At 66.0% G+C, this 57,671-nt stretch carries 46 protein-coding genes, 1 pseudogene and 2 riboswitches (1 of these 49 running past the window's edge); of the genes and pseudogenes, 39 read left to right on the forward strand and 8 right to left on the reverse strand.

Features of this window, described 5'->3' with window-relative positions:
- The 10 genes and pseudogenes from EV147_RS26365 to EV147_RS23615 all read left to right on the forward strand — a co-directional run.
- Positions 1-135 (forward strand): annotated as a pseudogene (locus tag EV147_RS26365) (ABC transporter ATP-binding protein); the annotation flags it as partial.
- 103 nt (positions 136-238) lie between these two features.
- Positions 239-1,447: an ABC transporter substrate-binding protein gene (locus EV147_RS23575; protein ID WP_130393653.1), complete on the forward strand. Its 1,209-nt coding sequence runs from the start codon at positions 239-241 to the stop codon at positions 1,445-1,447.
- 173 nt (positions 1,448-1,620) lie between these two features.
- Complete coding sequence (locus tag EV147_RS23580) at positions 1,621-2,505, forward strand: branched-chain amino acid ABC transporter permease (protein ID WP_130393654.1); 885 nt, start codon at positions 1,621-1,623, stop codon at positions 2,503-2,505.
- Positions 2,505-3,539, forward strand: a complete 1,035-nt coding sequence (locus tag EV147_RS23585) for a branched-chain amino acid ABC transporter permease (protein ID WP_130393655.1) — start codon at positions 2,505-2,507, stop codon at positions 3,537-3,539. The genes EV147_RS23580 and EV147_RS23585 overlap by 1 nt, the downstream gene beginning before the upstream one ends.
- A gap of 343 nt (positions 3,540-3,882) precedes the next feature.
- Positions 3,883-4,374 (forward strand): hypothetical protein, encoded by a 492-nt coding sequence (locus tag EV147_RS23590; protein ID WP_130393656.1) that lies wholly within the window; start codon positions 3,883-3,885, stop codon positions 4,372-4,374.
- 71 nt (positions 4,375-4,445) lie between these two features.
- Positions 4,446-5,204 (forward strand): sulfite exporter TauE/SafE family protein, encoded by a 759-nt coding sequence (locus EV147_RS23595; protein WP_130393657.1) that lies wholly within the window; start codon positions 4,446-4,448, stop codon positions 5,202-5,204.
- Between the two features lie 312 nt (positions 5,205-5,516).
- Positions 5,517-6,665 (forward strand): ABC transporter substrate-binding protein, encoded by a 1,149-nt coding sequence (locus EV147_RS23600; RefSeq protein ID WP_130393658.1) that lies wholly within the window; start codon positions 5,517-5,519, stop codon positions 6,663-6,665.
- Positions 6,666-6,848: 183 nt separating this feature from the next.
- Entirely contained in the window at positions 6,849-7,901 is a 1,053-nt protein-coding gene (locus EV147_RS23605) for a branched-chain amino acid ABC transporter permease (protein WP_130393659.1), read from the forward strand.
- 3 nt (positions 7,902-7,904) lie between these two features.
- Entirely contained in the window at positions 7,905-9,764 is a 1,860-nt protein-coding gene (locus EV147_RS23610) for a branched-chain amino acid ABC transporter ATP-binding protein/permease (protein WP_407923284.1), read from the forward strand.
- A 9-nt stretch (positions 9,765-9,773) separates the two neighbouring features.
- Positions 9,774-10,517 (forward strand): ABC transporter ATP-binding protein, encoded by a 744-nt coding sequence (locus EV147_RS23615; protein WP_130393660.1) that lies wholly within the window; start codon positions 9,774-9,776, stop codon positions 10,515-10,517.
- A 100-nt stretch (positions 10,518-10,617) separates the two neighbouring features.
- Here the strand turns inward: EV147_RS23615 and EV147_RS23620 are convergent, their stop codons facing one another.
- Positions 10,618-11,541, reverse strand: coding sequence for a LysR substrate-binding domain-containing protein (locus tag EV147_RS23620; protein WP_130393661.1), 924 nt, complete (start codon positions 11,539-11,541; stop codon positions 10,618-10,620).
- A gap of 126 nt (positions 11,542-11,667) precedes the next feature.
- Here EV147_RS23620 and EV147_RS23625 point away from each other — a divergent pair, with 126 nt between their 5' ends.
- The 25 genes from EV147_RS23625 to EV147_RS23745 all read left to right on the forward strand — a co-directional run bounded on the left by EV147_RS23625 (position 11,668) and on the right by EV147_RS23745 (position 43,077).
- A complete protein-coding gene (locus tag EV147_RS23625; protein WP_130393662.1) occupies positions 11,668-12,675 on the forward strand; it encodes a tripartite tricarboxylate transporter substrate binding protein BugE in 1,008 nt (335 codons plus the stop codon).
- Between the two features lie 3 nt (positions 12,676-12,678).
- Positions 12,679-13,560 carry an N-formylglutamate amidohydrolase gene (locus EV147_RS23630; protein WP_130393663.1) on the forward strand — a complete coding sequence of 294 codons (882 nt, stop codon included), beginning with the start codon at positions 12,679-12,681 and terminating at the stop codon, positions 13,558-13,560.
- A 211-nt stretch (positions 13,561-13,771) separates the two neighbouring features.
- Positions 13,772-15,715 carry a tRNA uridine-5-carboxymethylaminomethyl(34) synthesis enzyme MnmG gene (mnmG, locus tag EV147_RS23635; protein WP_130393664.1) on the forward strand — a complete coding sequence of 648 codons (1,944 nt, stop codon included), beginning with the start codon at positions 13,772-13,774 and terminating at the stop codon, positions 15,713-15,715.
- Positions 15,716-16,423, forward strand: coding sequence for a 16S rRNA (guanine(527)-N(7))-methyltransferase RsmG (gene rsmG / locus EV147_RS23640; RefSeq protein WP_130393665.1), 708 nt, complete (start codon positions 15,716-15,718; stop codon positions 16,421-16,423).
- Positions 16,424-16,498: 75 nt separating this feature from the next.
- A complete protein-coding gene (locus tag EV147_RS23645) occupies positions 16,499-17,272 on the forward strand; it encodes a ParA family protein (protein WP_130393666.1) in 774 nt (257 codons plus the stop codon).
- Positions 17,273-17,307: 35 nt separating this feature from the next.
- The gene (locus EV147_RS23650) at positions 17,308-18,201 is read left to right on the forward strand and encodes a ParB/RepB/Spo0J family partition protein (protein WP_130393667.1); all 894 of its coding nucleotides are present in this window, start codon (positions 17,308-17,310) and stop codon (positions 18,199-18,201) included.
- A gap of 425 nt (positions 18,202-18,626) precedes the next feature.
- Positions 18,627-19,109 (forward strand): ATP synthase subunit I, encoded by a 483-nt coding sequence (locus EV147_RS23655; protein ID WP_130393668.1) that lies wholly within the window; start codon positions 18,627-18,629, stop codon positions 19,107-19,109.
- Positions 19,110-19,390: 281 nt separating this feature from the next.
- Complete coding sequence (gene atpB / locus EV147_RS23660; protein WP_130393669.1) at positions 19,391-20,254, forward strand: F0F1 ATP synthase subunit A; 864 nt, start codon at positions 19,391-19,393, stop codon at positions 20,252-20,254.
- A 61-nt stretch (positions 20,255-20,315) separates the two neighbouring features.
- On the forward strand, positions 20,316-20,582 hold the full coding sequence (gene atpE, locus EV147_RS23665; protein ID WP_092138471.1) for a F0F1 ATP synthase subunit C: 267 nt from the start codon (positions 20,316-20,318) through the stop codon (positions 20,580-20,582).
- Positions 20,583-20,687: 105 nt separating this feature from the next.
- Positions 20,688-21,158, forward strand: a complete 471-nt coding sequence (locus tag EV147_RS23670; protein WP_124682906.1) for a F0F1 ATP synthase subunit B — start codon at positions 20,688-20,690, stop codon at positions 21,156-21,158.
- 2 nt (positions 21,159-21,160) lie between these two features.
- Positions 21,161-21,703 carry a F0F1 ATP synthase subunit delta gene (locus EV147_RS23675; RefSeq protein WP_130393670.1) on the forward strand — a complete coding sequence of 181 codons (543 nt, stop codon included), beginning with the start codon at positions 21,161-21,163 and terminating at the stop codon, positions 21,701-21,703.
- 39 nt (positions 21,704-21,742) lie between these two features.
- Positions 21,743-23,284, forward strand: coding sequence for a F0F1 ATP synthase subunit alpha (gene atpA / locus EV147_RS23680; protein ID WP_130393671.1), 1,542 nt, complete (start codon positions 21,743-21,745; stop codon positions 23,282-23,284).
- A gap of 67 nt (positions 23,285-23,351) precedes the next feature.
- On the forward strand, positions 23,352-24,227 hold the full coding sequence (gene atpG, locus EV147_RS23685) for a F0F1 ATP synthase subunit gamma (protein ID WP_130393672.1): 876 nt from the start codon (positions 23,352-23,354) through the stop codon (positions 24,225-24,227).
- 33 nt (positions 24,228-24,260) lie between these two features.
- Positions 24,261-25,664, forward strand: a complete 1,404-nt coding sequence (gene atpD, locus EV147_RS23690; protein WP_130393673.1) for a F0F1 ATP synthase subunit beta — start codon at positions 24,261-24,263, stop codon at positions 25,662-25,664.
- 120 nt (positions 25,665-25,784) lie between these two features.
- Positions 25,785-26,201 carry a F0F1 ATP synthase subunit epsilon gene (locus EV147_RS23695; protein ID WP_130393674.1) on the forward strand — a complete coding sequence of 139 codons (417 nt, stop codon included), beginning with the start codon at positions 25,785-25,787 and terminating at the stop codon, positions 26,199-26,201.
- A gap of 808 nt (positions 26,202-27,009) precedes the next feature.
- Positions 27,010-27,966: an alpha/beta hydrolase gene (locus tag EV147_RS23700; protein ID WP_130393675.1), complete on the forward strand. Its 957-nt coding sequence runs from the start codon at positions 27,010-27,012 to the stop codon at positions 27,964-27,966.
- Positions 27,967-28,059: 93 nt separating this feature from the next.
- Positions 28,060-29,145 carry a uroporphyrinogen decarboxylase gene (hemE, locus tag EV147_RS23705; RefSeq protein WP_130393676.1) on the forward strand — a complete coding sequence of 362 codons (1,086 nt, stop codon included), beginning with the start codon at positions 28,060-28,062 and terminating at the stop codon, positions 29,143-29,145.
- 574 nt (positions 29,146-29,719) lie between these two features.
- Positions 29,720-31,975, forward strand: a complete 2,256-nt coding sequence (locus EV147_RS23710; protein ID WP_130393677.1) for a primosomal protein N' — start codon at positions 29,720-29,722, stop codon at positions 31,973-31,975.
- A 199-nt stretch (positions 31,976-32,174) separates the two neighbouring features.
- Positions 32,175-36,137 carry a trifunctional transcriptional regulator/proline dehydrogenase/L-glutamate gamma-semialdehyde dehydrogenase gene (gene putA / locus EV147_RS23715; protein ID WP_130393678.1) on the forward strand — a complete coding sequence of 1,321 codons (3,963 nt, stop codon included), beginning with the start codon at positions 32,175-32,177 and terminating at the stop codon, positions 36,135-36,137.
- A gap of 160 nt (positions 36,138-36,297) precedes the next feature.
- Entirely contained in the window at positions 36,298-37,449 is a 1,152-nt protein-coding gene (locus EV147_RS23720; protein WP_130393679.1) for a branched-chain amino acid ABC transporter substrate-binding protein, read from the forward strand.
- A 341-nt stretch (positions 37,450-37,790) separates the two neighbouring features.
- Positions 37,791-38,132, forward strand: coding sequence for a DUF6402 family protein (locus EV147_RS23725; protein WP_130393680.1), 342 nt, complete (start codon positions 37,791-37,793; stop codon positions 38,130-38,132).
- Between the two features lie 115 nt (positions 38,133-38,247).
- Positions 38,248-38,481 carry a hypothetical protein gene (locus EV147_RS23730; RefSeq protein WP_130393681.1) on the forward strand — a complete coding sequence of 78 codons (234 nt, stop codon included), beginning with the start codon at positions 38,248-38,250 and terminating at the stop codon, positions 38,479-38,481.
- Positions 38,482-38,603: 122 nt separating this feature from the next.
- On the forward strand, positions 38,604-40,571 hold the full coding sequence (locus EV147_RS23735; RefSeq protein WP_198680347.1) for a tetratricopeptide repeat protein: 1,968 nt from the start codon (positions 38,604-38,606) through the stop codon (positions 40,569-40,571).
- A 167-nt stretch (positions 40,572-40,738) separates the two neighbouring features.
- Entirely contained in the window at positions 40,739-41,962 is a 1,224-nt protein-coding gene (locus EV147_RS23740) for a cation:proton antiporter (protein WP_198680348.1), read from the forward strand.
- Entirely contained in the window at positions 41,962-43,077 is a 1,116-nt protein-coding gene (locus EV147_RS23745; protein ID WP_130393683.1) for a YbdK family carboxylate-amine ligase, read from the forward strand. Before EV147_RS23740 ends, EV147_RS23745 begins: the two co-directional genes overlap by 1 nt.
- 28 nt (positions 43,078-43,105) lie before the next feature.
- Here the strand turns inward: EV147_RS23745 and EV147_RS23750 are convergent, their stop codons facing one another.
- From EV147_RS23750 to EV147_RS23775, 6 genes are all read right to left on the reverse strand, one after another.
- A complete protein-coding gene (locus EV147_RS23750; RefSeq protein WP_130393684.1) occupies positions 43,106-43,852 on the reverse strand; it encodes an MBL fold metallo-hydrolase in 747 nt (248 codons plus the stop codon).
- Positions 43,853-43,901: 49 nt separating this feature from the next.
- Positions 43,902-45,278: an L-serine ammonia-lyase gene (locus tag EV147_RS23755; protein WP_130393685.1), complete on the reverse strand. Its 1,377-nt coding sequence runs from the start codon at positions 45,276-45,278 to the stop codon at positions 43,902-43,904.
- A gap of 119 nt (positions 45,279-45,397) precedes the next feature.
- Positions 45,398-48,322 carry an aminomethyl-transferring glycine dehydrogenase gene (gene gcvP, locus EV147_RS23760; protein WP_130393686.1) on the reverse strand — a complete coding sequence of 975 codons (2,925 nt, stop codon included), beginning with the start codon at positions 48,320-48,322 and terminating at the stop codon, positions 45,398-45,400.
- 73 nt (positions 48,323-48,395) lie between these two features.
- On the reverse strand, positions 48,396-48,776 hold the full coding sequence (gcvH, locus tag EV147_RS23765; RefSeq protein WP_130393687.1) for a glycine cleavage system protein GcvH: 381 nt from the start codon (positions 48,774-48,776) through the stop codon (positions 48,396-48,398).
- A gap of 113 nt (positions 48,777-48,889) precedes the next feature.
- The gene (gene gcvT / locus EV147_RS23770; RefSeq protein WP_130393688.1) at positions 48,890-50,017 is read right to left on the reverse strand and encodes a glycine cleavage system aminomethyltransferase GcvT; all 1,128 of its coding nucleotides are present in this window, start codon (positions 50,015-50,017) and stop codon (positions 48,890-48,892) included.
- Positions 50,018-50,103: 86 nt separating this feature from the next.
- A riboswitch (glycine riboswitch) is annotated at positions 50,104-50,224 on the reverse strand.
- A gap of 21 nt (positions 50,225-50,245) precedes the next feature.
- Positions 50,246-50,341, reverse strand: a riboswitch (glycine riboswitch).
- Positions 50,342-50,398: 57 nt separating this feature from the next.
- Positions 50,399-50,623, reverse strand: coding sequence for a glycine zipper 2TM domain-containing protein (locus EV147_RS23775; RefSeq protein WP_130393689.1), 225 nt, complete (start codon positions 50,621-50,623; stop codon positions 50,399-50,401).
- 291 nt (positions 50,624-50,914) lie between these two features.
- Here EV147_RS23775 and EV147_RS23780 point away from each other — a divergent pair, with 291 nt between their 5' ends.
- The 3 genes from EV147_RS23780 (at position 50,915) to EV147_RS23790 (ending at position 55,426) form a co-directional block, all read left to right on the forward strand.
- The gene (locus tag EV147_RS23780) at positions 50,915-53,005 is read left to right on the forward strand and encodes a UvrD-helicase domain-containing protein (RefSeq protein ID WP_130393690.1); all 2,091 of its coding nucleotides are present in this window, start codon (positions 50,915-50,917) and stop codon (positions 53,003-53,005) included.
- Positions 53,006-53,349: 344 nt separating this feature from the next.
- Complete coding sequence (locus tag EV147_RS23785) at positions 53,350-54,081, forward strand: response regulator (protein ID WP_130393691.1); 732 nt, start codon at positions 53,350-53,352, stop codon at positions 54,079-54,081.
- Positions 54,082-54,085: 4 nt separating this feature from the next.
- A complete protein-coding gene (locus EV147_RS23790) occupies positions 54,086-55,426 on the forward strand; it encodes an ATP-binding protein (protein WP_235844973.1) in 1,341 nt (446 codons plus the stop codon).
- Positions 55,427-55,435: 9 nt separating this feature from the next.
- Here the strand turns inward: EV147_RS23790 and EV147_RS23795 are convergent, their stop codons facing one another.
- Positions 55,436-56,611 carry an ABC transporter substrate-binding protein gene (locus EV147_RS23795; protein WP_130393692.1) on the reverse strand — a complete coding sequence of 392 codons (1,176 nt, stop codon included), beginning with the start codon at positions 56,609-56,611 and terminating at the stop codon, positions 55,436-55,438.
- A 227-nt stretch (positions 56,612-56,838) separates the two neighbouring features.
- Between EV147_RS23795 and hemN the strand changes: the two genes are divergently transcribed.
- Positions 56,839-57,671, forward strand: the 5' portion of a protein-coding gene (hemN, locus tag EV147_RS23800) for an oxygen-independent coproporphyrinogen III oxidase (RefSeq protein ID WP_130393693.1). 634 nt of this gene lie beyond the right edge of the window; the window shows 833 of its 1,467 coding nt (coding positions 1-833); its start codon is at positions 56,839-56,841; the stop codon falls past the right edge of the window.

Below are 57,671 nucleotides of genomic sequence, written 5' to 3' on the forward strand. Positions count from 1 at the left end.
GAGCAGAACTTCCGCTTTGCCGCGCCGCTGGCCGACCGCTTCTACGTGATGGAGCACGGCACCATCGTCGAGCGCTTCGCGGCCAGCGAGCTGCAGGCCAAGATGCCGGTGCTCAACGAACTGCTTGGGGTCTGATCGGCGACACCGCCCGGTGAAGCGATCGTACTTTTAGTCGCACTGTCGGCGACTTGCAGCAATGGATGGCGTGAGCGCGCCGCCACAACTCAGGAGACAAAACATGAAGATGACCCGGCTGGCTGTCGCAGTGGCGGCAACTGTCTTTGGTGCGTTTGCAGGGGGCGCCTCGGCGCAGGTGACGAATGACACGGTGAAGATCGGCTACATCACCGACCTGTCGGGCCTGTATGCCGACATCGACGGCCCTGGCGGCCTCGAGGCGGTCAAGATGGCCATCGAGGACCATGGCGGCAAGGTACTGGGCAAGCCGATCGAGCTGGTCTCGGCCGACCACCAGAACAAGGCCGACATCGCCGCCTCGAAGGCGCGCGAGTGGATGGACCAGCAGGGCCTGGACATGCTGCTGGGCGGCACCAACTCGGCCACGGCGCTGGCCATGAACAAGGTGGCGCAGGAGAAGAAGCGCGTCTACATCAACATCGGCGCCGGCACGGCCCGCCTGACCAACGAGGAGTGCTCGCCGTACACGGTGCACTACGCGTACGACACGGTGGCGCTGGCCAAGGGCACCGGCAGCGCGGTGGTCAAGCAGGGCGGCAAGAAGTGGTTCTTCCTGACCGCCGACTACGCCTTCGGCCACTCGCTCGAAAACGACACCGCCGCCGTGGTCAAGGCCAACGGCGGCACGGTGGTGGGCCAGGTGCGCCACCCGCTGTCGGCGTCAGACTTCTCGTCGTTCCTGCTGCAGGCGCAGGCCTCGAAGGCCGATATCCTGGGCCTGGCGAACGCCGGTGGCGACACGATCAACTCGATCAAGGCGGCCAAGGAATTCGGCATCACCAAGACGATGAAGATCGCCGGCCTGCTGATGTTCATCAACGATGTGCACAGCCTGGGCCTGAAGAACACCGAGGGCCTGCTGATGACCGACAGCTGGTACTGGGACATGAACGACGACACGCGCAAGTTTGCCAACCGCTTCTTCGGCAAGATGAAGAAGATGCCGAGCAGCCTGCAGGCCGCCGACTACTCCGCGGTCAGCAACTACCTGAAGGCCGTGGAAGCCGCCAAGACCGACGACGCAGACAAGGTCATGGCCCAGCTCAAGCAGATGAAGCTCAACGACTTCTACAGCAAGGGCCAGATCCGTGGCGATGGCCGCTACGTGCACGACATGTACCTGATGCAGGTCAAGGCACCGGCCGACTCGAAGAAGCCGTGGGACTACCTGAAGGTCGCCGCGACGATCCCGGGCGACCAGGCCTTCACGACGGTCGCCGAGTCGAAGTGCGCGATGCTGAAGAAGTAAGGCAGCAAGCGAACCGCGATGGTTTGCTCCCCTCTCCCGCATGGCGGGAGAGGGGCAGGGGGAGAGGGCGGGTGCGTCAGGATGCGTTGATCGCCATACAAAGCGCCGTGCCCTCTCCCCCAACCCCTCTCCCACTCAGTGGGAGAGGGGAGACCTACAAGGCAACCTGAGTCATGGATATCTTTGGAATCCCACTACCCGCCATGCTGTCCCAGTTGCTGCTGGGGCTGGTCAATGGCGCTTTCTACGCGATGCTGAGCCTGGGGCTGGCCGTGATCTTCGGCCTGCTCAACGTGATCAACTTCGCGCACGGCGCACTGTTCATGCTCGGGGCGCTGCTGGCCTGGGCGGGCATGGAGTACGCCGGGCTCAATTACTGGGTGATGCTGCTGCTCTCGCCGCTGGTTGTCGGCGTGGTGGGCATCGTCATCGAGAAGACGATGCTGCGCTGGATCTACAAGCTCGACCACATCTACGGCCTGCTGCTCACGCTGGGCATCACGCTGGTGATCGAGGGCGTGTTCCGCTCGATCTATGGGGTGTCGGGGCTGCCGTACTCGCCACCCGACGCGCTGCAGGGTGCCACCGACCTGGGCTTCATGATCCTGCCGAACTATCGCGCCTGGGTGGTCGTGGCGTCGATCGTGGTCTGCCTGGCCACCTGGTTCGTGATCGAGAAGACCAAGCTGGGCGCCTACCTGCGCGCCGGCACGGAGAATCCCAAGATGGTAGAGGCCTTCGGCGTCAACGTGCCGCTGATGGTGACGCTGACCTACGGCTTCGGCGTGGCGCTGGCCGCGTTTGCGGGCGTGCTGGCGGCGCCGGTGATCCAGGTCTCGCCGCTGATGGGCCAGAACCTGATCATCGTGGTGTTCGCGGTGGTGGTGATCGGCGGCATGGGCTCGATCATGGGATCGATCGTCACGGGCCTCGGGCTCGGGGTGGTCGAGGGGCTGACCAAGGTGTTTTATCCTGAGGCATCGGCAACCGTGGTGTTCGTCATCATGGTGATCGTGCTGCTGCTGCGCCCGGCCGGGCTGTTCGGGAGGGAAAAGTAATGAGCGGACCGACTGGACAAACTGCGATGGCAGTAGAAGCGAAGGGTTTCAAGGAAGGCACGGGCATGCAGAAGAAGGTGCTGTACGGCCTGCTGCTGCTGGGGCTGATTGTGGCGCCGATGGCGGGCGCCTACCCGGTGTTCGTGCTCAAGGTGCTGTGCTTCGCGCTGTTCGCCTGCGCGTTCAACCTGCTGATCGGCTTCACGGGCCTGCTCTCGTTCGGCCATGCGGCGTTCTTCGGCGGCGCGGGTTATGCGGCCGGCCACGCGATGAAGGTCTGGGGCGTGACACCGGAGCTGGGCCTGCTGTTCGGCACGCTCTCGGGCGCGGCGATCGGCTACGTGGTGGGCTCGCTGGCGATCCGCCGGCAGGGCATCTACTTCTCGATGATCACGCTGGCGCTGGCGCAGATGCTGTTCTTCCTGTGCCTGCAGTCGCCGTTCACGGGCGGCGAGGACGGGCTGCAGGGCATTCCGCGCGGCAAGCTGTTCGGCGTGCTGTCGCTGTCCGACGACACGACGCTCTACTACGTGGCGCTGGTCATCATCGTGGCCGCGTTCGCGCTGATCGTGCGTACCGTGCACTCGCCGTTCGGCCAGATCCTGAAGGCCATCCGCGAGAACGAACCGCGTGCCATCTCGCTGGGGTACGACGTCGACCGCTTCAAGCTGCTGGCCTTCGTGATCTCGGCGGCGCTGTCCGGGCTGGCCGGTTCGATCAAGGCGCTGGTGCTGGGCTTCGGCACGCTGACTGACGTGCACTGGTCGATGTCGGGCTCCGTGATCCTGATGACGCTGGTGGGCGGCCTGGGTACGCTGTCGGGTCCGGTCGTTGGCGCATTCGTGATCGTGGCGCTGGAGAACAAGCTCGGCGACATCGGCAGCTTCCTGGCGAACCTGACCGGCATCGGTTGGTTCAACGCGCTGGGCGAGTCGGTGACGATGGTGACCGGCATCATCTTCGTGATCTGCGTGCTGACGTTCCGCCGCGGCATCATGGGCGAGCTGATCGCGCTGACCAGCCGCAAGAAGTAGCGCCAGCCCGGTGTGCAGACCGGGCGACATGCCCGATTTTGGGGCTAGGGTTATTGCTGACTTGTTTCATACGCACCGGTTCGTTACATTGCATATACGGTTTTCGCAGGTTACTTGGAGGCGGAAGCGAGGAGACGACAGGCGCGCACCCGGTGTCGGGTAGCAGCAGCCAAATAGATAAAAAGGCGTTGCTGGGTGATCCCCGGCGACGCCTTTTTCATTTCCAGGGTCGGAAATCGGCCATTTTTCGACCCGATCCGACCGTCAGGCGGCGCCCATGCCGCATCGGCATCAATCCCCGCCAGCCCCCATGAGACAATGGCTGCCTGCTTCCAGGCCCGCCATGTCCGATCCCTCCCCAAGCCCTTTTTCTTCCCCGCTGCCCGCGCAGCACTGGGTACGCGTTGGCGTGGGCGCCGATGCCGCCATGCTCGATGCCTGGCTGATGGCGCGGGCGCCGCTGGCGGTGCCCGAGGCCCGCGCGCGGCGGCTTTCGCTCGAGGCGTTGCTGGCGCAGGGTGGGCAGGGGCTATGTCTGGTGGGCGGCACCACGGCGGTGCCTGAGGCCGTCGAGTGCCTGCTGCCCGTCCCACTTATCCACAGCCTTGGCACCGGCGGCCGCCTGGCGCTGGTGTCCGAGTGGTGGGGGCCGCAAGCCCGCCTGGCGCCGTGCCTCGACGAATTGGCCGATTGGTGCCGCGCGCATGGCATCCGGGCGATCGCCGTGGCGCCGGGGCTGGCGGGCGAAGGCGGGGCGCCAGCCCCTGGCTACGAGCGGGACGGCAGCGGTCTCTGGCTGCGCAGCCTCGTTCCCACTGCAAAGCGGCTCGGCTAGCGCAAATGGCGTAAAAGCGGCGCTTACGGCACGTATTTCCTTTCTATCTTTTTTCTTTTCGACGGTTTCCCATGGAGTTTGCTTTTCTCGCCGTGGCCGCCTTTCTGGCTGGCCTGATCGATGCCGTGGCGGGCGGTGGCGGACTGGTGCAGGTGCCCGCGCTGTTTTCCACCTACCCCAACATGTCGCCGGCCACGCTGATCGGTACGACCAAGGTGGCCTCGATGGCCGGCACGTTCAACGCTGCCGCCCGCTACGCCCGCACCGTGAAGATCTACTGGGGCGCCACCGGCCCCGCGCTGGTCGCCGCCTTCGTGTTTGCCATGGCGGGCGCGTGGACGCTCACCATGATCCCGGCCGAGCCGCTGCGCAAGGCGCTGCCGTTCGTGCTGCTGGTGCTGCTGGCCTACACGGTGGCGAAGAAGGATCTCGGCACCGAGCACGCGCCGTCGCTGACCGGCGGCCGCGAGCGTCTGGCGGCGCTGCTGACTGGCGCCTCGATCGGCTTCTATGACGGCGTGTTCGGCCCCGGCACCGGCAGCTTCCTGATGATCGTGTTCGTACGCGTGTTCGGGTACGACTTCCTGCACGCGTCGGCGTCATCGAAGGTGGTGAACCTGGCCACCAACCTGGCGGCGCTGCTGTTGCTGGCGTCGAAGGGCCACGTCTGGTGGCAGCTTGGCCTGGTGATGGCCGTGGCCAACGTGGCGGGCAGCCAGGTGGGCAGCAAGCTGGCGCTGCGCCATGGCAGCCGCTTCGTGCGCAAGGTCTTCATCGTGGTAGTCAGCGCGCTGATCGTGAAGACCGCCTACGACGCGTTCCTGCGGTAAGCGGGGCAGGGCGCAACCCGCACTGTTGCGCCCGTGCCGCTGCGGGTTAATCCCGCTTTTCGACGCAAATCGCTGTGTTAGACTCGATTCGCATTCCCGACCGAGCGGTCGGGGAATGCAACTGCGCAATCCGGGGTTAGCGGGCGCAGGACGGGAAACCAGGGGCGCTCGCGCGCTCCGCATGATCGGATGCCAGCGTTGCGTCCGGCAGAGCCCGCGCCAGACAAGCGGGCCGCGACAAGAACTGAGGGCATCCGCCGGCCGGAAGCCGACGGATGCCTTTTTCCGTTTAGGAACCGAAGGAGACACGCAATGACGTTCAAGCGCGCCAGCTTGCTGGCACTTGCCGCGGCCAGCCTCTGCGCCGGCACGGCCAGCGCCCAGGTGAAGGTCGGGGTCACGGTATCGGCCACGGGTCCGGCCGCCTCGCTCGGCATCCCCGAGAAAAACACGTTCACGCTGCTGCCGAAGGAAATCGCGGGCAAGAAGATCGAGTACATCGTGCTCGACGACGCCACCGACACGACCACCGCGGTCAAGAACACGCGCAAGCTGATCAGCGAGGACAAGGTGGACGTGGTGGTGGGTTCCACCGTCACGCCGAACTCGCTGGCGATGGTGGACGTGGCCGCCGAGAGCGAGACGCCGATGATCTCGATGGCCGCCTCGGCGCGCATCATCGAGCCCATGGACGCCAAGCGCGCCTGGGTCTTCAAGACCCCCCAGAACGATTCGCACATGGCCACGGCCATCGCCGAGCACATGACCAACCACAACGTGAAGACGGTGGCGTTCATCGGCTTCGCGGATGCCTACGGCGAGAGCTGGGCGCAGGAGTTCGCCAAGGTGGCGGAGATGCGCAAGATCAAGGTGGTGGCCAACGAGCGCTTTGCGCGCACCGACAACTCGGTGACCGGCCAGGTGCTCAAGCTGATGGGCGCCAACGCCGACGCGGTGCTGATCGCCGGCTCGGGCACGCCTGCCGCGCTGCCGGCCAAGGCGCTCAAGGAGCGCGGCTACAAGGGCCGCATCTACCAGACCCACGGCGTGGCCAACCCCGACTTCCTGCGCGTCTGCGGCAAGGACTGCGAAGGCACGCTGCTGCCGGCGGGTCCGTTGCTGGTGGCCGACCAGTTGCCCGACAGCAACCCGGTCAAGAAGCCGGCCATGACGTACAAGATGGCCTACGAGAAGGCGTTCGGCGGCCAGGTGTCGACTTTCGGCGGCCACGCCTGGGATGCCGGCCTGCTGCTGCAGAACGCGATTCCCGAGGCGCTCAAGAAGGGCCAGCCGGGCACCAGGGAATTCCGCAAGGCGCTGCGCGACGCGCTGGAGCAGACGAAGAACCTGCCCGTCTCGCACGGCATCATCAACATGAGCCCCACCGACCACCTCGGCATGGACCAGCGCGCGCGCGTGATGGTGCAGATCGTCGACGGCAAGTGGCAGCTGCAGAAGTAAGCCGGCACACCACACGTCTGGCAGGAGCACGCGCGGGGTAAGCGTAGCAACCGGGGGCGCATGGTCATCCATGCGCCCTTTTTTTGTCCGCAATCTCGTAGAAATACGATTCGTTGCAGGGCAGCCCGGCTATGCTGGCGACGCGAACCCTTCGCAGATCAATACCCACGATACGGGGAGACAATGGACCTTTCGATTGCGGCCATTCTGGCGCAGGACGGCATCACCTCCGGCGCGATCTACGCGCTGCTGGCACTGGCGCTGGTGCTGGTGTTCTCGGTGACGCGCGTCATCTTCATTCCCCAGGGCGAGTTCGTCGCCTACGGCGCGCTGACGCTGGCCGCGATGCAGGCCGGCCATGCGCCGCAGACCACATGGCTGCTGCTGGCCATGGGTGTCCTGACCTTCGTCTACGAATGCGTGACGGTGCTGCGCAGCCCCGACCTGCGCGCTACCGCGGCGCGCCGCATGGCGATCCTCGGCGGCAAGTACCTGCTGTTTCCGGCGGCCGTGCACCTGCTGGTGCAGCAGTACGGCGGCCAGCCGCTGCCGATGGCCGCGCAGGTGGCGCTGACGCTGCTGATCGTGATCCCGCTGGGGCCCATGCTGTACCGCCTGGCCTACCAGCCGCTGGCCGAAGCCAGCACGCTGGTGCTGCTGATCGTCTCGGTGGGCGTGCACTTCGCGCTGGTGGGACTCGGGCTGGTGATGTTTGGCGCCGAAGGCTCGCGCACCACGCCGTTCTCCGAGGCGCGCTTCGAGATAGGCACGCTGACGGTCTCGGGTCAGAGCCTCTGGGTGGTGGCGGTATCGGGCGCGCTGATCGCGGCGCTGTATTTCTATTTCGAGCGCACGCTGCAAGGCAAGGCGCTGCGCGCCACGGCCGTCAACCGGCTTGGGGCGCGGCTGGTGGGCATCGGCACCACGCAGGCCGGGCGGCTCTCGTTCACGCTGGCCGCCGCCATGGGCGCGCTGTGCGGCGTGCTGATCGCGCCGCTGACCACCGTGTACTACGAGTCGGGCTTCCTGGTGGGCCTGAAGGGCTTTGTCGGCGCCATCGTCGGCGGGCTGGTCAGCTATCCGGTGGCGGCGCTTGGCGCGCTGCTGGTGGGGCTGCTGGAATCGTATTCGTCGTTCTGGGCGAGTGCGTTCAAGGAGGTCATCGTCTTCACGCTGATCATTCCGGTGCTGCTGTGGCGTTCGCTGACCAGCAAGCACGTCGAGGAAGAGGAGTAAGCGATGACGATGCTCACTGACAAACCGCTGGAGACCGCCATGAAAGACGCGCCGGCTTCGCGCCCCGCCGCGCCTGCGCGTGGGGCGCTGCGCAACCGCCTGCTGGTGGTGGCCTTCGTCATCGTGCTGGCGCTGCTGCCCGTGCTGCCCACGCCCGAATTCTGGATCACGCTCGGCAACTACATCGGGCTCTACAGCATCGTGGCGATCGGGCTGGTGCTGCTGACTGGCGTAGGCGGCATGACGTCGTTCGGGCAGGCCGCGTTCGTGGGCCTGGGCGCCTACAGCACGGCGTACCTGACCACGCAGTTCGGGCTTTCGCCGTGGTTCGGCCTGCTGGTGGGGCTGGTGATCACGGTGGCCTCCGCGTACGTGATAGGGCTGATCACGATGCGCATGTCGGGCCATTACCTGCCGCTGGCCACCATTGCCTGGGGGCTCTCGCTGTTCTTCCTGTTCGGCAACCTGGAGTTCCTGGGCAAGTACGACGGCCTCAACGGCATTCCCGTGCTCTCGTTCCTCGGCATCGACCTGCAGTCCGGGCGGGCGATGTTCTACCTGATCTGGGCGGTGGTGCTGCTGTCGGTGTTTGCGATGCAGAACCTGCTGAACTCGCGGCCGGGCCGCGCCATCCGCGCGCTCAAGGGCGGCGGCACGATGGCCGAGGCCATGGGTGTGAACACGGCATGGATGAAGGTGGTGATCTTTGTCGTGGCGGCGATCCTGGCGTGCGTGTCGGGCTTCCTCTACGCGCACCTGCAGCGCGCCGTGAATCCCACGCCGTTCGGCCTCAACTACGGCATCGAGTACCTGTTCATGGCCGTGGTGGGCGGTGTGGGCCATGTGTGGGGCGCAGTGCTGGGCGCGGGCGTGCTGACCATCCTCAAGGATGTGCTGCAGGGCGTGCTGCCCCGTCTGCTGGGCACCACCGGCAACTTCGAGATCATCGTGTTCGGTGTGCTGCTGGTGCTGCTGCTGCAGTACGCGCGTGACGGCATGTGGCCGTTCCTGCGGCGGCTGGTGCCGTCGGGGCCGCCGGTGGCCGCGCCCGACGCCGCACCGCCGCTGCCGGTGCGCCAGAAACCCGAGGCTGGCGAACTGGTGCTCGATGTGCGCCGGGCCCGCAAGCAGTTTGGCGGGCTGGTTGCCGTGAACGATGTGAGTTTCGAGGTGCGCGCCGGCGAGATCATCGGACTGATCGGACCGAACGGTGCCGGCAAGTCCACCACGTTCAACCTTGTCACGGGCGTGCTGCCGCTCACGGGCGGCGAGGTGCGGTACCGCGGCGAGGTGATCTCGGGCCTGCCGTCGCGCGAGATCGTCAAGCGTGGCGTGGGCCGCACGTTCCAGCACGTGCATCTGTTGCCGACCATGACCGTGCTCGAAAACGTGGCCATCGGCGCGCATCTGCGCGGCGACTTCCGTGCGCAGGGCGGGGTATCGGCGGCCATCCTGCGGATGAACCGCGTCGAGGAGCAGAAGCTGCTGTTCGAAGCACGCCGCCAGCTGGAGCGCGTGGGCCTGGCCGACTGCATGTACATGGAGGCGGGCAGCCTGGCACTGGGCCAGCAGCGCATCCTGGAGATCGCGCGGGCGCTGTGCTGCGACCCTGCGCTGCTGCTGCTCGACGAGCCGGCGGCCGGCCTGCGCTACAAGGAGAAGCAGGCGCTGGCCGACCTGCTGCGCAAGCTCAAGGGCGAAGGCATGAGCGTGCTGCTGGTGGAGCACGACATGGATTTCGTGATGAACCTGACCGATCGCCTGGTAGTGATGGAGTTCGGCACGCGCATCGCCGAGGGCGTGCCGGAAGAGGTGCAGAAGAACCCGGCCGTGCTCGAAGCCTATCTCGGCGGCGTGGACTGAGGAATTGAGATGAGTCTGATTCTGGAAGTGAAGGACCTCCACGTGCGCTACGGCAAGGTGGAGGCGGTGCATGGCGCCAACCTGCAGGTTCAGGCCGGCAAGATCGTCACCGTGATCGGCCCCAACGGCGCCGGCAAGTCGACCATGCTCAACGCGATCATGGGCGCGCTGCCGGCCACGGGATCATCGAGCGGGTCAGTGCGCTATCTGGACCACGACATGGCCGGCATCCCCGTGGAAGGGCGGGTGGCGCGCGGCATGTGCCTGGTGCCCGAGAAGCGCGAGCTGTTCGCCACCATGACCGTCGAGGACAACCTGCAACTGGGCGCCTTCCGGCGCAAGCGGGCCGGGGAGCGCAACTACCTCGACCAGATGGACGTGGTCTATGACCTGTTCCCGCGTCTGCGCGAGCGGGCGAAGCAGGAGGCCGGCACGCTGTCAGGCGGAGAGCGCCAGATGCTGGCAGTGGGGCGGGCGCTGATGGCCAAGCCGCAACTGCTGATGCTCGACGAACCCAGCCTCGGGCTGGCGCCGCTGATCGTGAAGGAGATCTTCCATATCATCAGCAATCTGCGCCAGACCGGCGTGGCAACCTTGCTGATCGAGCAGAACGCCCGCGCCGCGCTGCAGGTGGCCGACTACGGGTACGTGATCGAGACCGGCGACATGGCGATGGAGGGCGAGGCGTCAGCGCTGGCCAGCAACCCGAAGGTGATCGAAACCTATCTGGGACTGGCGAAGAAGGCGGCATAGCGGGTCGACGTATACGTATGGAAGATAATGGCACCTAATCGGTGCCATTTTTTATTCGTCCAGCCGATGTTGTTCACAAAGCTATCCACAGTGTGGATAACTATGTGCGCAGGAGGTCGGCGATATCGTTTTGGGCCAGTTCCAGCAGCCATGCTCGGAAGGTATTCAGGGCGGGATGGTCGCGCTTTTCACGTGGCGCGCAGAGGAAATAGCCCCGGTTCAGGGTCACGGGCAAATCGAATGGCGCGACCACCTGACCGGCCTGCAACGCATCCCTGACAAGGCATCGCTGGAGTACGGCCACGCCCATGTCAGCCTTCACGGCCTCCAGCAGGATCGACACCTGATCGAATCCGCGCGCCAGTGCGGGCGCAGCACTGGGTACGCCAGCCGCCTGCAGCCAGTGCTGCCAGTTCCTGGGGGCAGTTGTGTGGAAAAGTAGCGGTTCGGCCATCAGATCGGCCGGAGTTTTCCACAGATTCGCGGCCAGCCTCGCATGCGCCCGGGCCGGGTGGCAGATCGGCACCATCTCCCGCCCAATCACGTAATCCACCTGCCAGTTTGGCCACTGGCTGGCCTCGCCGGTCAGCAGCGCAGCGTCCGGCTTTGCGCCGGAAAAATCCTCGTCGCGGCGGTACGGCACGAAGTCCAGGCGGATGTCGGGGTGCCTGCGGTGGAAATCCGGCAGGCGCGGCACGAGCCACACACTGGCCAGCGTCGGTACCGCGGAAAGCGTCAGATGGTGGCGCCGATCCTCTTCGAACATTGCTGCGCTGGCGTTCTCCAGGGCGGCCAACGGCGCGGCAATGGCGTCCAGATAGCCGCGCCCAGCCTCGGTCAGCGTCAGTCTGTGGGCATTCCGATGAATCAGCGGCTGTCCGAAATGCGCCTCCAGCCGGGCGATGGCGCGGCTGATCGCACCTTGGGTCACGCACAGCGTTTCAGCGGCCCGGGTAAAGCTGCCGAGCCGTGCCGCCGTGGCAAATGCGTGCAGTTCCGACATTGAAGGCGAGCGTATACGCATGGCCCTCCGAAGATGATCTTTGGTAATGGAAGCGTGCAATATAGTCGTTTGTGCCGGGCCGGTAAACTCGCGGACACTGGCTGCTCGGTATACCCATTCCAGAACGATAAGAGAGGAGTTTCCACGATGAACCGAGCCCACAGAGCCGTCGAAGCGCGTCGTCGCTGGCTGTTGTCCACAGTGTTGTCCACAGCCGTGGCAGGCGCCTTTGCCCTGCCTGCTGCTGCCCAGTCCGGCTATCCCACCAAGCCGATCCGGCTGGTGGTGCCGTTCGCCGCCGGCGGGACGACCGATCTGTCCGCGCGGCTGGTGGCGGAGTTCGCCGGCCGGGAGCTGGGGCAGACCATCGTCGTCGACAACAAGGGCGGGGCAGGGGGCTCGATCGGCATGGAGCAGGTGGCCCGCGCCACGCCCGACGGCTACACGATCGGCATGGCGACGGTCAGCACCCATGGTTCGAATCCGGCGGTCTATCCGAAGCTGGGCTATGACCCGATCAAGGACTTCGCGCCCGTGACCAATGTCGTGGCGATCCCGAGCGTCTTCGCCGTGCATCCGAGCGTGCCGGCCAAGACCATGCAGGAGTTCGTCGCGCTGGCCAAGGCCAACCCCGGCAAGTACACCTTCGCCTCGCCCGGCGCGGGCTCGCTGGGGCACGTCAATATCGAGAACTTCATGACATTGGCGAAGATCGACCTGCTGCACGTGCCGTACAAGGGTGCCGGGCTGGCACTCAATGACGCCGTGGCGGGGCAGGTCAATGCCATCACCGACAACCTCTCGACCACGCTGCCCCACGTGAAAGCCGGCCGGCTACGTGCCCTGGCGGTACTGGGCGCGCAGCGTTCGCCGCAACTGCCCAGCGTGCCGACCTATGCCGAACTGGGCTACAAGGACATGGGCGAGGGCGGGTGGTTTGGCATCGTGGCGCCCGCCGGCACGCCGCAGCCGGTCATCGACAAGCTCAATGCGGCCATCCACAAGGCGATGCAGAACCCCGACTTCAAGCGCAAGGTGGAGGAATCGGGCGGTACCCTGATGCCGACCACGCCCGACCAGTTCAAGGCGCAGATCCAGCAGGCCATGGCCCGCTATGCCCGTGTGGCCAAGGCCGCCAATATCAAGCTGGACTGACCGATGGCGACCTTTGAAGCAATGGTGGGCGATGCACCGGGCGGCCCGTTCACACTGGCGCTGCCCGAGGGCGATGCGCTGCCTCTGGTGTGTGATTCTCCGCACAGCGGGGTCCACTATCCCGACGATTTCGGCGCGGCGGTGCCGCTGCAGCGGCTGCGCGGCGGCGAGGATACCCATATCGACAGGCTATGGTCGGCGGTGCCCAGCGTCGGTGGCACCCTGCTGGCCGCAACCTTCCCCCGGGTCTATATCGACCCAAACCGGACGCTGGACGATCTTGATCCCGATCTGCTCGCCACGCCGTGGCCGACTCCGCTGACGCCGGGCCCCAAGACCCGTCTGGGTTACGGGCTGGTCTGGCGCCGGCTCGATGCCGCCACGGCCATCTACGACCGCCAGCTCTCGGTGGCCGAGGTGCAAGGGCGCATTGCCCGCTACTACCAGCCTTACCACGCTGCGCTGTCCGAGGCGGTGGAGGGCGCCTACCAGCGTTTCGGGGCGCTCTGGCATCTGAACCTTCACTCGATGCCGAACAACGCCTACGAGCGGCTCAAGATCGAAAGTCGGCACCCGCTGGCAGACTTCGTGCTCGGTGACCGGGACGGTACGACCTGCGAGCCGGGCTTTGTCGATCTGGTGGAGCGGGAACTCCGGGAACTGGGCTACACGGTGTCTCGCAACGACCCCTACAAGGGCGTACAGCTGATCGCCCAGATCGGGCAGCCCCTGGCACGGCGCAACAGCCTTCAAATCGAGATTCGACGGCCACTCTACATGGACGAAGCGAACAAGGAACCGAATGCGGGATTCGAGCCACTGCGCCAGGACCTAGGGAAGCTGTGCAATAGAGTGGCCGGGTACATTCGCAGTCAGATTCCCTGAAGTGTTTCACGTGAAACGTCGGAACCCAGCCCCGCCCAGTGCGGGGTTTTCTTTGAGACGTTTCACGTGAAACAACACAATTGCGGCTGACACGTGGCATGGCCCACTGTTTCACGTGAAACATTGGCGCGAGGGCAGGGGCATCCAATCGAATGCCGCTATAATTCGGCATCCCGCATTTTCCCGCCCAGCCTCCCGGAGGAGGTGTCCCATGCTTTACCCGAAAGAATTCGACGTCATTGTCGTCGGCGGTGGTCACGCCGGCACCGAAGCAGCCCTTGCCGCCGCGCGCATGGGCTGCCAGACGCTGCTTCTGACCCACAACATCGAGACCCTTGGTCAGATGAGCTGCAATCCGTCGATCGGCGGCATTGGCAAGGGGCATCTGGTCAAGGAAGTGGACGCCATGGGCGGCGCAATGGCTGCTGCCACCGATGAGGCCGGCATCCAGTTCCGCATCCTCAATTCCAGCAAGGGCCCTGCCGTGCGCGCCACGCGCGCCCAGGCTGATCGGGTGCTGTATCGCAAGGCCATCCGTACCCGACTGGAAAATCAAGCAAACCTGATGCTGTTCCAGCAGGCGGTGGACGACCTGATCGTGGAAGGGGATCGCGTAGTCGGTGCACGCACCCAGGCCGGAATCGATTTCCGGGCCCGTGCCGTGGTGCTGACGGCCGGTACATTCCTCGACGGCAAGATCCACGTTGGTCTCGACAACTACACCGGCGGGCGTGCGGGCGATCCGGCTGCGGTGTCGCTGTCGGCGCGACTCAAGGAACTGAAGCTGCCGCAGGGTCGCCTGAAAACCGGTACGCCGCCGCGCATTGACGGCCGCACGATCGATTTTTCTGTCATGGAAGAGCAGCCCGGCGATCTTGACCCGGTGCCGGTGTTCTCGTTCCTGGGGCGCCCGGAACAGCATCCGCAGCAGCTACCGTGCTGGATTACCCATACCAACAGCCGTACCCACGACATCATTCGTAGCGGTCTGGACCGCTCGCCGATGTACACCGGGGTGATCGAAGGGGTAGGGCCGCGTTACTGCCCGAGTATCGAGGACAAGATCCATCGCTTCGCCAGCAAGGAAAGCCATCAGATTTTCCTTGAGCCGGAAGGGCTGACGACTAACGAGTTCTACCCGAACGGTATCTCCACGAGCCTGCCGTTCGACGTGCAGCTTGACCTCGTGCACTCGATCCCGGGCATGGAGAACGCCCACATCCTGCGACCCGGCTACGCCATCGAGTATGACTATTTCGATCCGCGTGGGCTGAAGGCATCGCTGGAAAGCAAGGCGATCGCGGGTCTGTTCTTCGCGGGGCAGATCAACGGTACGACGGGCTACGAAGAGGCCGCTGCGCAGGGCCTGCTCGCCGGTATCAATGCGGGCTGCTACGTACGTGAGCGGGATGCCTGGACGCCGCGCCGCGACCAAGCCTACCTCGGCGTGCTGGTTGACGACCTGATCACGCGCGGCGTGACCGAACCGTACCGGATGTTCACCAGCCGCGCCGAGTTCCGCTTGAGCCTGCGCGAAGATAACGCGGACATGCGTCTGACCGAAGCAGGGCGCGAGCTTGGCGTGGTGGACGACGCCCGCTGGGATGCCTTCAACCGCAAGCGCGACGCTGTTTCACGTGAAACAGAGCGGCTCAAGGCTACCTGGGTAAATCCGACGCTGCTGCCTGAGGCGGACGCGGTGCCGCTGCTCGGCAAGCCGATCGAGCGCGAGTATTCGCTGGCGGACCTTCTGCGCCGTCCGGAAGTCGGTTATGAGGCATTGGTCGCGCTGCAGGACGGTCGATATGCACCGGACGCGCCGCTGGCCGACGATGCCATGCTGGCAGAGCAGATCCGCGAACAGATCGAGATCGGTATCAAATACCACGGCTATATCGCCCGCCAGGCTGCCGAAGTGGACAAGCTCGAAGCCAACGAGGCAACCCGCCTGCCGCCAGAGTTCGACTACACCGAAGTGCGCGGCCTTGGTTTCGAGGTCAGTCAGAAGCTGAATCAGCACCGTCCGGAGACCCTGGGGCAAGCCTCGCGCATTTCGGGCGTGACCCCAGCCGCGATTTCGCTGCTGCTGGTGCACCTGAAGAAGAAGGGCATGGGACGCAATCCGAAGGCCGCTGGTGGCCAGGAGGCCGCCTGAGTGGCTGGCTACCGTACCCCGGTTGTGGATGACGCCGCGCAGCGCCGGCGCCTGGAAAAGGCGCTTGCCGATATCGGACTGACGCTGGTGGCGCCGCAGATCGAGACGCTGCTGGCCTATTTGACGTTGCTGCGCAAGTGGAACAGCGTCTACAACCTCACGGCCATCCGGCATCCCGATGAGATGCTGACCCATCATCTGTTCGACTCGCTGGCGGCGGTGCCCGCCTTGGCTGAGGCGGCCCGCAGCGCGGCCGTACCTGATGCTGCGCGGGGCAGGGTGCTCGACGTCGGCTCGGGCGGTGGCATGCCGGGAATGCCGCTGGCCATAGCCTGCCCTGACGTATCGGTGCTGATGGTCGACATCGTGCAGAAGAAGACCGCGTTCCTGACCCAGTGTCGCGCCCAGTTGCAGTTGGCCAATGCCGGCGCCCACTGGGGGCCGGTCGAGGGCATCGAGGACGAAAATGGCTTTGCGGTCATCACTTCACGCGCCTTCGCTGAACTAACTGATTTCGTCAGCCTGTCCGGCCAGCTTCTGGCGCCGGGTGGCAAGTTGCTGGCGATGAAAGGCGTCTATCCGCAGGCCGAGCTGGATCGGATGGAAGCTGCGGGCCTGATGGCGGACTGGAAAGTCGATGACGTGCCGCGGCTGCACGTGCCTGAACTCGCTGCCGAGCGGCATTTGGTAGTTCTATCAAGGCGTTGAATTAGCCTAAACTAGATTTTGCACGCTCCATTCGTATTACGAATACCAATGGAGCACTGAGGAGCTTCTGCGCATATGGCCAAGGTATTCGTGATCGCAAACCAAAAGGGCGGCGTGGGCAAGACCACCACGACGGTGAATCTCGCCGCCGGCCTGGTTGCGCAGGATCAACGTGTGCTGCTGGTGGATCTGGACCCGCAGGGCAATGCCTCGATGGGCTCCGGCATCGACAAGCAGGCGCTCGAATCAAGCGTGTACCAGGTGCTGGTGGGCTTGTCCTCGGTGGCCGATGCACGGCAGCGTTCGGAGTCGGGCGGCTATGACGTCCTGCCGGCCAACCGCGAGCTGGCAGGCGCCGAAGTGGAACTGGTGGAACTGGACCAGCGCGAGCGCCGCCTCAAGCAGGCGCTCGCCGAGGTCGACGACCAGTACGACTTCGTGTTGATCGACTGCCCGCCGTCGCTGTCGCTGCTGACGCTGAACGGACTGTGCGCCGCGCATGGCGTGATCGTCCCGATGCAGTGCGAGTATTTCGCGCTGGAAGGGCTGTCGGATCTCGTCAACACGATCAAGCAGGTGCACGCCAACCTGAACCGCGATCTCAAGGTGATTGGCCTGCTGCGCGTGATGTTCGACCCGCGCGTCACGCTGCAGCAGCAGGTCTCGGCCCAGCTCGAGGCGCACTTCGGCGACAAGGTGTTCAAGACCGTGATCCCGCGCAATGTACGGTTGGCCGAGGCGCCGTCTTATGGCATGCCCGGCGTGGCGTTCGACGCGTCATCGAAGGGCGCGAAGGCATATCTCGATTTCGGCGCGGAAATGATCGCGCGCGTGCGTCAGCTCGGCTGAGCCGCAACAGCATCGGACAGGGAAGGGGTGCAAGCATGGTGACCGCGAAGAAGAAGGGCCTCGGCAGGGGGCTGGAAGCATTGCTCGGCGGGCCGGCCGAGATCGTCGAGGCTGCGAAGGAGCAGGGCGCACCGTCCGTGCTGCGCGTGGACCAGTTGCAGCCCGGCAAGTACCAGCCGCGCACCCGCATGGACGAGGGCGCGCTGCAGGAGCTGGCGGCCAGCATCCGCGCCCAGGGCCTGATGCAGCCGATCCTGGTGCGCCGCGTGGCCGAAGCGGACCGCTACGAGATCATCGCCGGCGAGCGCCGCTACCGGGCGTCGAAGCTGGCGGGGCTCGATCGCGTGCCCGTGCTGGTCAAGGACGTTGCCGACGAAGCCGCGGCCGCGATGGCGCTGATCGAGAACATCCAGCGCGAAGACCTCAATCCGCTTGAGGAAGCGCAAGGAATCATGCGGTTGATCCGCGAATTCAGCTTCACGCACGAGCAGGCCGCCGAATCCGTGGGCCGCTCGCGCAGCGCGGTGTCCAACCTGCTGCGCCTGCTTAACCTGGCCGCGCCGGTGCAGACCATGCTGATGGCCGGCGATCTCGACATGGGCCACGCCCGCGCGCTGCTGGCCGTGGACGGTGCCAACCAGATCACACTGGCCAACCAGATCGTCAACAAGCGGCTCTCGGTACGCGAGACCGAAAAGCTTGTCGCTTCGACGCTGAAGCCGTTCGATCTGAAGTCGCTCAAGCAGAAGCAGGGCAGCGGCACGCGCGACGTGGCACGGCTCGAGGAAGAACTGTCCGACATGCTCGGCCTGGCCGTCCAGATCAAGCAGGGCGCCCGGGGCAAGGGCCAGCTGACGATCCATTTCCCGAGCAACGACGCGCTCGACGGCGTGCTTACCCGCCTGCGCGAGCCGGCGGCCAGCGCCTGAGGTGGTTTTTCTCCGGCGCCTACCTTGTTTACGGGTCCATCCGCAACGTTTTACTGGTGAATGAATCGGGCTGTCGGTCCCACGCGACACCCACAACGCGTGCACCATGCCGCAGCAGACAATCTGCGCGATAACCGAACGCGGTGCACGGCCATGTTTCGTGGCGGTGCACGGCCAACGACGGTAAAAGCGGGCGGAAACCCCATCATCGGCGCATGGGCATGCGCAATCCAATTACGTTTCGCATCATTGCCGCGCAATTTCGCACCCGCCATCATGGAAGCGTGATAGCAACCGTTGTGCGAATTTCACTGCAAGCTAACTGAAAGCCGATTGACTCGTATCAGCAGTTACTAATAGAATCGTGCGGTTTGAATTCTGGCCGGGGCGGAAAAGTTCCGGCCTGGACCGCGACTAGGCAGGTGATGGTGCAAGACCGCCGGCAGGACCCAGATTGGCGCGACGATTGGGATGATAACGCCCGCGAGAAAGACGAAGCTGTCGATCCGCTGTCGCGCGCCGATGCCGTGAAGCTGCTGGGCGAGCGCGCGTTGCGCCCGTCGCGCATGACGCCGGGCAAGGTTGTGGTGGCCCAGGTGGTTGTGACGCTGCTGTCGGCCGTTGCCTGGGCGGTGTTCGCGCAGGATCGTGCGGCGGCAGGCTGGTCGGCCTTCTTCGGCGGCATGGCGTGTTTCGTCCCGAGCGGCTTCTTCGCGCTGCGGTTGTACGTGTCGCGCAAGCAGCCGTCGGTAGGCGGCCTGGTGGCCGGCGAGGCGATCAAGATCTTCGGCACCGTGGCACTGCTGGTGCTGGTGATCGTGCTGTACCGTGAGCTGCGATGGGTACCGTTGCTGGTCACGTTCCTGTTGGCACTCAAGACTTATTGGGTGGCGCTCGCGGTCCGCTAAGCGGACAGACGCGAATCCCGTCGCCCTTGGCACTGCCGGAAGCAGGGCCACGGCGTGGGGCTGGCGTCTCAGATGAGGCACCCATCCGGAATATCAAGGTTTCACGCGCTGCGCGTCATGAACATGAAGCGCAGTGTGAGTAAGGTTTTGCCAGAACAAAGCGGCGGCTCTGCCAGGGCGGTGACCGGTCATGTGACCGAAGGCCCGTGCAGGACGCATACCGGCTGGGCGCCACAGCGGCGCCGGCCCTACAGATTTCGCAATATACCGTTCGTTTCCAAATGTCAGCTGAAGCTACCGCCGGGCACACGCTCACACCCTCAGGCTATATCGCCGAACATCTGCAAAACTTGAATTCGATCGGCGGCAAGCAGCACTCCGTCGTGGATTTCAGTGTCATCAACTATGACACGGTGTTCTGGTCCGTGCTGTGCGGCGCCATCGCCGTGCTGTTCCTGTATGCCGCCGCCCGCCGCGTCACCGCAGCGGTGCCGGGCCGCTTCCAGGCATTCGTGGAAATGATCGTCGAGATGGTGGACGACCAGGCCAAGGGCATCATCCACGGCGATCGCTCGTGGATTGCCCCGCTCGCGCTGATGGTGTTCTGCTGGATCACCATGATGAACGCGATCGACCTGATCCCCGTGGACTGGGTCAACGGCCTGAATCACTTGCTGGGCATCTTCCACATTCATATCCCCCACCACCGCGCAGTGGCCACGGCCGACCTGAACGGCACGCTGGGCATGTCGTGCTCGGTGCTGGTGCTGATGATCTACTACAGCTTCAAGATCAAGGGCGTGGGCGGCTTCATGCACGAGCTGTTCTCGGCCCCGTTCGGCGCCAAGTGGTACCTGGCCCCGTTCAACCTGGTCCTGAACATCATCGAATTCCTGGCCAAGGCCGTGTCGCTGGGCATGCGGTTGTTCGGCAACATGTACGCCGGCGAACTCGTGTTCCTGCTGATCGCGCTGCTGGGTTCCATCTGGACGTTCGGTGCGGACCTCTCCGCGCTGGGCTTCGTCGGTCACGTGATCGCTGGCGCCGTCTGGGCCATCTTCCACATCCTGATCGTCCTGCTCCAGGCCTTCATTTTCATGATGCTGACGCTGGTGTACATCGGCCAGGCTCACGATCACCACTGATTTCCGGTTCTTCGTTTTTTGGTTTTTTGGTTCTAAGTCTCTCTCAATTAAAGGAGTCATCATGCAAGCATATCTCGCCAACATCCAGGGTCTGACCGCCATCGGTATCGGCATCATCATCGGTCTGGGCGCCATCGGTGCCTGCCTGGGTATCGCCCTGATGGGTGGCAAGTACATCGAAGCCTGCGCACGTCAGCCCGAACTGATGAACCCGCTGCAAACCAAGATGTTCCTGCTGGCCGGCCTGATCGACGCAGCATTCCTGATCGGCGTGGGTGTTGCCATGCTGTTCGCATTCGCGAACCCGCTGCTGGCTGTCATTCAGTAAGTCTTTTCGGTCTGCATGATGCTGACGGGCGGCGCAGGCCTCAGTCCGATGGCCTGGCCGCCCTTGTGCATTTATCTGTAGTTTGATTACCGAAAGGAACACACCATGAATCTGAACGCAACGTTTCTTGCGCAGATGGTCGTGTTCTTCATCCTGTGGTGGGTTGTTGCCAAATTCATTTGGCCGCCGCTGGTGAAGGCGCTCGACGAACGCGCAAAGAAGATCGCCGATGGCCTCGCCGCTGCCGAAAAGGGCAAGGCGGAGCTTGAACTCGCCAACAAGCGTGTGGACCAGGCCATGGCCGAAGCCCGCACCGAAGGCGCGCAACGCGTGGCCGACGCTGAGAAGCGCGCCCAGGCAGCCGCCGACGAGATCAAGCAGAACGCCCAGGCGGAAGCCGCACGCATCATCGCCCAGGCCAAGGCCGAGGCGGAACAGCAGGTGACCCGCGCACGCGAAACGCTGCGCGACCAGGTTGCCGTGCTGGCCGTGAAGGGTGCCGAGCAGATCCTCAAGCGTGAAGTGAACGCGCAGGTGCACGCAGACCTGCTCAATCAACTCAAGGCTGAGCTCTAATCATGGCTGAAACCGCAACCATTGCCCGTCCCTACGCCGAGGCGCTGTTCCGCGTCGCGAGCGAAGCCGGTGCAGGCAACCTGGGTGCATGGTCCGAACTGGTGTCGGAAATGGGGCAGGTTGCCGCCAATCCCGACATGCAGGCGCTCGCCACCGATCCGAACGTCCCGGGCTCGAAGCTCGAGGAAGTGTTCCTGTCGGTGCTGAAGAGCCCGGTGAACGATGAAGCGCGACGCTTTGTCAGGCTGCTGGTGGAAAACAGCCGCCTGACGGTGTTGCCGGAAATCGCCGAACAGTTCCATGCGCTCAAGAACGCCCGCGAGGGGTCGTCCGATGTCGAGATCACCAGCGCTTTCCCGCTGGACGATTCGCAGAAGAACGAACTGGTCGCCGCACTCGAACGCAAGTTCGGCCGCAAGCTGTACGCGAACGTGGTGGTGGACCCATCGCTGATCGGCGGCGTGAGCGTCAAGGTCGGCGACGAAGTGCTCGACACCTCCGTGCGCACGCGCCTGGCTGCCATGCAAGCCACGCTGACCGCCTGACCGCAACGGCCGACGGATTGAAGAATTAGGAGCATTGTGATGCAACTGAACCCCTCAGAAATCAGCGAGCTGATCAAGTCCCGCATCTCGGGTCTTGGCGCCGACGCTGAAGTGCGCAACACCGGCACGGTGATTTCCGTGACCGATGGTATCTGCCGCGTGCACGGCCTGTCCGGCGTGATGCAGGGCGAGATGCTGGAATTCCCGGGTAACACCTTTGGCCTGGCACTGAACCTCGAGCGTGACTCGGTGGGTGCCGTGGTGCTGGGTGACTACGAACACATTTCGGAAGGCGATACGGTCAAGTGCACCGGCCGCATTCTGGAAGTGCCGGTTGGCAAGGAACTGCTGGGCCGCGTGGTCAACACGCTGGGCCAGCCGATCGACGGCAAGGGTCCGATCAACGCCAAGGAAACGGACGTGATCGAGAAGGTGGCTCCGGGCGTGATCGCACGTCAGTCGGTGAGCCAGCCGGTGCAGACCGGCCTGAAGTCGATCGACGCGATGGTGCCGATCGGCCGTGGCCAGCGCGAGCTGATCATTGGCGACCGCCAGACCGGCAAGACCGCCGTGGCCGTCGACGCCATCATCAACCAGAAGGGCAAGGGCGTCTTCTGCGTGTACGTGGCAATCGGCCAGAAGGCTTCGACGATCTCGAACGTGGTCCGCAAGCTCGAAGAGCTGGGCGCCATGGAATACACGATCGTCGTGGCCGCATCGGCTTCGGACTCGGCCGCCATGCAGTACCTGGCTGCCTACGCCGGCTGCACGATGGGCGAATACTTCCGCGACCGCGGCGAAGACGCACTGATCGTTTATGACGATCTGACCAAGCAGGCCTGGGCCTACCGTCAGGTGTCGCTGCTGCTGCGCCGCCCGCCGGGCCGCGAAGCCTACCCGGGCGACGTGTTCTACCTGCACTCGCGCCTGCTGGAGCGTGCTGCCCGCGTGAACGAAGACTACGTGGCCAAGTTCACGAACGGCGCCGTCACCGGCAAGACCGGTTCGCTGACCGCGCTGCCCGTGATCGAAACGCAGGCTGGCGACGTGTCCGCCTTCGTGCCGACCAACGTGATCTCGATCACCGACGGCCAGATCTTCCTGGAAACCGACCTGTTCAACGCCGGTATCCGCCCCGCCATCAACGCCGGTATCTCGGTGTCGCGTGTGGGTGGTGCAGCGCAGACCAAGATCGTCAAGAAGCTGTCCGGCGGTATCCGTACCGACCTGGCCCAGTACCGTGAACTGGCTGCGTTCGCGCAGTTTGCCTCGGACCTGGACGATGCCACCCGCAAGCAGCTGGAGCGCGGCCGCCGCGTGACGGAACTGCTCAAGCAGCCGCAATACCAGCCGCTGCAGGTGTGGCAACTGGCCGCGTCGCTGTATGCCGCGAACAATGGCTTCCTCGACAACGTCGACGTGAAGGACATCCTGCCGTTCGAAAAGGGCCTGCACGACCACCTGAAGACCAAGTTCGCCGACCTCGTCAACCGCATCGAAGATACCAAGGATCTGTCGAAGGACGACGAAGCCGCCCTGCGTGCCGCGATCGAGGATTTCAGGAAGTCCGCCGCGTTCTAACCGCGTGATTCCATGCGCCGCGCCGCCGCCGCAAGGCCGGGGCGCGGCATGAATGGAGAGGAAAGATATGGCCGGAACGAAAGAGATTCGAACCAAGATCAAGAGCGTGCAGAACACGCGAAAGATCACCAAGGCGATGGAGATGGTCGCCGCGTCCAAGATGCGCAAGGCGCAGGAACGGATGCGGAATGCCCGCCCCTACGCCGAGAAAGTGCGCAATATCGCAGCGCACCTGGCCACTGCCAACCCCGAGTTCAAGCACCCGTTCATGGTGGGACGCGATGTCAAGCGCGTCGGCATGATCGTCGTGACGACCGACAAGGGCCTGTGCGGTGGCATGAACACCAACGTGCTGCGAGCTGTGACCAACGAACTGAGGACCCTGCAGGGCCGTGGCGTGGACGTGCAAGCGACCGCCATCGGCACCAAGGGCATGCAGTTCCTGGGCCGCATCGGCGCCAAGGTGGTCTCGAACGTGGTGCACCTCGGTGACACCCCGCACCTGGAAAAGCTGATCGGCGCGATCAAGGTCCAGCTGGATGCCTTCACCAACGGCGAAGTCGATGCGGTGTACCTGGCCTATACCAGGTTCATCAACACGATGAAGCAGGAGCCGATGGTCGAGCAGCTGCTGCCCCTGGCGGCCGACAAGCTGACCCAGACCGAAGATGAAAAGCGCGCCTACTCGTGGGATTACATCTACGAGCCCGACGCCCAGACGGTTGTGGAAGAGCTGCTCGTCCGCTACGTCGAGGCGCTGGTGTACCAGGCCGTGGCCGAGAACATGGCGTCGGAGCAATCCGCGCGCATGGTGGCCATGAAGGCGGCGTCCGACAATGCCAAGAACGTGATTGGCGAACTGCAGCTGGTCTACAACAAGACCCGCCAGGCCGCGATCACCAAGGAACTGTCGGAAATCGTCAGCGGCGCGGCTGCGGTCTAAGGCGTCAAGAATTCAAGCTATCGGAGATACGAAATGAGTATCGGAAATATTGTGCAGTGCATTGGCGCCGTGGTGGACATCGAGTTCCCGCGCGACGCAATGCCGAAGGTGTACGACGCGCTCGTGCTCGAAGAGGGCAACGACAAGTCGTTCGCCGAGAAGGGTCTGACCTTCGAAGTGCAGCAACAGCTCGGCGACGGCGTGGTGCGTACCATTGCCCTGGGTTCGTCGGACGGCCTGCGCCGCGGCATGTCGGTGAAGAGCACCGGCGCCCCCATCTCGGTGCCGGTTGGCCACGGCACGCTGGGCCGCATCATGGACGTGCTGGGTCGCCCGATCGACGAAGCCGGCCCGATCGCCGCTGACGAACAGCGCGCGATTCACCAGAAGGCACCGAAGTTCGACGAACTGTCGCCGTCGGTTGACCTGCTGGAAACCGGCATCAAGGTGATCGACCTGGTGTGCCCGTTCGCAAAGGGCGGCAAGGTGGGCCTGTTCGGTGGCGCCGGCGTCGGCAAGACCGTGAACATGATGGAGCTCATCAACAACATCGCCAAGCAGCACAGCGGTCTGTCGGTGTTTGCCGGCGTGGGCGAGCGTACCCGTGAAGGGAACGACTTCTACCACGAAATGAAGGACTCGAACGTGCTCGACAAGGTGGCCATGGTGTTCGGCCAGATGAACGAGCCGCCGGGCAACCGTCTGCGCGTGGCGCTGACCGGCCTGACGATGGCCGAGCGCTTCCGCGACGAAGGCCGCGACATCCTGTTCTTCGTCGACAACATCTACCGCTACACGCTGGCCGGTACGGAAGTGTCGGCACTGCTGGGCCGTATGCCTTCGGCCGTGGGCTACCAGCCGACGCTGGCTGAAGAAATGGGCAAGCTGCAGGAGCGCATCACGTCGACCAAGACTGGCTCGATCACGTCGATCCAGGCCGTGTACGTGCCTGCCGATGACTTGACCGACCCGTCGCCGGCCACGACCTTCCTCCACCTGGACTCGACCGTCGTGCTGTCGCGTGACATCGCCGCGCTGGGTATCTACCCCGCCGTCGATCCGCTCGACTCGACTTCGCGCCAGCTGGACCCGCAAGTGGTGGGTACGGAGCACTACGAAGTGGCCCGCCGCGTCCAGCAGACGCTGCAGCGCTACAAGGAACTGCGCGACATCATCGCAATTCTGGGCATGGACGAACTGTCGCCGGAAGACAAGCTGGCCGTTTCGCGCGCCCGTAAGATCCAGCGTTTCCTGTCGCAGCCGTTCCACGTGGCCGAAGTGTTCACGGGTTCGCCGGGCAAGTACGTGCCGCTGAAGGAAACCATCCGTGGTTTCAAGATGCTGGTGGACGGCGAGTGCGATCACCTGCCCGAGCAGGCGTTCTACATGGTTGGCTCGATCGACGAAGCCTTCGAAAAGGCCAAGAAGCTCCAGTAAGCGGGGTCTTTCGCCTTCACCGGCCGGGGCGGGCTGCCGCAAGGCGGCTGCCCGGGCTGAAGGCGAATCACCGTTTCCCGTGTTTCGGGGAGCGAACGCCTTCTGGAGAAAGGATCAAATATGGCAACCATTCTTGTAGACGTCGTCAGCGCGGAAGCGTCGATCTTTTCCGGCCAGGCGAAGTTCGTTGCGCTGCCGGGCGAGACGGGTGAGCTCGGTATCCTGCCGGGCCACACGCCGCTGATCACGCGTATCCAGCCCGGTGCGGTCCGCATCGAGAAGGAAGACGGCAGCGAGGAGTTCGTGTTCGTTGCCGGCGGCATTCTGGAAGTCCAGCCCCAGCACGTCACCGTGCTGGCCGACACCGCCATTCGCGGTGGCGATCTGGACGAAGCCAAGGCCCAGGAAGCGAAGCGTGCTGCCGAGGAACTGATGCAGAACCAGAGCAGCGACCTCGACCTGGCACGCGCCCAAAGCGAACTGGCCGTGGCCGCCGCGCAACTGGCTGCGATCGCCCGCCTGCGTCGTAAGAAGTAAGCATTACCTGCAGTCCGCCGCGCTGTTGTTTTTTCAGCGCGGCAACGAAAAAGGCAGCCTCCCGGCTGCCTTTTTTCATATTCGCACGCTATATTTTCGTGCCGGGACCACAAAAAAAAGCGCGCGGGCCGGGGAGGCACCGCGCGGACGGGAAAATCCCTTCGAGGGGTCAATTCGAAGGAACGGGTTCGGTCCCAGGAGATTTACTTACACGCGCAGCGGAACTTGGCGTCCGCATATTCGGCGAGATTCCCACTGCGGAACCTCAAGCCTCGCGCTTCCGGTCTTCCTGGAAATTCCGGATCAGCCACATCTGATCGTGCTGGTCCGAATAAATCGGGTTACTGCTCGGGCTTTCTTCTGCACCCCTTGTTTTTCAAGACGTTAGCGGCGGGGGCGCCTCACACCAAGCGCTGGTCTGTCAATGCATTGTGGGGGAAACTTCCGGGTGTGGCAGTAACAAAATGTATCGTTTTGCAAGTAGTTGAAAGGCCGGCGCAATGTAATCCGGCGTTTAAAACACTTTCGATCGATTTTGAAACCGTTTTCATGTCGTGCATTGGCAGATACTGCCGAATCTAATGTTAATACATTAGCGAGCTAGTGTACTGAATGCATTACGTTTTCTGGGGCGGATTCATCGCCATACCCTTCTTTCGTGGGATAAGCCCCGGGCACACCTAACAGAAGTGTTCGTTGGCGCATTCAGCGTTACGATTCGAAACGGTTGATGTTTCGATTTTCGTGCGACGGATCGGCCGCAACTCCCGCTACACTGGCGGCCCCGCCGTCTCTTCTTCCAACCGCCATGGCCATCGATCCCCAGCTCCAGGACTATTACCGCCGCATGGCCGAGCGCTACGCCGGACAACCGATGGCGGACGAAGCCGCCGGGCGTCGCGCGCGGTTCGAAGACGTTGCAGCACTTTCCCAGATGCCGGACCCCGAGGGCATGCAGGTCTCCGAGATCGGGATTCCCGTCCAGGGCGCCATGCTGGGCGCCCGCATGTTCCGACCGAACGTGACTGGCACGCCGCGCCTGATTGTCTATTTCCATGGCGGAGGCTGGGTCGTCGGCTCTTCCGCCACGCACCACACGGTTGCCGCGCTGCTGGCCGCCGATACTGGCTGCGCGGTGGTCAGCGTTGACTACCGGCTGTCGCCCGAACACGGCTTCCCCGCGCCTTGCGACGACGCCATCGCCGCCGTGCAGTGGCTCGCCACGCAACGCGGCGCGTTCGATGTAACCCCGGACTTCCTCGCAGTCGCGGGCGATAGCGCTGGCGGCCATCTGGCAGCGGTCGCCGCCCGCGCCATCAACGACGCCGCCGGCAGGCCGGTCGTCAACGCCCAGTTGCTGATCTATCCCGTGGCCGCGCCGGTGCTGACGACCGAGAGCTACCGCGCCTTTGCCGACGGCCCGGGCCTGACACGTGACGAAATGGCCTGGTTCTGGACCCAGTTCATCGGTGCGGAGGCGCTGACGCGCGGCGCCGACCAGGCCGATCCTCGCATCAACCTGATGGCGACGGCACCGCTGCAACTGCCGCCCGCCACCGTGGTCATGGTGGCAGCCAATGACGTGCTGCGCGATGACGGCCTGGCCTATGCCGATTTCCTGGTGCGCCACGATGCACCGGTCATCACGATCGAGGCCAGCGGCATGACGCACGGCTTCGCGCGGTTGCAGCCGGAGGCACCGCGCGCACGCGAGTGGATGCGTCGGGCCGCACAAGCGTTCGTTGGCTGCCTCGACGATCTCTGACCAGCCGTCGCACCTCCCTATGATCGGCATCACTGCGACAGCCGTGGGCACCCCGGCGCGTTCCCGTAGAATGTCGGTCTCACGAGGATGACCATGATCGCATTGCAGAACGACACTTTCCTGCGCGCGCTGCGCCGGCAGCCCACCGAATACACGCCGTTGTGGCTGATGCGCCAGGCGGGCCGCTATCTGCCCGAGTACAACGCCACGCGCGCGCGCGCCGGCAGCTTTCTCGGACTGGCAAAGAATCCGGCCTATGCCACGGAAGTGACGCTGCAACCGCTCGATCGCTATCCGCTCGATGCGGCGATCCTGTTCTCGGACATTCTTACCGTGCCCGACGCAATGGGTCTGGGCCTGTCGTTCGCGCAGGGCGAGGGTCCGCGCTTTGCCCACCCGCTGCGTACCGAAGGCGATGTCGCCCGCCTGGCCGTGCCCGACATGTCGTCGCTGCAGTATGTATTCGACGCCGTCAGCGAGATCCGACGCGCGCTGGTGCAGGATGGCAAGCAACGCGTGCCCCTGATCGGCTTTTCGGGCAGCCCCTGGACGCTGGCGTGCTACATGGTCGAAGGTGGCGGTTCCGACGATTTCCGGACCGTGAAGGCCATGATGTACGGCCGGCCCGACCTGATGCACCGCATCCTGGAGATCAACGCCGAGGCCGTGACCGCCTATCTGAACGCGCAGATCGAGGCAGGGGCACAGGCGGTGATGGTCTTCGACACCTGGGGTGGCGCGCTGGCCGACGGTATGTACCAGGCGTTCTCGCTGGCCTACGTGCGCCGCGTGCTGCAGGGCCTGAAGCGCGAGCACGAAGGACAGCAGATCCCGGTCATCGTCTTCACCAAGGGCGGCGGCATCTGGCTGGAAGAGATCGCCGGTATCGAACCCGACGCGATCGGCCTGGACTGGACCGTGAACCTGACGCAGGCGCGGCAGCGCACCGGAAACCGCGTGGCGCTTCAGGGCAATATCGACCCGACAGTGCTGTTTGCGCCCGAGGCAGCCATCCGCGAGCAGGTGCGCAACGTCCTCGACAGTTTCGCGGCAGGCGGGGGCAGCGATGGCCACGTGTTCAACCTTGGCCATGGCATCTCACAATTCACGCCGCCCGAGAACGTTTCGGTGCTGGTCGATGAGGTCCATGCCCACAGCCGGCGGCTGCGTGGCGCCTAGTCGCCTCGGGCGATGGCGGGGTCGGGCATTACCTCGCGTCGCAACGATGTGATGGGTAAAGGCGCGCTTGTGGCGTCGGAGGCGCTAATGGCGGGCTGTCAAGTAAACTATTTTGATTTTTATCGCCAAAAAGGTGCCGGAGGCTTGCTGTCAAGGCTTGACTTATGCACACCGATAGGTTTGCGGCAGTGCACGACCGGGTTAGTCCCTAACTCAGTTAGGGGAGCATTGCAAGCTATTGATTTATAAGGCTTTGAATCTTCTCCAACCGGGGCGCCCGGAGCGATGAAACCCTTGTGGTGCGCGCCTTCGCGGCTCGTCGGCGCGACTTTTCAACAAAGTTATCCACAGGCATTTTCCAGCAACGGTAAAACCTTCCATGGATCATCGACTTAGGGTCACATTTCAAGTTTTACTTTAAGTTGATGTTGCGCCGCACACTAACTTTCGTCTCGACGGTCTCGTTTGCTTCCGTGCACCGAAAATGCGCGACCGCGCCTCCGTCCGCGCGGGGCGGCGCATGACGCCGATGGCAGCCTCCGACCGGGATACTGTGGCGGATACGTTACAGACAATGCCGCTGCCCGAAGCCGGCCCGCGCATCGTGCGGGTCGCGCTCGATACGCCCGCCGACGACTGCTTCGATTACCTTGCCGACGCCGATGTGTCGCCCGGCGATCTCGTGGTGGTGCCATTCGGCAAACGCACTGCGGTGGGCGTCGCCATCCAGATCACCTGCCAGTCGGATGTGCCGCCGGACCGCCTGCGCCCCATCGTCAGCCGCAACGACTGGCTGCCGCCGCTCGGCGCGCCCTGGGTGGCACTGGCCCGGTTTGCCGCCCGCTACTACCACCGCTGCCTGGGCGAAGTGATGCTGCCTGCGCTGCCCCCGTCCTTGCGTGATGCCGAGACCTGGGACCGGCTCGGCCAGCGCGCGCAGACGGTGCAGTACCGGCTCAGGGCCGGTCAGGCCGACGCGCTGCGCGAGGCGGCCCCGGCCCGCGCGCGGACCGTGCGCGCGCTCGCGGATCATCTGATTGCCACGCAGGACTGGGTACGCCTGCCCGATGCGCGCGAGATCTGCACCGCCGCACCGGCCCGCCTGACCGAATGGGAGGCGGCCGGCTGGGTTGAAGCCGCCCGCGTGCCGCAGGCGCTGCTGGAAACCGGGGCCGAGGCGGCCGCTTCGGTGGCGCCCGCCTTGCATGACGAGCAACGGCGGGCCGTGGAGGCGATCGGCGCCGCGGAGGGCTTTGCGGCGTTCCTGCTGCACGGCGTGACCGGCAGCGGCAAGACCGAGGTCTATCTGCACGCGATGGCCGACCGGCTGGGCGCCGATCCGGCCGCGCAGGTGCTGATGCTGGTGCCCGAAATCAATCTCACGCCGCAACTGCAATCGCGCATTGCCGAACGTTTTCCGCACCTGCCGCTGGCGGTGCTGCACAGCGGCCTGGCCGATCAGGAGCGCAGCCTGCAATGGCTGGCCGCGCACCGGGGCGAGGCGCGCATCGTGCTGGGTACGCGCATGGCCGTCATGGCGTCGCTGCCCAATCTGAAGTTGATCGCGGTCGATGAAGAGCACGATACGTCATACAAACAGCAGGAGGGCCTGCGCTACTCGGCGCGTGACCTCGCTGTCTGGCGCGCCAACCAACTCAAGGTGCCGATCGTGCTGGGCTCGGCCACGCCGTCGATGGAAACCTGGCATCGGGCCGAGCAGGGCGCCTACCGCAAGCTCGTGCTGCGCGAGCGCGCCCAGGCCGATGCGTCGCTGCCAACGGTGCGGCTGATCGACCTGAACCACGAGCGCCAGCGCCAGCGGACCCTGCACGAGGGGTTGTCGGTGCCGCTGCTCGATGCGATCCAGCAACGGCTGGACCGCGGCCAACAGAGTCTGCTGTTCCTGAACCGGCGTGGCTACGCGCCCGTCCTGGCATGCGACAGCTGCGGCTGGCTGTCGGGCTGCCCGCGCTGCTCCGCGTACCTGGTTCTGCACCGGCCCGAGCGCCGGCTGCGCTGCCACCACTGCGGCCTGGAATCGCCCGTGCCACACCATTGCCCTGACTGCGGCAATGTCGATGTGGCGCCGCTGGGGCGCGGCACGCAGCGGATCGAGGAAGCGTTATCCACACGTTTTCCACAGGCGCGTATCGCCCGGATCGACGCCGACTCCACGCGCAAGAAGGGCAGCGCGCAGGCGATGTTTGACGAAGTGCACGCGGGCGAGGTCGATATCCTCGTCGGCACGCAGATGGTGGCCAAGGGACACGACTTCCAGCGGGTGACGCTGGTGGGCGTGGTGCACCCGGACGCCGCGATGTTCAGCCACGACTTCCGCGCCGCCGAGCACCTGTTCGCGTCGCTGATGCAGGTGGCGGGCCGCGCCGGCCGGGCCGGGCTGGGCGGCGAAGTGATGATCCAGACGCGCTACCCGGATGCCCCCGCATTGCAGGCGCTGGCGCGCCATGACTATGATGGATTCGCGGCGAGCCAACTGCGCGAACGGCGCCAGGCCGGGTTGCCCCCGTTCGCGTACCAGGCACTGGTGACCTCGGAACATGGCGAGTTGGAACGGGCGCTGGGCTTCCTGAAAGCCGCCCGGGAGCACGCGGAGCAATGCCCGATGGCGCCCGAGGTGCAACTCCATGACCCGGTGCCGATGTCGATGGTGCGCATTTTCAACCGCGAGCGGGCACAGATGCTGGTGGAAGCGGGGTCGCGTCCGGTCCTGCAAAGGTTTTTGAGTGAGTGGGTGCCAACTTTCCAAGAGGTTGGCCAACGCGTCAAAGGTGTGCGCTGGCAACTGGAAATCGATCCTCTGCGGATCTGATACTTCCCTTCGAGTCGGCTTGGCGTTGCTTTGGTGCAACCGGAATTCTGCCAAGTCGGTGTAGGTGGTTGCACTAGGTTGCACCTCGTATTTCTACGAGAGTAATATCGCGCCAGCCCGGCATGCTGGCGGGGGTGCGCACATGCGTCCCGGCCGGCTGCCCACCGTCTTTCTGAAGATCTGCTGGAGAACTGCCCGCATGGCCACCACCACCCTCGGCGTCAAGCTCGACGACGCCTCGCGCGAACGCCTGAAACGCGTTGCCCAATCGATCGACCGTACGCCGCACTGGCTGATCAAGCAGGCGATCTTCACGTATCTGGAGCAGGTCGAGCGCGGCCACCTGCCGCACGAGGCCGGCAACGGCGCGGCGCACGATGGCGATGGTTCGGACGCGGGTGAGTTCGCCCAGGGCGAGGCACTGGCCCAGCCGTTCCTCGAATTCGCCCAGAGCATCCAGCCGCAGTCGGTGCTGCGCGCGGCCATTACCTCTGCCTATCGTCGGCCCGAAACCGATTGCGTGCCGGTGCTGCTCGAGCAGGCCCGCCTGCCGAAGGCCGAGGCCGACGCCGCCATCAAGATGGCGCGCACGCTGGCGCAGAAGCTGCGCGAACAGAAAGTGGGTACCGGCCGCGAAGGGCTGGTGCAGGGGCTGATCCAGGAATTCTCGCTGTCGTCGCAGGAAGGCGTGGCGCTGATGTGCCTGGCCGAGGCGCTGCTGCGCATCCCCGACAAGGCCACGCGCGACGCGCTGATCCGCGACAAGATCAGCGGCGCCAACTGGCAGTCGCACCTGGGCCAGAGCCCGTCGCTGTTCGTCAACGCCGCCACCTGGGGCCTGCTGCTGACCGGCCGGCTGGTGGCCACGCATACCGAAGCGGGGCTGTCGAAGGCGCTGACGCGCATCATCGGCAAGGGCGGTGAACCGCTGATCCGCAAGGGCGTGGACATGGCCATGCGCCTGATGGGCGAGCAGTTCGTCACTGGCGAGACCATTTCCGAGGCGCTGGCCAACGCGCGCAAGTACGAGGCCGAAGGCTTCCGCTACTCGTACGACATGCTCGGCGAGGCCGCCATGACCGAGGCCGACGCGCAGCGCTACCTGGCGTCGTACGAGCAGGCGATCCAGGCGATCGGGCAGGCGTCGCGCGGCCGGGGCATCTACGAGGGCCCGGGCATCTCCATCAAGCTGTCGGCGCTGCACCCGCGCTATAGCCGCGCCCAGCACGAGCGCGTGATTTCCGAGTTGTACGGCCGCCTGAAGAGCCTGACGCTGATGGCGCGCCAGTACGACATCGGCATCAATATCGACGCCGAAGAAGCTGACCGCCTCGAAATCTCGCTCGACCTGCTGGAGCGGCTGTGCTTCGAGCCGGAACTGGCCGGCTGGAACGGTATCGGCTTCGTGGTGCAGGGCTACCAGAAGCGCTGCCCGTTCGTGATCGACTACCTGATCGACCTGGCGCGCCGCAGCCGTCACCGCCTGATGATCCGCCTGGTCAAGGGCGCCTACTGGGACAGCGAGATCAAGCGCGCCCAGGTGGACGGCCTGGAAGGCTATCCGGTCTACACGCGCAAGGTCTACACCGACGTGGCTTACGTGGCATGCGCCCGCAAGCTGCTGTCGGTGCCGGACGCGATCTATCCGCAGTTCGCCACGCACAATGCGCATACGCTGTCGGCCATCTACCAGATCGCCGGCCAGAGCTACTACCCCGGCCAGTACGAGTTCCAGTGCCTGCACGGCATGGGCGAGCCGCTGTACGACCAGATCGTCGGCCCGAAGTCGGACGGCAAGTTCAACCGCCCCTGCCGCATCTATGCCCCGGTGGGTACGCACGAGACGCTGCTGGCCTACCTGGTGCGCCGGCTGCTGGAAAACGGCGCGAATACGTCGTTCGTGAACCGGATTGCCGACGAATCGATCCCGCTCGACGAACTGGTGGCCGATCCGGTGGCCGTGGTCGAGTCGATGCACAAGACCGAGGGCACGCTGGGCCTGCCGCACCCGCGCATCCCCCATCCGCGTGAACTGTATGGCGAGGCGCGTGCCAATTCGGCCGGTATCGACCTGTCGAACGAGCACCGCCTGGCCTCGCTTTCGTCGGCGCTGCTGGCCGGCACCAGCGAGAGCCACCGCGCCGAGCCGCTGCTGGGCGCCGACGTGGCACGCGGCGACGCGAAGCTCGAACCGGTGCTGAACCCGGCGGACCACCGCGACGTGGTGGGCCAGGTCGGCGAGGCAACGCCCGGGGAAGTGGAGGCCGCGCTGGTGGCCGCCGTGAACGTGGCGCCGATCTGGCAGGCCACGCCGCCGGAAGTGCGCGCCGCCGCGCTGGAACGTGCCGCTGACCTGATGGAAGCCCAGATGCAGCAGCTGATGGGCATCATCATGCGCGAGGCCGGCAAGACGTTCACGAATGCCATTGCCGAAGTCCGCGAAGCGGTCGACTTCCTCCGTTACTACGCGGTGCAGGTGCGCGAGACGTTCTCGAACGACACGCATCGCCCGCTGGGTCCGGTGGTCTGCATCAGCCCGTGGAACTTCCCGCTGGCGATCTTCACCGGCCAGGTAGCCGCCGCACTGGCCGCCGGCAACCCGGTACTGGCCAAGCCGGCCGAGCAGACCCCGCTGATTGCCGCCGCCGCCGTGCGCCTGCTGCGCGAGGCCGGCGTGCCGGCTGGCGCCGTGCAACTGCTGCCGGGCCGTGGCGAGACCGTGGGTGCCGCGCTGGTGGGCGACGCCCGCGTCAAGGGCGTGATGTTCACCGGCTCCACCGAGGTGGCGCGCCTGCTGCAGCGCAACGTGGCGGGCCGCCTGGACGCCGCCGGCCGTCCGATTCCGCTGATCGCCGAGACCGGTGGCCAGAACGCGATGATCGTCGACTCCTCGGCACTGGCCGAGCAGGTGGTGGGCGATGTGGTGAATTCGGCCTTCGATTCGGCCGGGCAGCGCTGCTCGGCGCTGCGCGTGCTGTGCGTGCAGGACGACGTGGCCGACCGCATCCTGGAAATGCTCAAGGGCGCCATGGGCGAGCTGACGCTGGCCAACCCGGACCGGCTCTCGACCGACGTGGGCCCGGTGATCGACGAGGAAGCGCGCGGCAACATCGTGCGCCATATCGAAGCCATGCGCGCCAAGGGCCGCCGCGTGCACCAGGCCGATCCGCAGTCGGTGCAGTCGGCCGCCTGCCGCCACGGCACGTTCGTGCCGCCAACGCTGATCGAACTCGACTCGATCGAGGAACTGAAGCGCGAAGTGTTCGGACCGGTGCTGCACGTGGTGCGCTACCCGCGCGCCGCGCTGAACACGATGGTCGACCAGATCAACCGCACCGGCTACGGCCTGACGCTGGGCATCCACACCCGCATCGACGAAACCATTGCCCAGATCGTGGACCGCGCCCATGTGGGCAACCTCTACGTGAACCGCAATATCGTGGGCGCCGTGGTGGGCGTGCAGCCGTTTGGCGGCGAGGGCCTGTCGGGCACCGGCCCGAAGGCCGGCGGCCCGTTGTACCTGCACCGCCTGCTGTCGGTATGCCCGCAGGATGCCGTGGTGCGCGGCGTGCGCACGTCGGACATGGGCGAGGCCGGGCAGGCGGCGCCGGTATCGGCCGGGCTGGCGGCGCTCAAGGGCTGGGCGCAGGGCAACCTGCCGGAAGTCGCCGCCGCCTGCGACCAGTTCGCGGCCGCCTCGGCCTCGGGCATTTCGGTAACGCTGCCGGGCCCCACGGGCGAGCGCAACACGTACTCGCTGCTGCCGCGCGAGCGCGTGCTGTGCCTGGCGCAGCAGGAGTCGGACCTCGCGCTGCAACTGGCCGCCGTGCTGGCAGTGGGCGCCCAGGCGTTGTGGGTTGACACACCGCTGGCAAAGTCGCTGTTGGCTCGGCTGCCGGCCGCAGTACAATCGCGCGTCCGCACGGTTTCTGACTGGACCGCGACGGACATCGCATTCGACGCGGTGCTGCACCACGGCGATTCCGACCAGTTGCGCACCGTCTGCGAGCAGGTGGCGACGCGTCCGGGCCCGATCGTCGGCGTCCAGGGCCTGGCCCAGGGTGAACCGAACATCGCGCTGGAGCGTTTGTTGATCGAACGTTCGCTGTCCGTCAACACGGCGGCAGCGGGCGGCAATGCAAGCCTGATGACGATCGGCTGAGGCCCCGGCCTTTTCTGACCGCGCATCAGACGCGCGGGCAGGGGACGGCGATCCCGACCCTGCCGCGCACCACAGGAACGGCCCGGCGCTGCCAACGCCGTGCCGCGAATATGCCGACAACGGCACCATATGGCACCCGATTGGGACCCAAGGAGAACTGATGAGCTCGACATTCCGCAAGACGGCCATGACCGTCGCCATGGCCGTCGCCGGCCTGACCGCCGCTTCGGCTGCTTTTGCCCAGGCCCAGGAAATCAAGCTGGGCTACGCCGGCCCGCTGACCGGCGGCCAGGCGCAGTACGGCAAGGACATGCAGAACGGCATCGTGCTGGCGATCGACGACATGAACGCCACCAAGCCCAAGATCGGCGGCAAGGAAGTCAAGTTCGTGCTGGTCTCCGAGGATGACCAGGCCGACCCGAAGACCGGCTCGGTGGTGGCGCAGAAGCTGGTGGACGCCGGCATCCAGGGCATGCTCGGCCACTTCAATTCGGGCACCAGCATCCCGGCCTCGATGGTCTACAACCGTGCCGGCATCCCCCAGATCGCCATGGCCACGGCCCCCGAGTACACCCGCCAGGGCTTCAAGACCACGTTCCGCATGATGACGTCCGACACCCAGCAGGGTTCGGTGATCGGCGCCTACGTGGTGAAGAAGCTGGGCGCCAAGAACATCGCCATCGTCGATGACCGCACCGCCTACGGCCAGGGCCTGGCCGACGAGTTCGAGAAGGCCGCCAAGGCCGCCGGCGGCAAGATCGTGCGCCGCGAGTTCACGAACGACAAGGCCGTGGACTTCAAGGCCGTGCTGACCAACATCAAGCGCAGCAACCCGGACATCATTTTCTACGGCGGCGCCGAGACGCAGTCGGCCCCGATGGCCAAGCAGGTCAAGGAACTGGGCATGAAGGCCCCGCTGGTGTCGGGCGAAATGTCGAAGACCGACAACTTCCTGAAGCTGGCCGGCAATGCCGCCGACGGTACCGTGGTGTCGCTGGCCGGCCTGCCGCTGGAGCAGATGCCGGGCGGCGCCGCCTACGAGAAGAAGTACGAAAAGCGCTTCGGCTCGAAGGTCCAGACGTACTCGCCGTACGCCTATGACGGCGCCACCGCGCTGATGACTGCCATGGTCAAGGCCGGCTCGGCCGACCCGGCGCGCTACCTGCCGGTACTGGCTGCCACGAGCATGCAGGGCGTGACCACCAAGACGCTGGCCTACGATGCACGCGGCGACCTGAAGGACGGTGGCATCACCGTCTACAAGGTCGTGGGCGGCAAGTGGACCGTGCTGGAGACCGTGGGCGGCAAGTAAGCCACCCACCCCGCTCGACGCGGGCCGGACGGCTTTCCTCCGTCCGGCCCGCGGGTAGAACTGACGCCACCCGGGCGATGCCCGCGGTGGCGTTTTTTGTCTGGCGGATCGCATTCAGACATTTAAGCGATCACCGATTGCCGCCCGGCAGCCCGTGCCGCTAGCCTGCTCCGCTGAGCCGTCGCCCGATGGCGATGGGAGGCGAAGATGGCAGTGTTCCATGCGGATGACACGTATGAAGGATGCCCGGGAGGCCGGGACAGGAAGATTCACGCTTTCAGCAACGCCCTCAAGAGTTTCTCGCTGGCCAGAATCCACCTTCCGAGAATGAGGGGGCGGCCATGAGCGTTGCCTCTTCAGAGTTGAGTCCGAGAACGAAAACGCAGGGGAAGACCGTTCGGGTCGAAACGCTCTATCTCGACGAGATCCCGGGCGCCATGGACAAGATGGGATGGAAGGTGTCTGCGGCATGGAGCCGTGATCGATGCCTGTCCAAGGCTGAAATCGCGGCTTACATGGGTCTGCCCTTCCGGTTGCGAAGTCTGACGTTCGCTGGCTTCGTCCCCGTGCGGAACGCTGACTTCCGCCGATGGCAGAACGTCCGGAACGAAGGCGGCGACTTTTTCGTCTTTTCCGATATCCATTGGGCCGATCCGCGCATCAATCATGTGGCATTGCCTTAAGCGTCATTGGCCTGTGTTTCTGCTTGGCGCGTGGCCTCTATTTGTCTTGAGTCTCGCCCGGCAAGGCGTTTCATTCGAGCCAGATTGCTGGAGCCCGAACCGGGAGTACTATCTGGTGACCAGGGAAAGCTGGTTATCCAAGGTTTTCTTCACGAGAGACCGTGAAGAGGGCTGGATACTCGTTTTCGATAAGTACGGCCATCTCCACCACCGCTATGAAGGGTCGATCGCCCAATTTGGAGGGCCATCCTGGTTCAAGGATAGCGTCATCATCACCGCAGACCCCGGCGCGGTGATCACACTTCCCACGGATGCGGTCGGCAACGGCCCTGATCGACGATGCTTCTGATTCGCCGCGCGTCCTCACCCCACCCCAATTTCCCCCGTCAACCCCAATCAACCCCCAATCTCCCCCTCTCCTCCGCGAAGCAGGTCACGCCAATGGCGCATAATTCCGCTTTTGCAGAATTCATGAAGGAGCGGACCTTGCAGGATGTCCGTTACGACCAAGCCATTGCGCTGGCCAACGCCGGCCGCCATGACGAAGCATTGCAGGTAGCCGACCAGCTGTGGGCGGCGCATCCCGAAGTTGTCGACTATGCCGCGCTGCGCGCGCAGATCCAGTCCGATCGTGGCGATGTGGCCGCGGCGCTGGCTGCGCTCGACGAGGCCATGGCGCGGCTGCCCGAGCTGGCGCTGGCGCCGATGCACCGCTGGGCGTCGCGCGGGGCGCTGGCGCATATGTATGGCACGCTGCTGATGCGCGAGGGCCGCGATGCCGAGGCGCAGCCGTGGCTGCACGAGGCGGCGCGCCGCAACGGGCTGGCTACCGGCGAGTGGGCCGCGCATTTCTATGCCGGCTTCGTGGCATTCCGCCTGAACGATTTCGCGCTGGCCGGCCGCTACTGGCACGACCTGCTGTACCGCGCGCCGGACCTCGGTGCCAGCGACATCCTGCCGCTCGTGCAGGACTACGTGGCGCGCAGCGATGCCGCCGGGCAGCCCGGCGAGCCACTGCTGCGGATCTGCCTGGGCCGGATCGCGCTCGACTCCCCGGAACTGCTCGATCTGACCCCCGCACAGGGCGACTCCCTGGCGGCGGCGCAGGCCGAACTGGTGCTGGCGACGCAGCCGGACCATCCGGAAGCCCGCCGGCTGCGCGCCCCGCTGCGGCTCGGCGCGGACCCGGCGGCAGCGCTCGACGACCTGGAGACCTACCTGCGTCAGCGGCCCGATCCGCTCGCGCAGGTGCGCGCCCTGACGTGGCGCCACCAGGCCAGTTCGGCGGCCGGTGCCACTGCCCCGGCGCAGCCGGCCTGGACTGGCTTCGCCATGACGGCCGACGCCGACGACGGCGCGCTGTACTTCCAGGCCGCGGCGGCGCTGGGCGCATTCATCGACGAGGTGCCTGCCGCGCAGCCGGCGCTGAAACCCATGCTGGAGGCCACCTGCCGCAAGGGGCTGGCCTGCTTCGAGGCGTATTTCGCGACGGGCGAGGGCGATGCGCAGGGCCACGGCGGCAACGCCGATCCCCACCTGTATTCGCTGCTGTGCCGGCTGCTGGCGCGCACGCTGCCCGCCGATGCCGCCCATCTCGAAGAGAAGGTTGCGCTGCACCAGAAGGGCATGGCGGCCAGCGATTTCATCGATCACTGGGTCGACATGCTCGACGCCTACGCCTCGGCCGGCGAGCACCAGAAGGTGGTGGACCTGGCCGGCGAGGTGCTGAACCGGTATCCGGTCGAGCGCAACCCGGCTGACGTGAGCTGGGCGTTCAGCCGGCTCGTGGCGGCCTGGGCCGCGATTGGCGGGCGCGAGGCTACGGAGTCGGCCAGCGCCGCGTTGTCACACATGGACGGCCGGCTCGACGCGCTGCCGGTGGAGGCACGCAGCGAGGGTGCGCACGCCATGGCGCATGCACGTGCTCATTACGGCATTTTGCTCGCCAGCGGCATGGCGGCGATGGACGAACACGACCGCACCGACGCGCGGGCCGAACTGGAGGCGCTGCAACGCCGCTCGCTGCTGGTGGAGGATGCCTGGCTCTATGGGCGCTTCGGCCAGATCTGGCGCGACGTCGGTGACAACGACCGGGCGCTGCCGCTGGTCGAACAGGCCGTGGCACTGGGCGGTGGCGATCCGCGCACACAGGCGCAGGCGCGCGTCCAGCGTGCCCGGTTGCTGGCGGACCTGAACCGCCAGCCGGAGGCGCTGACCGACTTCCAGATGGCCTTTGCCGCCCGGGACGACTGGAACGCCGAAACCTGGCTGGTGGCCGTGCAGGCCGCGGTGGCGCTGGGCCAGCGGGAGACCGCGCTGGGCTGGTTCGAGCGGGCCAGGGCACTCGGGGCCGAGGCCGGTGCGACGCGGGGCCTGTACGCCAAGACCGAGGCCGCCCTCAAGGCCACCCGGCCAAAGTGGAAGGTCTGGGGCGTCTGAGGCACAGCTGTGTGACCCGCCGCACGAGACTATTCTCAATTTGAAAGACCTACAAAAGCGCGATCGCAGGAGATCGCGCTTTTTCTTTTGGAAAGACCGGCGTTGGCTGCATGATAGAAAAAGTGTCGGACAAGCACTGACACTTTGAAACGTGTCCTTCCATTACCATGTCGCGCATGAATGGATTGAGCCAACTTTTCCCCTCGCTGCCATTGGCACCGGGCGGCCTGTTCTGGGTGGGCCTCGCGCTGGTAGGCGCGGGCCTGGCCGGAGAGGTCTGCCGCCGCTGGCTGCGCTGCCCGCGTATCGTCGGTTACGCGGTGGTCGGGCTGTTCGCCGGCATGCTCGGCCGCAGCATCGTCGACGACAACATGATCGCCCAGACCCGGGTGCTGATCGACATGGCGCTGGCCCTGGCGCTGTTCGAACTCGGCCACCGGCTGTCGCTGTCATGGCTGCGTGCCAACCGCTGGCTGCTGTTCACGAGCGCCGCCGAGAGCCTGCTGACCTGGGGGCTGGTGGCCACGGCGCTGCAATGGCTTGGCGCGTCGCCGGGCGTGGCGATCCTGGCCGGTGGCATCGCGGTGAGCACCTCGCCGACCATCGTCCTGCAGCTCAAGAACGAGTTGCGCGCCGAAGGGCAGGTCACCGAGCGCCTGATGGCGATGTCGGCGCTGAACTCGATCTACGCGGCGGCCATCGTCCAGCTGGCCACGGGCTGGCTCCATTCCGAATACGGCAACCTTGGCGCGGCGCTGCTGCATCCGCTGTATCTGCTGGTGGGTTCGTGCCTGCTGGCGTGGGTGGTGGGCAAGGTCGGCCATGCGATCTATGCCCGGATGTCGGCTGACGATCACTACAGCTTCCTGGTGCTGGTGGGGCTGGTGCTGTTCACGCTGGCGCTGACGCGGGTGCTGAAGCTGTCGATGCCGCTGACGCTGATGCTGGCGGGCGTGGTCTTCAAGCACCAGGACCGCCAGCCGCATGTGTGGCCGACGCACTTCGGCAGCGCCGGCAGCCTGCTGATCATCGTCATGGTGGTGTCGCTGGGCCTGCCGCTGACGGCGCAGGACTGGATCATCGGCGGCTCGCTGGCCGTTGCGCTGGTCGTGCTGCGCCACGTGGCCAAGCTGGTGGGCGTGGTCTCGCTCGGTTCGTTCTCGGGGCTCAGCCTGCGCCAGGCCATGGCGCTGGGTCTGGCGCTGGCGCCGATGTCGGGGCTGGCCTATCTTCTGATGAGCGACGTGGCGCGCCTGTATCCGGGCACCGGTGCGCCGCTCGCTTCGATCATCCTTTGCGCGCTTGCCATCGAGCAGCTGGCGGGCCCGATCATCGCGGCGTGGGCGCTGCGCTACGCGGGCGAGGCAAGGAACAATGGAGGAGGGCGCTGATGTCGCTCGAACCGTTCGCCCATTCCGAGGCGCTGACCTTTGGCGTGGAGCTGGAACTGCAGCTCGTCAATCGCCATGACTATGACCTGGCGCCGTTCGCGCCGGACCTGATCCGCGCGCTCAAGGGTGCCCAGCACGCCGGCGATATCAAGCCCGAGATCAGCCCCTCGATGATCGAGATCAGCACCGGCATCTGCCACAGCTATGCGCAGGCGCTTGAGGAGCTGACCGTGATGCGTGACCTGATGGTCAACGCCTCGCGCGGCCTGAACCTGGGCATCTGCGGTGGCGGCACGCACCCGTTCCAGGTCTGGTCGGACCGCACGATCTCGGACTCGCCGCGCTACCAGTACATTTCCGAACTGTATGGCTATCTGGCCAAGCAGTTCACGGTATTCGGCCAGCACGTCCACATCGGCTGCCCGAGCGCCGACGAATCGCTGTTCCTGCTGCATGCCATCGGGCGCTACGTACCGCACTTCATCGCGCTGGCCGCATCGTCGCCGTACGTCCAGGGCGTGGATACCGGGTTCGCATCGGCCCGGCTGAACTCGGTGGCGGCGTTCCCGATGAGCGGCCGTGCCCCCCACGTGCTGACCTGGGATGGCTTCGAGGCGTACTTCAACAAGATGCGCGCAACCGGCGTGATCGAGAGCATGAAGGATTTCTATTGGGATATCCGTCCCAAGCCGGAATTCGGCACGATCGAGGTCCGCGTCATGGATACGCCGCTGACGGTGCAGCGCGCCTGCGACATCGCCGCGTATATCCAGGCACTGGCGCGCTACCTGCTGCTGTCGCGCCCGTTCATGCCGCAGGAAGACGACTACCTCGTGTACACCTTCAACCGCTTCCAGGCTTGCCGGTTCGGGTTGGAAGGCGAGTACGTGCATCCGAACGAACTGACCCGGATGCCGATCGCGGATCATATTTTGTCCATTTGCGATGCGCTGGAGCCGCATGCCGAGGCGCTCGGCTCGTTGCAGGCGCTGGCCAATATCCGCGCGCTGGCGGCTTCGCGCGACAACGACGCGCATTGGGTGCGTACCGTCAACGACGAAGCGCACAGCCTGCGCGACACGGTCCGGCGTACCTGCGAAGCCTGGGAATCGTAGAAACTTTAAATCGGGCGATTCCGGCGCATCATGCGCCGTGCGGCACGGTAGCGCCGTCGCGGCCCGACACCAGGCCCAACTGCTGGTTGGCGGGCACCGCGATATCGATCAGCTTCGGACGCGGCAGGTTCAGGCTGCGCATCATCGCGATGAACTCCTCGCGCGAGCGGCCCGCCACCCGGCTGTTCGTGGCGCGCTCGGCGCCGATGGTCGAGACGGTCCGGCCCTTGTAGTCATGGGCCGGATAGACCTGGGTGTCATCCGGCAGGCGGAAGAGTTTCTGCGTCAGGCTGTCGAACAGCGTCCCTGCATCACCGGACTGGAAATCGGTCCGCCCGCACCCGTCGATCAGCAGCGCATCGCCCGTGAAGATCCGCCTCGCAATGCCGCCGGCGGTTGATTCCTCCCAGAGATAGCTCATGCTGCCGGCCGTATGGCCCGGCGTGTGCATCGCACGCAATTGCTGGCTGCCGAAGGTCAGCGTGTCGCCGTCGATCAGCTGTTTCCGGGCCGGCTTGATATCGCAGCCCGACGGGGCGGCGGTACTGGCGCCGGTCAGCGCGGCAAGGTGGCCGGCCGAGGTGATGTGGTCGGCGTGCGCGTGAGTCTCGGCGATCCAGACCAGCCTGGCGCCGGTCTCCTTGACCACGGCCAGGTCGCGCTCGCACTGGCGGTCGACCGGGTCGATCAGCACGGCCTCGCGCGTGGCGGCATCGATCAGCAGATAGGTGAACGTTGAGGATACGTCGTCGAATAGCTGGTGGAAGGTCTGCATGGCCGTTTTCTTATTTTGGGACTTCCATCATAGACGCCGCACGCGACGGTCAGCATTCGACGATATTGACCGCCAGCCCGCCCCGCGCCGTTTCCTTGTACTTGGTCTTCATGTCGGCCCCGGTTTCGCGCATCGTCTTGATCACCGAGTCCAGAGACACGTAGTGCGTGCCATCGCCGCGCAGCGCCATGCGCGCGGCGTTGACCGCCTTGACCGACGCCATGGCATTGCGCTCGATGCACGGAATCTGCACGAGGCCGCCCACCGGGTCGCAGGTCAGGCCGAGATTGTGCTCCATGCCGATCTCGGCGGCGTTCTCCACCTGCTCCGGGGTGCCGCCCAGCACCGCGGCCAGCGCGCCGGCCGCCATCGAGCACGCCACGCCGACCTCGCCCTGGCAGCCGACCTCGGCACCCGAGATCGACGCGTTGAGCTTGTAGAGCAGCCCGATGGCGCCGGCCGTGAGCAGGAAGTCGACCGCGCCCTGGCGGTTGGCGCCGGGCACGAAGCGGTCGTAGTAGTGAAGCACCGCCGGGATGATGCCGGCGGCGCCGTTGGTCGGCGCGGTGACCACGCGTCCGCCGGCGGCATTTTCCTCATTGACGGCCATGGCGTAGAGGTTGACCCAGTCCATGACCGAGAGCGGATCGGACAGCGTCCGCTCGGCGCGCAGCGTCAGGTTGCGGTGCAGTTCGGGCGCGCGGCGCTTGACCTTGAACGGGCCTGGCAGTTCGCCGTCGGTCCGGCAGCCGCGCTCGACGCATTGCTGCATGACATCCCAGATATGCAGCAGTCCGTCAGTGACCTCCGCCTCGGAGCGCCAGGTCAGTTCGTTCTCCATCATGAGCTGGGCGATCGACTTGCCACTGGCCTGCGCCATGTCCAGCATCGCCCGCCCGCTGCGAAACGGATGCGGCAACTGCCGCTCGGCCGCCTGCAACTGCGTGTTCGGCGCCCCGGCCGTCACCACGAAGCCGCCGCCCACCGACAGGTAGCGCGCCTCGCGCAGCGAGGTGCCATCGGCGTCGTAGGCGTGGAACTTCATGCCGTTGGGATGCTCGGCCATGGCCTCGCGGCGATAGAACACAATGTGCTCGCGCTCGACAAACGGCACCGTGTGCTTGCCGAGCAGCGTCAGCAGCTTTCCCTGGCGCAGCGCCCGCAGCTTGCCGTCGATTTCCTCGGGATCGACCGTGTCCGGTGCCTCGCCCATCAACCCCAGGATCACGCCCTTGTCGGTGCCGTGGCCCTTGCCCGTGGCGCCCAGCGAGCCATACAGCTCGGCACGCACGCTGGCCACCTGCGGCAGCAACCCGTCACGCTCCAGTCCGAGAGCGAACATCAGGGCGGCCCGCATCGGTCCCACGGTGTGCGAACTCGACGGACCGATCCCTACCTTGAACAGATCGAAGACACTGACTGCCACGGCTGACTCCAGATGCGAAGACGGCGCGCCGCCGGCACGCCGTCAGAGCCGCACCCGCTCCGGAACAGTCCGGAGACGGGGCGGCGGGGACATGTTTTGTTATCGACGGCCGGAGGGGCTTATTCCCCTTCAGCGTACGCGCTGATCGGTACGCAGGAACAGAACAGATTGCGGTCGCCATACACGTTGTCGGCCCGGCCGACCGGCGGCCAGTACTTCTGCGTGCGCAGCGACGCCACCGGATAGGCGGCTTCCTCGCGCGTGTACTTGCGCGTCCACTCGTTGGCCGTGATCACGTTGGCCGTGTGCGGCGCATGCTTGAGCGGGTTGTCCTCGCGGTCGAAACTGCCGTCCTCGACGCGGGCGATCTCGCCACGGATGGCGATCATCGCGTCGATGAAGCGGTCCAGCTCGGACAGCGCCTCGCTTTCGGTCGGCTCGATCATCAGCGTGCCCGGCACCGGGAAGCTCATGGTCGGGGCGTGGAAGCCATAGTCCATCAGGCGCTTGGCCACGTCCTCGTTGGTGATGCCGGTGCTCTTCTGCAGCGGACGCAGGTCCAGGATGCACTCGTGCGCCACCAGTCCGCCCTGGCCCGCATACAGCACCGGGTAGTGCGGCGCCAGGCGCTTGGCCACGTAGTTGGCGGTCAGGATCGCGTTCCCGGTGGCGGCGGTCAGGCCGCTCGCGCCCATCATGGCGATGTACATCCACGAGATCGGCAGGATGCTGGCCGAGCCGAACGGCGCGGCGGAGACACCGCCGATGCCGTTGTCGTCGCGGCGATAGCCAACGCTGTCCTGGTTCGGCAGGAAATCGGCCAGGTGCGCGCCCACGGCTACCGGACCCACGCCCGGTCCGCCGCCGCCGTGCGGAATGCAGAACGTCTTGTGCAGGTTCAGGTGGGAAACATCGCCGCCGAACTGACCCGGCGCGGCCACGCCGACCATCGCGTTCATGTTGGCGCCATCCACGTACACCTGCCCGCCGTGCTGGTGCACGATGTCGCAGATCTGCTGCACGCCCTGTTCGAACACGCCGTGCGTGGACGGGTACGTGATCATGATCGCGGCCAGGTTCTTGCTGTGCTGCTCGGCCTTCTTCGCCAGATCGGCCAGGTCGACGTTGCCGTTCTCGTCGCAGGCCACGACCACCACCTTCATGCCGGCCATCTGGGCCGACGCCGGGTTCGTGCCATGGGCCGACGACGGAATCAGGCAGATGTCGCGGTGGCTCTCGCCACGGCTGGCGTGGTAGGCATGGATGATAAGCAGGCCGGCGTACTCGCCCTGCGAGCCGGCGTTCGGCTGCAGGCTCACGGCGGCGTAGCCGGTGGCGGCGCACAGCATCGCCTCCAGCTGGTCGATCATTTCGCGGTAGCCCACGGTCTGGTCGAGCGGCGCGAACGGGTGGATGTTGCTGAACTCGGGCCACGTCACCGGCAGCATTTCGCTGGTGGCGTTGAGCTTCATCGTGCACGAGCCGAGCGGGATCATCGTGCGGTCCAGCGCCAGGTCCTTGTCGGCCAGCGAGCGCAGGTAACGCAACATTTCGTGTTCGGCGTGGTGCGTGTTGAACACCGGGTGCGTCAGGTAGGCGCTCTGGCGCGCCAGCGCGGCGGGGAATCCGTCGGCGACCGCGGCTTCCACCTCGTCGAACTTCGGCACCGGCTTGCCGTGGGCGAAGATTTCCCACAGGGCCACCACGTCCTCGCGCGATGCGATTTCGTCGAGCGAGATGCCGATGCGCGTGCCACCGGCATGGCGCAGGTTGATGCCGCGCTGCGTGGCCGAGGCGTGGAAGGCGTCGGTGTTGAAGCCGGTGTCGAGCGTGATGGTGTCGAAGAACGTCGCGTTCAGCGGCGTGTGGCCGAGCGTCTTCAGGCCGGCGGCCAGCGTGGCGGTCAGGCGGTGCACGCGCTGGGCAATCCGCCTGAGGCCCTGCGGACCGTGGTAGACCGCGTACATCGACGCCATGATGGCCAGCAGCGCCTGCGCCGTGCAGATGTTGGACGTGGCTTTCTCGCGGCGGATGTGCTGCTCGCGCGTCTGCAGTGCCAGACGATAAGCCTTGTTGCCCTGCGCGTCGATCGTCACGCCGACCAGGCGGCCCGGCATCGAGCGCTTGAACTCGTCGCGCACGGCCATGTAGCCGGCGTGCGGGCCGCCGAAGCCCAGCGGCACGCCGAAGCGCTGCGTGTTGCCCACGGCCACGTCCGCGCCCCATTCGGCGGGAGCGGCCAGCAGCGTCAGCGCCAGCAAATCGGCGGCGGCCACCACGCGGGCGCCGCCGGCATGCACGGCCTCGGCGATGGCGCGGTAGTCGACCACGTCGCCATTGACGCCCGGGTACTGCAGCAGCACGCCGAACGCCTCGGCCTTCGCAGCCTCGGCAGCGGGGCCAACCTTGATCACGATGCCCATCGGCTCCGCGCGGGTGCGTACCACCTCCAGCGTCTGCGGCAGCACGTCATCGGCCACGAAGAACGTGTTCGAGGCGTGCTTGTTGACGCGCTGCAGCAGCGTCATGGCCTCGGCGGCGGCGGTGCCCTCGTCGAGCATCGACGCATTGGCGATGTCCATGCCCGTCAGGTCGGTCAGCATCTGCTGGAAGTTCAGCAGCGCTTCGAGCCGGCCCTGCGAGATTTCCGGCTGGTACGGGGTGTAGGCGGTGTACCAGGCCGGGTTCTCGAACACGTTGCGCAGGATCACGCCCGGCGTCAGCGTGTTGTAGTAGCCCTGTCCGATGAAGCTCCTGAGCACACGGTTCTTGCCGGCCAGGCCGCGCAGTTTCGCCAGAGCGGCTTCCTCGGTCAGCGGAGCGGTGAATTCGCCCAGCGACATGCCGTCGCGGCGAATGGCGGCGGGCACCACGGCGTCGATCAGCGCGGCAGTGCTGTCGAAGCCGAGCAGGCCGAGCATGTGTTGCTGTTCGGCGGCATCGGGGCCGATATGGCGGGCGGCGAAGGCGTCGCGCGCCTCGAGTTCGGCCAGCGTGGGCCGTGCACCTTGGGCGGCAGCGTTCATGGAAAGCGGGGCGTTCATGGCAAGGAGATCTCGTGGAGCACCGGGCGGCAGGTGGTCAGCCTGCGCCCGGCGGCATCGGACAATCGGGCGGTCAGGCGCCGACGCTGGCCTTGTAGGCGTCGACGTTCATCAGGCCGTTCACATCGTCGCCGTTGGCCGGCTTGATCTTGAACAGCCAGGCGTCGAAAGCGTTGGCGTTGACCGATTCCGGCGAGGCCGAGGCGGCATCGTTGATGGCGATCACTTCGCCGGCCACCGGGGCGTAGATGTCGGAGGCCGCCTTCACGGACTCGACGACGGCCAGCGCGTCACCGGCGCCGACCGACTTGCCCACTTCGGGCAGTTCCAGGAAGACGATGTCGCCCAGCGCGTCCTGCGCGTGGTCGGTGATGCCGATCGTCAGCGTGCCGTCGGATTCGACGCGCACCCATTCGTGCGACTCGGTGTACTTGAGGTCAGCGGGGAAATTCATGAAGGTTCTCCGGGATACAGTGTGTTTCTTGTTTCATTCACCCGGCCCGCGGCATCTGGGCTCGCGCGGGACGGGCGGAAGGGCGACCGTTGGGTGTGAAGCCGGGCGATGCCTCAGCTCACGAGTGCCTTGCCATTGCGCACAAATGGCAGTTTAACCACAGTCGCGGTCAGTTTGCGGTCGCGGATCTCGACCTGGACTTCGGCGCCGGGCGCGACGTCCTTCGGCAGGCGGGCAAATGCAATGGATTGCGACAGCGACGGGCTGAACGTGCCGCTCGTGATCTCGCCGTCGCCGGAGGGGGTGACGACCTTCTGGTGCGCGCGCAGCACGCCGCCCTTGTCGCGCAGGATCAGGCCCACGAAGGTGCGCTTCTGGCCGCCGGCCACCAGGGCGGACTTGCCGGTGAAGTCGCGCTCGCTCTGCAGGTCGACGGTCCAGGCCAGGCCGGCGTCGAGCGGCGAGGTGTGGATGTCCATGTCCTGGCCGTACAGGTTCATGCCGGCTTCCAGGCGCAGCGTGTCGCGCGCGCCCAGCCCGGCCGGCTTCACGCCGGCCGCCGAGAGTTTTTCCCAGATGCCGGCGACGTTCTCGGCCGGCACCACCAGTTCGAAACCGTCCTCGCCGGTATAGCCGGTGCGGGCCACCATCAGCTCGCCCATGCCGGGGTCCTGCACCACGAGCGCGTTGAACGGCTTGAGGGCGTCGGCAGGCTGGGTCGAGGGGAAGGCGGCGTAGACCTTGGCGCGGGCGTTGGGGCCCTGCACGGCGATGATCGCCAAGGCGCTGGTGCCGGCCGGTGCCACGTCACCGCGGCGCGGGGTGATGGCCACGCCGCTGCCCGTTTCGGTGTTGCGCGACTGGATCCATTCGATGTCGCCAAGGGCCGTGCTCGCGTTGACCACGAGCCGGAAGTGATCCTCGGCGAAGAAGTAGACGATCAGGTCGTCGATGACGCCGCCCTTCTCGTCGAGCATGCACGAGTAGAGGGCCTTGCCGGGGGTCTGGAGCTTGTCGACGTTGTTGGCGAGCAGGCCGCGCAGGAACGTCCGGGTATTGGGACCGTGCAGGTCCACCACGCACATGTGGGAGACGTCGAACATGCCGGCGTCGGAGCGCACGGCATTGTGTTCCTCGATCTGGGAGCCGTAGTTGACCGGCATGTCCCAGCCGCCGAAATCGACCATGCGGGCGCCGAGGGCGCGGTGGATGGCGTTGAGGGGCGTGGCCTGGAGCGTCATGGATATCCTCGGGCGATTCGAAAACGAAAAAAGGGTCATCCGCCGCAGCCCGGCCGCACCAATGTGCGATCCGGTCCGCTGCGGCGGATGACCCCTCTGTCCTCGATACCTGAGAGATTACGAAGCCTCAGGCTCCGTGCGCCCCTTCGGTGGACATGCTCGCCGGTGATCAAGACGCGGCGGATGTCGCTCTCCAGAGTGCGGCATGCATCGTGTGCATGTTGCATGCCGATCCGGCCAGTCCATGGTGCCTGAGAGTTTTCGGGTGATTCCCCTTCGGCGGCGCAAATCGATGATCGGTGCGCGCTCTCCCGGCCAGATGCGCGTGAATGTACGGGAGCGGTCTGGCTTTGTCAAACCGCCCCCGCAAGCCACGCCCGGTCAGCGGTTGTCCTTGGTCACGACATTGCCGATCACGCCGCCGGCGGCCGCGCCGCCGATCGTGCCAAGCGCGCTGCCGTTGGTCAGCACGGCACCGCCCAGGGCGCCGGCACCGGCGCCGATGGCCGTGTTCCGCTGTTTCGGGGTCATGTCCGCGCAACCGGCGAAGCCCGCCAGCGTGACACCGATCAGCGCGACTTTCGAAAGGGTGCGAAGGGTTTTCATGATTGGCTCCTTTGTTTGTCGTGGAGAGTCATCGATTCGGGATTGCCGGGCCGGGGAAGAGGTCCCGCCGGCGCGGCCGTGTCGGGAAAGAGGCAAACTCCATGCCCCCGAGGCGTGCCCGAAATGGCCGATTTACGATTGTTACCAACGTGAAACGGGTACTGTCGGACGGCTCCGGACAACCCTGTCAGCGGGCGCCCCGCGTGTTAGCATCGTCGCCTTTGGCGCGGGTCTGCCCGCGTGCTTCTTTCGCCATTCCCGGGCGCTCGCCCCGCATCCCTTTCCCGCCCCATGACCCACGGACTCAACGCCGCGCAATCCGAAGCCGTTCGCTATCTGGACGGCCCCTGCCTTGTGCTGGCGGGTGCCGGCTCGGGCAAGACGCGCGTGATCACGCAGAAGATTGCGCACCTGATCGAAGACAAGGGGTTCGAACCGCGCCACATTGCCGCCGTCACGTTCACCAACAAGGCGGCCAAGGAGATGCAGGAGCGCATTGCCAAGCTCATGGACGGCAAGACCACCCGCGAAGGGAAGCGAATTCCACTCAAGCAACTGACGGTTTGTACGTTTCACTCGCTCGGCGTGCAAATTCTTCGCATGGAAGCCGCACATGTGGGTCTGAAGCCACAATTCTCGATCATGGACTCGGACGACTGCTTCGGGCTGGTCCAGGAGCAGCTTGGCACCACCGACAAGAAGCTGATCCGCAGCGTGCAGAGCACGATCTCGCTGTGGAAGAACGGCATGGTCGATCCGGAAACCGCGCTGGCGCAGGCCGCCGATGCCGATGAACACCAGGCCGCGATGGTCTACCGCAACTACGTGGCCACGCTCCATGCGTACCAGGCGGTGGATTTCGACGATTTGATCCGGCTGCCCGCCGAGCTGTTCGCACGCGACGAAGCCGTGCGCCTGAAGTGGCAGAACCGGCTGCGCTACTTCCTCGTCGACGAATACCAGGACACCAACGCCTGCCAGTACCAGTTGCTGAAGCTGCTGGCCGGCGGCTCGCACCTGCGCGCGCCGGCGTTCACGGCCGTGGGCGACGACGACCAGGCGATCTATGGCTGGCGTGGCGCCACGCTCGACAACCTGCGGCTGCTGCAGAGCGATTTTCCGGACCTCAAGGTCGTCAAGCTCGAACAGAACTACCGCTCGACGGTGCGCATCCTGGAAGCCGCCAACGCGGTGATCGCCAACAATCCGAAGCTGTTCGACAAGAAGCTGTGGTCCGAGCACGGCATGGGCGACGCCATCGCCGTGCACCCCATGAACGACGAGGAACACGAGGCCGAATCGGTGGTGTTCCGGCTCTCGGCCCACAAGTTCGAGCGCCGCGCGCAGTTCCGCGACTACGCGATTCTCTATCGCGGCAACCACCAGGCGCGGCTGTTCGAGCAGATCCTGCGGCGCGAGCGGATTCCGTATGTGCTCTCGGGCGGCCAGAGCTTCTTCGACAAGGCCGAGATCAAGGACATCTGTGCCTACCTGCGGCTGATTGCGAACCCCGACGACGACCCCGCGTTCATCCGCGCCATCACCACGCCGCGCCGGGGCGTGGGCAATACCACGCTTGAAGTGCTCGGCACGTTCGCGGGGCAGGCCAAGGTGTCGCTGTTCGAGGCCGCGATGATGGGCGGCATCGAGGGCAAGCTGCAGCCGCGCCAGCTGGAGCCGCTGCGCGTGTTCTGCGAATCGATGGTGCGGCTGGCCGACCGGGCGGAGAAGGACCCTGCCACGGTGGTGCTCGACGACCTGATGGAAGGCATCCATTACGAGGCCTATCTCTACGACACCTTCGACGAGCGCCAGGCGCAGTCGCGCTGGACCAACACGCTCGAATTCCTCGACTGGCTCAAGCGCAAGGGCACGCGCCCCGAGGCGCAAGGCGAGGGCGAGGCCACCGGCTTCGACACCTCCGACGGGCTGGCCGACGAAGGCAAGAACCTGCTCGAACTGACCCAGACCGTGGCGCTGATGAGCATGCTCGAAGGGCGCGAGGAAGACCCTGACGCGGTGCGGCTGTCCACGCTGCACGCGTCGAAGGGGCTTGAGTATCCGCACGTGTTCCTGGTGGGCGTGGAGGAGGGCATCCTGCCCCATTCGCGCGAAGACGAGGACATGGGCGACGAGAAGATCGAGGAAGAGCGCCGCCTGATGTACGTGGGCATCACGCGCGCCCAGCGCAGCCTCCAGATCAGCTGGTGCAAGAAGCGCAAGCGCGCCCGGGAGACCTACTCGGTGGAGCCGTCGCGCTTCATCGCCGAGATGAAACTCGAAGACGCCCCGGCGCCGAAGGACGAGACCCCGGCCATGAGCCCGAAGGACCGGCTGGCCGGTCTCAAGGCGCTGCTCGGCAAGCCCGCCGCCGCCGGCTGATGCCGCCGCGCCGGCGCCGGCCTGATACAAGGCCGACAAGACGCCGCCGCACCGCGTGCCTACGATGGGTCCCGCGCATCGAACGTCTCGGCGTTCACTGCGGCACGCCGCGCCCGCCCTTCGGTGCGGTGTGGCTGGGCGCATGCGAGCCCGGCTTCTTCCCTGTTGAACGCTCCCGGATGCGGCAGCACCGGGGGCGTTTTTTTCGCACGGCCCGATGTGCCGCGTGCTGCACGTATCGGCCCTGATACAAAACCGGCATCGGATGTAATAGCCTAGCTGGTACATTGGCCTTCCCCTTTCAGGTCCGGCCCGGGCCGCGCCCTCCCTTCTGCCAGTTCGCCATGGATTTCACTCCCGCCCTGACCACCCGCCTGCTGATCGTCGACGACGATCCCCAGATCCGCACCATGCTTGCCGAGTACCTGGCCACGTTCGGCATGGAAGCCCAGGGCGCGGAAGGGGGGGCCGCCATGCGCGCGGCCATGGCCAGCGAGCAGTTCGATCTGGTGATCCTCGATCTCTCGCTGCCCGGCGAGAACGGCCTGACGCTGTGCCGCGAGATCCGCGACAGCAGCAATGTGCCGGTGATCATGCTGACGGCGCGCGCCGAACTGGCTGACCGGGTGGTGGGCCTGGAGGTCGGGGCCGACGACTACGTGACCAAGCCGTTCGAGATGCGCGAACTGGTGGCCCGCATCCACACCGTATTGCGGCGCAGCCGGGGCGAAGCCCGCCGCGCGGCGCCGGCGGCCACCGGCCACGAAACGCGCTTCGGCATCTGGCGGCTGAACACCACGCTGCGCCAGCTGGTGGATGCCGAGGAGACGGTAGTGCCGCTTTCCAACGCCGAGTTCCGGCTGCTGCTGACCTTCATCGAGAACCCGAACCGCGTGCTCGACCGCGAGATGCTGATCAACAACGCGCGGGGCCGCGATCTCGACGTGTTCGACCGCAGCATCGACCTGCTCGTGTCGCGCCTGCGCCAGAAGCTGCGCGACGATCCGCGCGACTCGGCGCTGATCCGGACCGTGCGCGGCGAGGGGTACGTGTTCACGGGCAACGTGGAGCACTGAGCGCATGGCCGCGGACCCGACTTCGCCGGCCGGCGACGCCATGCCGCGCCCGGCGCGGCGCCGGCGCTTCGACTCGATGTTCGTGCGCGTGTTCTTCGTGATGGCCGCGATCATGCTCGGCGTGCACGTGCTGGGCGTGACCGTGATCGAAAGCCTGTTCCCGCGCCCCGGTTCCGAGCGATACATGGAGCGCATGCGCCGCGCCGTGGCGGAGGCGGAAGCGAACGGCCTGTCGGTGGAAGACGTCCGGCCCGGTCAACCGCTCGAAGGCATCTTCGCACCCCCGGGCGGACCCGGTTTCGGCCCCGGCGGTCCTTACGGCTCTTACGGCCCTTACGGTGCCTACGGCCAGAACGGCGGCGGCCGGTCGGGCGCCCCGCGCGGCGCGGAGCCATTCGATTTCGACGGCCCGCCGCTGCACCTTGACGCCTTCCGCACGCCGCAGCCGGGCGAGCCGATGCCACGCCCGCCGCAGGGCTTCCATATCCGGGGCATCTGGCCGCCGCATCTGGGCCTGCTGTTCCAGCTCGCGGCCATCCTGATGGCCTCGTGGGTGGGCGCGCGGTTGCTGGCGCGGCCCGTGCAGCAACTGGCCAGCGGCGCCAACCGCCTGGCGCAGGACGTGCACGCGCCCCCGCTCGACGAGGAACGCGGGCCGGCCGAAGCGCGCGACGCCACGCGTGCGCTGAATCTGATGCAGCAGCGCATCCGCACCCAGCTTGCCCAGCAGTCGCGCTTCCTGGCGGCCGTGTCGCACGACCTGCGCACGCCGCTGACGCGCATGAGCCTGCGCATCGAGCGGATCGACAGCAATGACGTGCGCTACCGGCTGCGCCAGGACCTGGCCGAGATGAACGGACTGATCGACGCCACGCTGTATTACCTGCGCGAGCGCGACGGCGCCACCGGCCCGCGCCAGCGCGTGGACGTGCTGGCGCTGCTGCAGGCCGTGGTCGACGATGCGCAGGAGACCGGCCAGGACGTGCGCCTGTCTGGCGAGGCCGCGCCGCTGCTGGCCTACCCGGCCGAGTTGCGCCGCGCGGTGGTCAACCTCGTCGAGAATGCGCACCGCTATGGTGGCGCCGCGCACATCGTGCTGGCCGACAGCCCCGAACGGGTGACGATCGATGTCTGCGACAACGGCCCCGGCATTCCGCCCACCGAGCTGCCGCGCGTGCTGGAGCCGTTCTATCGCGTGGAGTCGTCGCGCAGCCGGGCCACCGGCGGCGTGGGCATGGGGCTGTCGATCACGCACGACATCGTGGCGCGCCACGGCGGCGAACTGAAGCTCTCGAACCGGCCCGAAGGCGGCCTGCGCGTCAGCATCACGCTGCCGCGCGTCTAGCGGCACGCGTCAGGCGCGCTGGGGCAGCCCGCTCTTGCCGATCGGCGCCAACTGGACATATTGCGATCCCCGCAGCCCGCGCGTGAAGTCGAGCGTGAAATCGCCCACGTCGACGCGGGCCTGCAGCGCGCGCCGCAGTTCGGCGGGTCCCGGCGCCTTCATGGCCGTGGCCGCACGCGCCAGCCAGGCCGCGCCGATGTAGCCGGCCAGCGTGACGGGCGAGGCCGGCTCGTCGAGGTACTGTTTCATGCGCGCCACGTGCTCCTTGACCACCCGCAACGTCGACTCCTGCGGTCCCGGCGCGATCTGCGTGACCACCATGCCCCCGGCGTAGCCCGCGCCCAGGATCTCGCGCGCCGATGACGGACTGACCGCCGACAAGCCCACCAAAAAGCCGTACCAGTTCCGGGCGGCCAGCGCCCGGCCCAGGCTGCCGTAGGCCAGCGTGTCGCCAGCCACGATCACGGCGCCGGGCCGCGCGGCGGCAATGCGTCGCGCGCTGTCGTCGATGCTGCCCGCCAGCGGCACCGCGCGCGTGCCAATGTCCTTTTCGAGCCGCGCCAGCCAGGGCGTGCCGGCGCCAAGCGCCCCGGCCGCGAAGTCGGGCGAGACCGCCAGCGCGATATTGCGCAGTCCGTAGCTGTGCAACTGGCGCACGGCGGCATCGATCTCGGCCTGGTAGTCGGCGCGCGTGAACCAGACGTTGTCGGCGGCCAGCGCCAGCCCCGAGAGCGGCGCCACCAGCTGCACGCCCCGGCGCGCCAGTTCCGGCGCGTTGGCCAGCGTTGGCAGCAGTGTGTCGCCGATGCCGAACAGCACGTCGGCGCGTTCGTTGTCGGCCAGTGCCACGGCCTGCGCCACCGCGCCGCGCGGGTTCGGATCGGCATCGCGGATCACATGCACGATGCGCGGCGTGCCGGAGGCGGCCCCGGCGGCGTTCACTGCGTCGAACAGTACCTTGGCGCCGGCCACGTAGTCGCGCGCCAGATCGGCCTGCGGCCCGATGCGATCCACCAGATGGCCGACCACGAGCTGGCGCCGCGCCGGCGTGGCAGGCTGGGCCAGCGCCTCCGGCGCGAGGGCGGCCAGCGGCAGCGCCCCGAGCACCCGCAAGGCACGGCGGCGAGCGCCCGGATCGGCGGCGGGCACGCATGACGAGATCGACAGCGGCAAGGTTTGGCGCATGGCTGGGAGCGTGGAAAGTGCGAAGGGGTAGCTGGCCACGGGAGCGTGGAGCCGGGGCCGAGACTATCGGGCGATCGTGACGCTCGCGTGACTTTCGATAGACTCCGAACCCCACCTCGGCGGGGCTGGCTGGCGTAACAAACTGCCGGACTTGATGCGCATCAAAGTTGTACGGGAACGGCGGGCATAGCATCGGTCGTTATCCCCGCATCCACACCGAGACCCCCATGTCCGCCCCCAACACTCCCTCCGCCAGCACGGCGTTCGACCGCCACGCGCTGGCCGACTTCCGCAGCCTGGCCGGCCGCATCGACGGCAACGGCCCGCGCTATACCTCCTATCCCACCGCCGACCGCTTCCATGCCGAAGTCGGCGACGCTGGCTACCGCCACGCGCTGAACGCCTGCCGGGCCAACGCCCCGGCGCCGTTGTCGCTTTACCTGCACATTCCGTTCTGCGAAAACATCTGCTACTACTGCGGCTGCAACAAGATCATCACGAAGGATCACAGCCGCAGCGCGCGCTACGTGGATTACCTGTCGCGCGAGATGGCGATGGTGGCGGGCCAGTTGGGCGAACGCCGCGCGGTCATGCAGTCGCACTGGGGCGGCGGCACCCCGACCTTCCTCGATCCCGGCGAAATGCGGGCCGTCATGGCCGCGCTGCACCAACACTTCGACCTGCTGCCCGAAGGCGAGCACGCGATCGAGATCGACCCGCGCCGCGTGACCGATGACCGCATGGCGCTGCTGGCCGAACTCGGTTTCAACCGGATCAGCCTCGGCGTGCAGGATTTCGATCCCGAGGTGCAGCAGGCCATCCATCGCGTGCAGTCGTTCGAGGAGACGCGTAGCGTGGTGCTGGCCGCGCGGCGGTTGGGCTTCCAGTCGGTCAGCATGGACCTGATCTACGGGCTGCCCCACCAGACCACCGCGCGCTTCAACGCCACGGTCGACCGCACGCTCGAACTGCACCCGGACCGGCTCTCGGTCTACAGCTATGCCCACCTGCCGCACGTGTTCAAGCCGCAACGCCGTATCGACGCCGCCGCGCTGCCGCC

Source organism: Cupriavidus agavae (assembly GCF_004217045.1).
GTDB lineage: Bacteria > Pseudomonadota > Gammaproteobacteria > Burkholderiales > Burkholderiaceae > Cupriavidus > Cupriavidus agavae.

What these genes read in the sequence shown, in the direction of transcription:
- EV147_RS23700 (WP_130393675.1), top strand. Translation starts at nt 27,010, where the DNA reads ATGGCCATCGATCCCCAGCTCCAGGACTATTACCGCCGCATGGCCGAG.
- EV147_RS23655 (WP_130393668.1), top strand. Translation starts at nt 18,627, where the DNA reads ATGGTGCAAGACCGCCGGCAGGACCCAGATTGGCGCGACGATTGGGAT.
- EV147_RS23790 (WP_235844973.1), top strand. Translation starts at nt 54,086, where the DNA reads ATGGCCGCGGACCCGACTTCGCCGGCCGGCGACGCCATGCCGCGCCCG.
- EV147_RS23630 (WP_130393663.1), top strand. Translation starts at nt 12,679, where the DNA reads ATGGCGACCTTTGAAGCAATGGTGGGCGATGCACCGGGCGGCCCGTTC.
- EV147_RS23740 (WP_198680348.1), top strand. Translation starts at nt 40,739, where the DNA reads ATGTCGCGCATGAATGGATTGAGCCAACTTTTCCCCTCGCTGCCATTG.
- EV147_RS23585 (WP_130393655.1), top strand. Translation starts at nt 2,505, where the DNA reads ATGAGCGGACCGACTGGACAAACTGCGATGGCAGTAGAAGCGAAGGGT.
- EV147_RS23675 (WP_130393670.1), top strand. Translation starts at nt 21,161, where the DNA reads ATGGCTGAAACCGCAACCATTGCCCGTCCCTACGCCGAGGCGCTGTTC.
- EV147_RS23645 (WP_130393666.1), top strand. Translation starts at nt 16,499, where the DNA reads ATGGCCAAGGTATTCGTGATCGCAAACCAAAAGGGCGGCGTGGGCAAG.
- EV147_RS23610 (WP_407923284.1), top strand. Translation starts at nt 7,905, where the DNA reads ATGACGATGCTCACTGACAAACCGCTGGAGACCGCCATGAAAGACGCG.
- atpB (WP_130393669.1), top strand. Translation starts at nt 19,391, where the DNA reads ATGTCAGCTGAAGCTACCGCCGGGCACACGCTCACACCCTCAGGCTAT.
- atpD (WP_130393673.1), top strand. Translation starts at nt 24,261, where the DNA reads ATGAGTATCGGAAATATTGTGCAGTGCATTGGCGCCGTGGTGGACATC.
- EV147_RS23600 (WP_130393658.1), top strand. Translation starts at nt 5,517, where the DNA reads ATGACGTTCAAGCGCGCCAGCTTGCTGGCACTTGCCGCGGCCAGCCTC.
- EV147_RS23780 (WP_130393690.1), top strand. Translation starts at nt 50,915, where the DNA reads ATGACCCACGGACTCAACGCCGCGCAATCCGAAGCCGTTCGCTATCTG.
- EV147_RS23745 (WP_130393683.1), top strand. Translation starts at nt 41,962, where the DNA reads ATGTCGCTCGAACCGTTCGCCCATTCCGAGGCGCTGACCTTTGGCGTG.
- EV147_RS23710 (WP_130393677.1), top strand. Translation starts at nt 29,720, where the DNA reads ATGCCGCTGCCCGAAGCCGGCCCGCGCATCGTGCGGGTCGCGCTCGAT.
- EV147_RS23720 (WP_130393679.1), top strand. Translation starts at nt 36,298, where the DNA reads ATGAGCTCGACATTCCGCAAGACGGCCATGACCGTCGCCATGGCCGTC.
- EV147_RS23750 (WP_130393684.1), bottom strand. Translation starts at nt 43,852, where the DNA reads ATGCAGACCTTCCACCAGCTATTCGACGACGTATCCTCAACGTTCACC.
- gcvH (WP_130393687.1), bottom strand. Translation starts at nt 48,776, where the DNA reads ATGAATTTCCCCGCTGACCTCAAGTACACCGAGTCGCACGAATGGGTG.
- EV147_RS23775 (WP_130393689.1), bottom strand. Translation starts at nt 50,623, where the DNA reads ATGAAAACCCTTCGCACCCTTTCGAAAGTCGCGCTGATCGGTGTCACG.
- EV147_RS23650 (WP_130393667.1), top strand. Translation starts at nt 17,308, where the DNA reads ATGGTGACCGCGAAGAAGAAGGGCCTCGGCAGGGGGCTGGAAGCATTG.
- EV147_RS23615 (WP_130393660.1), top strand. Translation starts at nt 9,774, where the DNA reads ATGAGTCTGATTCTGGAAGTGAAGGACCTCCACGTGCGCTACGGCAAG.
- mnmG (WP_130393664.1), top strand. Translation starts at nt 13,772, where the DNA reads ATGCTTTACCCGAAAGAATTCGACGTCATTGTCGTCGGCGGTGGTCAC.
- EV147_RS23575 (WP_130393653.1), top strand. Translation starts at nt 239, where the DNA reads ATGAAGATGACCCGGCTGGCTGTCGCAGTGGCGGCAACTGTCTTTGGT.
- EV147_RS23620 (WP_130393661.1), bottom strand. Translation starts at nt 11,541, where the DNA reads ATGCGTATACGCTCGCCTTCAATGTCGGAACTGCACGCATTTGCCACG.
- EV147_RS23580 (WP_130393654.1), top strand. Translation starts at nt 1,621, where the DNA reads ATGGATATCTTTGGAATCCCACTACCCGCCATGCTGTCCCAGTTGCTG.
- gcvT (WP_130393688.1), bottom strand. Translation starts at nt 50,017, where the DNA reads ATGACGCTCCAGGCCACGCCCCTCAACGCCATCCACCGCGCCCTCGGC.
- EV147_RS23590 (WP_130393656.1), top strand. Translation starts at nt 3,883, where the DNA reads ATGTCCGATCCCTCCCCAAGCCCTTTTTCTTCCCCGCTGCCCGCGCAG.
- EV147_RS23725 (WP_130393680.1), top strand. Translation starts at nt 37,791, where the DNA reads ATGAGCGTTGCCTCTTCAGAGTTGAGTCCGAGAACGAAAACGCAGGGG.
- hemE (WP_130393676.1), top strand. Translation starts at nt 28,060, where the DNA reads ATGATCGCATTGCAGAACGACACTTTCCTGCGCGCGCTGCGCCGGCAG.
- atpG (WP_130393672.1), top strand. Translation starts at nt 23,352, where the DNA reads ATGGCCGGAACGAAAGAGATTCGAACCAAGATCAAGAGCGTGCAGAAC.
- EV147_RS23605 (WP_130393659.1), top strand. Translation starts at nt 6,849, where the DNA reads ATGGACCTTTCGATTGCGGCCATTCTGGCGCAGGACGGCATCACCTCC.
- EV147_RS23625 (WP_130393662.1), top strand. Translation starts at nt 11,668, where the DNA reads ATGAACCGAGCCCACAGAGCCGTCGAAGCGCGTCGTCGCTGGCTGTTG.
- EV147_RS23670 (WP_124682906.1), top strand. Translation starts at nt 20,688, where the DNA reads ATGAATCTGAACGCAACGTTTCTTGCGCAGATGGTCGTGTTCTTCATC.
- EV147_RS23595 (WP_130393657.1), top strand. Translation starts at nt 4,446, where the DNA reads ATGGAGTTTGCTTTTCTCGCCGTGGCCGCCTTTCTGGCTGGCCTGATC.
- atpE (WP_092138471.1), top strand. Translation starts at nt 20,316, where the DNA reads ATGCAAGCATATCTCGCCAACATCCAGGGTCTGACCGCCATCGGTATC.
- EV147_RS23735 (WP_198680347.1), top strand. Translation starts at nt 38,604, where the DNA reads ATGAAGGAGCGGACCTTGCAGGATGTCCGTTACGACCAAGCCATTGCG.
- putA (WP_130393678.1), top strand. Translation starts at nt 32,175, where the DNA reads ATGGCCACCACCACCCTCGGCGTCAAGCTCGACGACGCCTCGCGCGAA.
- EV147_RS23695 (WP_130393674.1), top strand. Translation starts at nt 25,785, where the DNA reads ATGGCAACCATTCTTGTAGACGTCGTCAGCGCGGAAGCGTCGATCTTT.
- EV147_RS23785 (WP_130393691.1), top strand. Translation starts at nt 53,350, where the DNA reads ATGGATTTCACTCCCGCCCTGACCACCCGCCTGCTGATCGTCGACGAC.
- atpA (WP_130393671.1), top strand. Translation starts at nt 21,743, where the DNA reads ATGCAACTGAACCCCTCAGAAATCAGCGAGCTGATCAAGTCCCGCATC.
- EV147_RS23795 (WP_130393692.1), bottom strand. Translation starts at nt 56,611, where the DNA reads ATGCGCCAAACCTTGCCGCTGTCGATCTCGTCATGCGTGCCCGCCGCC.
- gcvP (WP_130393686.1), bottom strand. Translation starts at nt 48,322, where the DNA reads ATGAACGCCCCGCTTTCCATGAACGCTGCCGCCCAAGGTGCACGGCCC.